A 55,296-nucleotide genomic window follows, 5' to 3' on the forward strand; every position below is an offset into this window, starting at 1 on the left:
GGGTCAGCGCTTCTTCAGCGCCCCCGTCGACCACAGCGCGACCGCGATGAGCACCGGCTGGAAGAACAGGCGGCGGAAGCGCTTGGCGTCGGTGTCGAGGCCGAACGCGTCGCGCTTGTGGACGTACTGCGCGATGTTGCCCGGGAAGATCGCCGTGAAGAACGCGGCGGCCGCCCAGCCCGCGAGGCCGCGGCGCGAGCGCGCGAACAGCAGGGCCGAGCCGAGCGTGATCTCGGCCACGCCGGATCCGATGACGGTCACGTCCTCGGGTACCGGCAGCGACTTCGGGACCTGCGCGCGGAACTCCTCCCGCGCGACGGTGAGGTGCGAGACGCCGGCGAACGCGAGGAACGAGCCGAGCACCACGCGGGCGGCGGTGCGCGGGAAGGACGTGCGGGTGAGGCCGGCCATCAGTCGTCCGAGACGGTGACGACGACCTCGATGTTGCCGCGGGTCGCGTTCGAGTAGGGGCAGACCTGGTGGGCCTGGTCGGCGAGCTCCTGCGCGAGGTCGTGCTCGACCCCGGGGATGACGACCTCGAGGTGCACGGCGAGCTGGTAGCCGCCCTGCCCGTTGGATCCGATGCTCACGCGGCTGCCCACGCTCGAGTCGGCGATCGAGACCTTGCGGCCGCGCGCGACGCCCTGGAGCGCCGAGTGGAAGCACGCGGCGTAGCCAGCGGCGAAGAGCTGCTCGGGGTTCGCGCCCTCGCCGGATCCGCCCATGGCCTTGGGGATGGAGAGGTCGAGGGCGAGGTCGCTGTCGCTGACGGCGACGCGGCCGTTGCGGCCGGCTCCCGTGGCGAGTGCCTCCGCGGTGTACAGGGCGTCCATGTCGGTTCCTTCCGTTCGTGGCCGCGCGCGGCGGCCGGGATTCTGAGGTGGGTGGTGCGGATCAGGGGGTGCGGGCCGATGCCTCGGCGGGCCGAGTCCACGGCTGCGCGAGCGCCTCGGTCGTGGTCTCCTGCATGCCCGCGGTGAGCAGGTGCAGGGTGGCGAGCAGCTGACGGGCGCGCTCGAGGTCGAGGCCCATGCCGCGGATGATCGCCGCGGGCACGTGCGCGAGATCGACCCGCACGGTGCGCCCGCGCTCGGCGAGCGACACCGTGACGACGCGCTGGTCGGCGGAGATCCGGCGGCGGACGATGAAGCCGGCCTCCTCCATCCGCGCGAGCAGCGGCGACAGCGTGCCCGAGTCGAGATCGAGCTGCTGCCCGAGCTCGGTGACCGTGCGGTCGTCGCCCGACCACAGCAGCACCAGCACGAGGTACTGCGGGTAGGTGAGGCCCCACGGCGCGAGGAGCGCGCGGTAGGCCTGCGTGGTCGACCGCGACGCCGTGTAGAGCGAGAAGCAGACCAGCTCGTCGGCGATGCGCGCGGGCGGCGCGGTCTCGTCGGCGGGGGCGCAGGAGTCGGTCGGGGTCATGCTCCGACCCTGCCACGAAACTAGGTTGTGCGCAATCCAGTTCGGCCGATGCTCAGGCGAGGGGCCTCGCCGCGTACCCTGGACCGACATGATCACGAGACGAGAGGCCGCGCTGCGGCTGGGCATCCCGCTGGAGATGGCCACGCGCCACGGCATCCCGGGGCGCGTCCCGGAGTCCGAGATCGCCGCGATGGACCAGGATCCGCCCGCCTGGCTCGCGCAGTCCCGCGCCAACGCCACCGGCAAGCGGCCCGTCTGGGTGCAGCTCACGTGCGAGGTGTGCGGCTTCACGGAGGCCGTGCGCCCGAAGAAGTGGTGGCCGGAGTTCAGCTACCTCTCCTGCGAGCGGCACTCCCCCGACGAGCTCCCCGAGCCCGCGCTGGGCCTCGCGCGCCGCGAGGTCGACGGGATCGGCAGCCGGTTCGTGGGCGTGGTGGACGAGCGGCCATAGGGGCGCCATCGGTCCCGAACCGTCGCATGCGACGTTCCGGCCAGCGTGTCCGCCACGACGAGAGGGACCCCGCCGTGCGGCGGGGTCCCTCTCGTGTCGATCGCGAGCTACGCGCTCGTGGCCAGCTTCTTGATCCAGTCCTCGGTCTTCCGGCCGCGCTTCTTGTCGACCACGATCCGGATCCGGGCGGCCGATGCCCGTTCTGCGTCGCTGATGGGGTCGGCCTCACCGGCCTGGATGCGCTTCTCGAGTGCGCTCGGGCTTGGGTTCCTCTGCTCCATCGTCACGGCGGTACCTCCTTCATCCATTGTCAGCGCGTGTGGGGATGGTGTCCACCTCAGGTGGATGGGCGCCGGACGCAGATACCACGCTGCCCCTCCGCTCCTCGTCCAACCGAGACGACGACGTCACGGCGTCGATCATCTCCGCCTCGGTGGTCGTCGCCTCCGCTACGAGCACCTCGATCGCGGCGAGCCCCACTTCACGATCCGCCTCGTCCGACGACATGACGAGGTCGAGAGCCCACTTCGCGCGATCCCACCACTCCTGGCGCTCCGCCGACCGTCGCGACACCCGCGCCGCCACCGTCGCGGCCCCATAGGCGAAGCCGGCTCCGATCAGGGTGAAGATGCCCGCAGCAGGAGGCCCCGTCCAGAAGTCCCGCACGAACGCCTCGTCTACGATGCGGCGCACGAAGAGCCCCACGATCACAGCCGCCAGTGCTCCGCAGACGACAGCCACAGCCGCGACCGCACCGAGCCGCTTGATCAACAGCACCCCTCCCCACCATGTCCCAGCGGCAGACCATATGCCTGACCACCGTCATCGCCGGATCCAGCTGACTGCTGCCCGACTCGCCGCACACGGCAGCGGAGCAGAACCGGGGACGGGCCCCCTCACCGGTGGACGCATGGCGAGCGTTCTGCCATCACCCTCGGGGCCGGGATGGCCCCACCTCCGTGAGGCCGCCACGACCTCCGCGTGCGCCGCCCCGCCCTCGCGCAGCGCCGGGCAGTGCTCGGGCGTCGGGTGCAGGCAGATGTCGATGACGCGGGTGAGCTCCTCGCGGGCGCGCTCGAGCTCGGCGATGGCCGCGGTGATCCGGTCGCGCTCGGAGCGCAGGAGCGCGAGGGACTCGGGCGCCGCGACGCCGCTGTCGACGCTCGGGAGCAGCTGGCGGATCGTGCGGCTCGGGAGGCCCGCGGCGAACAGTCGCTGGATGAGCTGCACGCGCTCCACCGCCGCCTCGGGGTAGACGCGCTGGCCGCTCGTGGTGCGCTCGGCCGGCAGCAGGCCCTGCTCCTCGTAGTACCGGAGCGCCCGGGTGCTCACGCCCGCTCGTCCCGCCACGTCGCCGATCCGCAGCATGCCGCCCTCTTCCCTCGTGATCCGTCGGAGACGTCGATCTCGCGGGCGGACTTGCCCTTCACGTCGACGTCAACTCCTAGCGTAGGCCGCGCCGCACTCCGCGAACGACGCGGGCGGCAGGAGGAAGAGCACGCATGGACATCCAGGATCAGGTCGCCCTCGTCACCGGCGCCAACCGCGGCATCGGCCGCACGTTCGTCGAGGAGCTCCTCGAGCGCGGCGCCCGCAAGGTCTACGCGACCGCGCGCCGGCCCGAGGCGATCGACATCCCCGGCGTCGAGGTGCTGCGCCTCGACCTCGCCGACCCCGCGTCGGTGACCGCCGCCGCCGAGGCCGCGTCGGACGTGTCGCTCGTGATCAACAACGCGGGCATCTCCACGGGCGCCGCGCTCATCACGGGCGACATGGCGGAGATCCGCCGCGAGATGGACACCCACTTCTACGGGACGCTCGGCGTGATCCGCGCCTTCGCACCCGTGCTCGCCGCGAACGGCGGGGGCGGGATCGTCAACATCCTGTCGGCGCTCTCGTGGTTCTCGACCTCCGCCAACGGCGGCTACGCGGCGGCGAAGGCGGCCGAGTGGAACATGACGAACGCGGTGCGGCTGGAGCTCGCCGGGCAGGGCACCCTCGTGCAGGGCGTGCACCTCGGCGCGGCGGACACCGACATCATGGCCGGCTACGACGGCCCGATGATCGCCCCGCGGGACGTGGCCCGGGCCGCACTCGACGGCGTGGCCGCGGGATCCGTCGAGGTGGTCGTCGACGACTGGAGCCGCATGGTGAAGGACTCGCTGGCCGGCGACCCCGCCCCGTTCTACGAGCGGATGCGCGCGATCCTCGGCTGACCGCCCGCCTCAGAGGGACTCGAGCACCTCGACCGCCTGATGCACCCCGCGGTCCTGCCGCATGAGCGCGCCCACCTCGGAAGCCCGCTCCCGCCGGCTGAGGGCCTCGCCCATCGCGGGCACGAGCGCGTCGACCGACAGGCGGCGCAGCGGGATCGGGGCGGCCGCCACCCCCCGACGGTGCAGCAGGGCGCCCCAGAACGGCTGGTCGGCCATGAAGGGGACGACGACGGCGGGCACCCCGGCCCGGGCGACGGCGTGCGAGGTCCCGGCCCCGCCGTGGTGCACGGCGAGCGCCGCGCCCGGCAGCACCCGGTCGAACGGCGCCGACCGCGTCACCAGCACGTCGGGGCCGCGGCACTCCGTCGGCAGCGCGAGCCCGCCCCACCCGGTGAGGACCAGCACGCGCAGGCCGTGGGAGCGGGCGGCCGTGACGATCGCGCGCCCGCGGGCCTCCGCGTGCCCCTTCGCCATGGAGCCGAAGGACGCGACGACGACGGGCCCGCCGGCCAGGAACTCCTCGACGGCCGGGTCGAGCGACGCCGTCGGCGCCTCCGCGTACCAGGCCCCCGTCTGATGCACGCGCTCCGGCCAGTCGTCGGGCCGGGGCAGCAGCGCGGGGCTCGCGGCCATGAGCGTGGCGCGCGACGGCGAGCGCCGGGCAGGGCGGCGACCGCCCGGAAGCTCGGCCGCGGCGCGCGCCACGTCGCCGTCGAAGAAGCGGGCGATGGCGCGCGGCACGGCGTACGTGGACCGGTTGTGCGCGCCGAGGTCGCGGGTGGCCGTGGGACCGCCGGCCGCGGGGAAGCGGGCGCTGGCGGTGGCGACCGGCGCGAACTCCACGACCACGCGGGGGACGCCGAGCGCATCCGCCACCATCGGCGCGCTGAGGATCAGGGGGTGGTGGACCACCACATCGGGCTCGAAGGCGACCGTCTCACGGACCGCGGCGACGATCGTCCGCTGCATCGCGGGCCGCACCTCCGTGCGCAGGTGGTGCGCGATGGCCCAGGGGGTGCGGCTCGCCGGGGTCAGCACGCGCTGCACGTCCAGGTCGAGGCGCACGCAGTCGACGCCCTCGGGCGCGACCCCGTCGTCGGGCAGGGCCAGCCGCACCTCGTGACCGCGGGATGCGGCGTGTCGGGCGAGGGCCGCGAAGGGCTCCACGTCTCCTCGGGTGCCGGCGGTGAGCAGCATCAGGCGCATCCGCCCAGTCTGGGCCCGGAAGCCGTAAGGCCGTCGCCCACGTCCACGGCGTACGGTCGATGTCGTGACCGATGGCAGTGAGCGCATGCCGCGCACCGCGCCCGCCGAGATCGCCGTGGCCGTGCGCCGCCTCGTGCTCATCTCGCGGCCGGTGCTCTGGATCAACACCATCGGGTCGGGTCTCGTGGCCGTCTGGCTCACGGGCGCTCTCTTCGACCTGCGGGCCCTGCCGCTCATCCTGTGGCTCACGCTCCCGTTCAACCTGCTCATCTACGGCGTCAACGACGTCTACGACCAGGACACGGATGCGACCAACCCCCGCAAGGGCTCCCTCGAGGGCGCCCGGATCCGGCCGTCCGAGGTGCGGCTCATCGCCGGGGGTGTCGCCGTCCTCAACATCCCGTTCCTCGTCTACTTCCTCCTGGTGCTGCCGCCGCTCGCGAACGCGGCGATCCTGCTCTACGCGGGCGTGTTCGTCTTCTACTCGGCGCCGCCGCTGCGCTTCAAGGCCCGGCCCTTCCTCGACTCGCTGAGCAACGCCGCCTACGCGCTGCCGCTGGTGATCGTGCCGGCCGCCCTCGGGGTGGCGCCGGTCTGGCCCGCCGCCCTCGGCCTCATGGCGTGGAGCGTGGCCAAGCACGCGTTCGACGCGGTGCAGGACATCGTGGAGGACCGCGACGCGGGCATCACCACCACCGCGGTGCGGCTCGGCCCGCGCGGGACGGCCCTGTGGAGCGGGGCCTGGTGGATCGCCTCGACGGCGCTGTTCGCCGTGGTGAGCGTGCCCGTGGCGGCGCTCGACCTGCTGATCGCCGGCATCCTGGTGGTGTCCCTGCTGCGCGACCCGACGCCGCAGACCGGCCACCGCCTCTACCGCCTGTCGGTCGCCTTCCCGTACATCGCGGGGACGCTGGCCGGGGTGCTGCTCCTGGTCGCGATCGTGTTCGGAGGCTACCCGTGAGCCGCATCGTCGTGGTCGGCGGCGGGATGGGCGGGCTCACCGCCTCCGCGCTGCTCGCGCACGCAGGCCACCGCGTGACCCTGCTCGAGGCCTCCGCCGAGCTCGGCGGCAAGAGCCGTCGCATCCAGCTGGGCGAGGACCGCGTCGACACGGGACCGTCGCTGGTGACGTTCCCGGCGGTGTGGGATGAGCTGCTGCGACGCCTCGGCGACGACGGGCACGCGTCCGATCGGATCCGCGGCGACGGCGCGCTCGACCTGGTGCGGATGCCCGAGGTGGGCCGCTACTACTTCGACGGCGACGAGACCTCGCTGCCGGTGGCGCCCGATCACCCCTGGTACCCCGCCTGGCGACGGTTCTCCGAGATCCACGCGCCCCTCGCCGACGACGTGACCGCCTTGCTGCTCGCCGACCCCACGGACCGGGCAGCCCTCCCGGCCGTACGTCGGCTGCTGGGCGTCTACGGCTCGCGCCTCACGACGCGGGCGTACCTCGACAGCCTGACCTGGCTGCCCGACGGGCTGCGCGAGATCATCGCGATCCACACCCTCAACGCGGGCGTCTCGCCCTCGCGCACGCCGGCCCTCTACGCGAGCATGCCGGCGATCATGGCGGAGACCGGCGCGTGGGTGCCCCGCGGCGGGGTCTTCGAGATCGTGCTCGCGCTGGGGCGGCTGGCCGAGGCGGCCGGGGTCGAGGTCCGTGTCGGCGAGGCCGTGACCCGCATCGAGCCCGGGTGGGTCACCACCGCGGCCGGGCGCCACCCCGCCGACCTCGTCGTCAGCGCCCTGGACGCCGACCGGCTCGCCGCGCTGATGGGCCCGTCGCGGATCCCCGCCCTCCCCCGCCGGCGTCCGCGCATCCTCTCCTGCTCGGCCGTCGCCGTGTACGGCGTGCTGCGCGAGGAGCTGCCGGCGCGCATCGCGACGCACAGCGTGGTGCTGCCGACGAAGCCGGCCGCGCTGCACCGCAGCCTGGAGGCGGGCGACGAGCCGGCGGACACCATGGTGTTCGTCAACCAGTACCGCGCCGGGGAGGTGTACCCGAACCCGCGCAGCACCGTCGGGATCCTGCTCACCGCGCCCGCCGACGGCGGTCGCTACACGGCCGAGCACCCCTTCGTGCGGCGCGAGGTCGACCGCGTCTCGGCGGCGATGGGGCTCGACGGGCCGCTCACCGACCTGCTCGACGAGACCACGATCCTCGATCCGCGCTACTACGGCGTCGGCGGCGAGCCGCACGGTGCCCTCTACGGAGCGGCGCGCCCGCCGTGGCTGAGCGGTCCGTTCCACCGCCCCTCCTACAACGACCCCTGGAAGCCCTGGCTGTGGCGCGTCGGCGCATCGGTGCACCCCGGCGGCGGCATCCCGGCGGTGGTGGGCGGCGCGATGATCGCGGTGACCCGGCTGCTGAAGTCGAGCCCGGCCTGACGCTACCTCGGCGTGCGGGTCGGCGACGGCACGCGCCCCGAGTCGTCGACCCGCACGTGGACGGCGTCGCCGCGCAGGTCGAAGAGGAGGGCCGTGCCCACCGGGTACTCGTCGCGCAGCTCCTCGGGCGCGCCGATGCCGACGACGAACTGCGCGGACGCGCCGAACGCGCCCGCCGCGCATCCGCCGCCCTCGGTGGAGCCGAGCGCGGCGCGCGACGGCTGCACCGAGAGGCACTCCGCGCGGACCTGCGGGTACGCCGACCGGTCGTTCTCGAGGCGCACGAGCGTGAGGCCGTGGAAGCGGGCGGATCCCGTCTCCGCGCCGCCGAAGTAGTCGCGCATGTAGACGGGCAGCTCCTGGTCCGGGTCGAAGCGCACCACCGCGACCTCGCGCCCGACGGGAGCGGTGACCGTCGCGACGATCACCGCGGTGACGGCGACGGCCGCGGCGACGGAGGCGGCCCAGAGGATCGCGAGGCGGAGGGCGGCGCGCGGGCGGGATCGGGCGGAGGGCGCGTCGGCGTCGTCGTCGGCTGAGCCGCCCGCGGTGTTGGTGTCGGCGGGGGCGGCGTAGGCGACAGCTCGTCGCGCATCGGCATCCGCGACGCCCGCGCCGACGCCGCGTCCGGGTGCGGATGCCGCCGCGTCCGTCCGTGTCACGACCGGGGCATCCGCCGTGCGCGCCTCGAGCACGCGCAGCCGCGCGAGGTCCGCCGGATCTGCGTCGCTCCCCGGCCCGTACACCCGGCGTCGCAGCTCGGCCAGCTCCGCGCGCTCGGCCCGCCGGGTCCGGGCATCCGGGTCCGCGCGCTCGTGGGGCTCCATCTCCCGATCCTGTCACCGCGAGCGGTCGGCGACCGGGCTGTCGACCCCGCTGGCTCGCCGACCGCGTGCCGGGCGCCGAGCTCGTGATCCGCCCGGACGACGGCCACATCTCCGTGCTGCGCGGCGCCGAGGACGCGCTCGGGCGGCTGCGGGAGCGGATCCGCAGCGCCGCATGGAAAGAGGTACGCACCCGCGGAGACGGCTCTCGCCGACCCGGACGGATCCGGATCGGCGAGAGGGTCGAGCGGCGCGGGGTCAGTGCCCGCGCGACACCCGCCGCGGCAGGGCGAACACGAGCGCGAACGCGACGACCGCGAAGATCGCGCTGACGCCCATGGCGGACGCCGACGCGTCGGTGAACGCCTGCGGCACCATCTGCGGGCCGCGGATCCCGGCGCCGGCCACGCCCGCGAACAGCACGCTGCCGATGACCGCGATGCCGACCGCCGAGCCCACGCGCTGCACGGTGCCGATCACGCCGGAGGCCGCGCCCGCCTCGGCGGGGTCGACCGTCGCGACGATGAACTGCGCGTTCGGGGCGATGAAGAGGCCGTTGCCGATGCCCGCGAGCAGCAGCGGGACGAGCAGCATCCAGCTGTTGAGATCGGCCGCGGCCGTGTTGAGCAGCACGAGCCAGAGCCAGATCAGGCCGACGCTGACGAGCGCGGTGCCGATCACGAGCACGGTGCGGCCGAGGCGGTTCGTGAGCCGGTTGCTCTGCGAGGAGCCGACGATGCTGCCGATGGCGAACGGGATGGAGACCAGGCCGGACTCGAGCGCGGAGTTGCCGAGGCCCGACTGCCACAGGATCGAGATGGTGAAGAAGATGCTCGTGAAGGCCGCGAAGTAGACCATCGCGAGGATCACTCCGCCCGTGAAGGCGGGGTGCGTGAACAGGTGCGGCGGCACGAGGACGCCCTTCGAGCGCTTCGTCTGGAGGACCTCCCACGCCCCGAAGAGCGCGAGGAGCACGACGCCGCCCGCGAGGGAGAGGTAGGTCCAGAGCGGCCAGCCCTGGTCCTGGCCGTCGATGAGCGGCACGAGCAGGGCCACGAGGCCGGCGCTCACGAGCAGGATGCCGACGAGGTCGACGCCCGACGCGGCGGGCTTCGCGGCGGCCGTCCCGCTCTGCTGCGCACCCGCGCGCTGGCCGGACTGCGCGCGCACGTCGCCCGCGACCTCCTCGGCCACGCGGCGGCTCGGGAGCAGGAAGATCGCGGCGATGACGGTGGCGATGCCGACGGGCAGGTTCACGAAGAAGACCAGGCGCCAGCCCGACTCCTCCCCCGCGGCCTGGATGATCAGGCCTCCCACGATCGGGCCGAGCGCGGACGAGACGCCGATGACGGCGCCCATGATGGCGAACGCCTTGCCGCGCGCCTGCGGCGGGAACAGCAGCTGGATGAAGGCGGTCACCGCGGGCACGAACAGGCCGCCGGCGAGCCCCTGCACCACGCGCGCGATCACGAGCTGGAGGTCGTCCTGAGCCACACCGCACGCGAGGCTGGCGAGCGTGAAGAGCGCGATGCCGGTCACGAACACCCACTTGTGCCCGTAGCGGTCGCCGAGGCGGCCCGCGGGGATCAGCGCGAGGCCGAACGCGAGCGCGTAGCCGGAGATGATCCAGCTCAGCGTCGACTCGGAGGCGTCGAGGCTCGTGCGGATGGTCGGCAGCGCCACGTTCACGATGGTCGTGTCGAGCAGCGCGATGAACATGCCCGCGAGCAGCACGATGAGCGCCTGCCAGGCACGGCGGGAGACCACGGGGGCGGACGGACGACCGGCGTCGGGCGCGCCGGTGCCGCGCGCCGCGGGACGAGCGGATGCGGTGGTGTCGGACATGGGGTCCTTTCGTTCCGACGCGGGCGTCGGCGGTGGTGCAGGCGGGATCCGGCTCGGCGGACGCAGCAGACGGGGGCCGCAAGACCGGGCGGTCACGCGGCTCGACGCGGGGCGGGCGCTCGAGGACGGATCCGCGTCGGTGCGGGAGGACGGCCGGGCGATTGGACCCGTCCCCCCAGTGTGTCACTGGTTGACGGATGCGGCCCATCCGGATGTCCGCGGGAGCACGGTCCGAGCGGCCGTCCGCGCGACGTGCCCGGCTTGGGGACGGCCTTCCCGACCGGCACGCGCGCGGCCGTACCCTGACGACCTCGACCGGATCCTGGATCCGTCGACCTCCCGCGCGACGCGCGCGACCCGCCCCGCTGCACGACGCCCGTCCGTCCCCACCTGCCCGGAGGCACCATGTCCCGCCCCCGCACCGCCCTCCGCTCAGCCCTGCTCGCCGCGCTCGTCGCCGGTGCCGTCGGGATCGCCCAGCTGCCCGCCGCCGCGCCCGCGAGCGCCGCGGCCTCGGGAACCGACGCCGTCGCCGCGTCCCACGGCCCGCGCCAGATGGAGCGCCTCGACCGCGCTCCCGAGGCCGCCGCGGTGCCCGGTGGCGTCCACCTGTCGTGGCGGATGCTCGGCACCGACCCCGACGCCATCGCGTTCGTCGTCGATCGCGACGGCACGCGGATCACGCCGTCGCCCCTCACGCACGCGACCGACATGACCGACCCGGGCGGCGGCGCCGGCTCGCACTACGTCGTCTCGAGCGTGCTCCACGGGGTCGAGACGCCCGTCACCGCATCGTTCGGCGTGCGCACGAGCCCCTACACATCGGTGCCGCTCGACCGGCCTGCCGACGGCGTCACCCCCGCCGGCGAGACCTACAGCTACAGCGCGAACGACACGAGCGTCGGCGACGCCGACGGCGACGGGCAGTACGAGCTGTTCGTGAAGTGGGATCCGAGTGACTCCAAGGACAACAGCCAGGGCGGCTACACGGGCCCCGTGCTCCTCGACGCCTACCGGCTCGACGGCACGCGGCTGTGGCGCATCGATCTCGGCCCCGACATCCGCGCCGGTGCCCACTACACGCAGTTCCAGGTCTACGACTACGACGGCGACGGCCGGGCCGAGGTCGCCATGAAGACGGCCGACGGCTCGGTCGACGGCCAGGGGACGGTCATCGGCGACGGCCAGGTCGATCACCGCGGTTCCGACGGCCGCGACCTGACCGGCCCCGAGTTCCTCACGGTCTTCGACGGCCTCACGGGTGCCGCCATCGACACCGTCGACTACGACCCGCCGCGCGGCGTCGTCACCTCGTGGGGCGATGCGTACGGCAACCGCTCCGAGCGCTTCCTCGCCGCCACGGCGTACCTCGACGGCCAGCACCCGAGCCTCGTCGTGGGCCGCGGGTACTACGCGCGCACCGCGGTCACGGCGTACGACCTGCGTGCCGGCCATCTCGTCGAGCGCTGGAAGCTGGACAGCAGCGCGCCCGGGAACTCGGCGGCGGCCGGCGAGGGCAACCACAACCTCGCGGTGGCCGACGTCGACGGCGACGGCCGGGACGAGGTCGTCTACGGATCCATGACGGTCGACGACGACGGGAAGCTGCTCTACAGCACGGGCCTCGGCCACGGCGACGCGCTCCACGTCGGCGACCTCGTGCCCGGCAACCCGGGCTACGAGGTGTTCGCGGTGCACGAGATCATGTCGCACTCGGGCAACCGGGCCGCCACCATGCGCGATGCCCGCACGGGCCGCATCCTGTGGAGCATCCCGGGCGACCACGACACCGGGCGCGGCTCGGCCGCCGACGTGGATCCGCGTCATGCCGGCGCCGAGGCGTGGGCGTCCGGCGTCGGATCCGACGGCCGCGACCATCCGCAGCTCCGCACGGCCGACGGCCAGCTCATCGCGAACCGCATGCCCGGCACGGACTTCACGGCCTGGTGGGATGGGGATCCGCTCCGCGAGATCGTGGACGACGACTACGACCCCTCCATCGGCGCCGGCACGCCCACCATCTCCAAGTGGGACTGGAAGACGGCCACCGAGAGGCCGCTCCTGCGCGCCGAGGGCGCCCTGTCCGACAACGGCACCAAGGGCAACCCCATGCTCCAGGCCGACCTCATGGGCGACTGGCGCGAGGAGCTCGTGTGGCGGAGCGCCGACTCGAGCGAGCTGCGCATCTACTCCACCACCGACCAGTCGGACATGCGGCTCCGCACGCTGATGCAGGATCCGGTCTACCGGTTGGGCGTCGCGTGGCAGAACACGGGCTACGACCAGCCGCCCGAGGCGAGCTACTTCATCGGCCAGGGCATGGGCACGCCGCCGAAGCCGGACATCTACCTCACCGGATCGTCCGCGGGGCGATAGCGCGGATGCGGACGCGGACGCGCTCCCCGGTCGGTTCCCCCGATCGGCGGACGCGCCCTGCCCCGCCCGCCGATAGCGTGGCCGGATGAGCGCCCCCTCCGCCCACGCCGGCGTCGCCCCGGACGCCGCCCTCGACCCCGTCGACCGGTTCTGGGTGCGCCCGCGACCCGAGCGGGCGGGGCTGCGGTTCGACTTGATGCTCGCCGCGGTGATGCTCGTGCTCACCACCTTCAGCGTCATGCAGTACTACGCGCTCGGCATGTACCCCTCGCGGCCCGCGATGTGGGTCATCGCCGCCTGGATCGTGCTGATGTGCGTCCCGCTCGCCTTCCGCCGCCTCCAGCCGGAGGCGGTGACGCTGGTGCTCGGCGCGACCTTCGTCATCGGCGCATACCAGTTCGTGCCGGAGGTGCTCTTCTCCAACATCGCCATGTTCATCGCCATGTACTCGCTGGGCGCCTGGGGCAGGAACCGCCTGCGAGCCAACATCGTGCGCGGCGTCATCGTCGTCGCGATGTTCGCGTGGCTGTTTGGCTCGCTGCTGCAGACCTCGGGCTTCTACTCGCTCGCCAGGTCGACGTTCGAGCGCGCGCCGGCCGACGCCTGGATCCCCGCGCCCGTCGCCGCCGGCCTCATCTCCATCATCACGAACCTCCTCTACTTCGGCGGCGCCTGGTACTTCGGCGACCGCGCGTGGGCGTCGGCGCGCGACCGCTGCGCGCTCGAGACGCGCACGGCCGAGCTGGCGACGGAGCGGGAGCGGGTCGCGGAGCAGGCGGTCACGCTCGAGCGGGTGCGCATCGCGCGGGAGCTGCACGACGTCGTCGCCCACCACGTCTCGGTGATGGGCGTGCACGCGGGCGCCGCGCGCCGGGTGCTCGCGCGGGACGCCGACAAGGCCGCCGCCTCCCTCGGCATCGTCGAGGACAACGCGCGCAGCGCCATCGAGGAGCTGCACCGCATGCTCGTCGCGCTCCGGCAAGAGGACGACGGCCAGGGATCCGCCGGGCACGACGACGACGCCGCCGACCCGACCCGCACCGCGTCCACCCGCGGCGTCGGCCAACTGCCCGAGCTCGTGGCGGATGCGTCCGGCGCGGGCCTCCAGGTCGCCTTCGACGTCGTCGGCACCCCGCGGCCGCTCACGCCCACGGTCGACCTCATCGTCTACCGGGTCGCGCAGGAGTCGCTCACGAACGTGCGGAAGCACGCGGGCACGGGCGCGCGCGTCGACCTCCGCCTCCGCTACCTCGCCGACCGCGTGGAGGTGGAGGTCAGCGACGCCGGGCCCGCGGGGGCCGCGGCCTCGGCGGCGGCGGGTCCCGTGCGGAACGGGCCCGGCGGGCTCGGTCAGCGCGGCATGCGGGAGCGCGTGGCGGCGGTGGGCGGATCCATCGAGATCGGCCCGAAGGCCCGCGGCGGCTACCTCGTGCGCGCCTCGGTGCCCACGTCGCCGGCCCTGGCCGTGCCGCCCGTGCCGATGCCCGTCCCCATCGACGTGACCGTCCCCGCGCCCGCTTCCGAGCCGGAGGCCGCATCCGCACCCGCGTCCCTCATCGAGCCCGCATCCACACCCGAACCCGCATCCGTCCCCGAGGAGACCCGCGCATGACCGCCGATCCGACCGGCCCCACCACCGCCGTATCCGCCGCCGTCCGCGTCCTGCTCGTCGACGACCAGGCGCTCGTGCGCGCCGGCTTCCGCGTGATCCTCGAGAGCGAGGACGGCATCGAGGTGGTCGGCGAGGCCGCGGACGGCGAGGAGGGCGTGCGCCTGGCCGCCGCGCTCGCGCCCGATGTGATCTGCATGGACGTGCAGATGCCGCGCGTCGACGGCCTCGAGGCCACGCGGCGCATCGTCGCCGACCCGGCGATCCGGGCGGGCGTCCTCATGCTCACCACGTTCGACCGCGAGGACTACCTCTTCACCGCGCTCGACGCGGGCGCGAGCGGGTTCGTGCTGAAGAGCGCGTCGCCCGAGTCGCTCGTGGAGGCCGTGCACGTGATCGCGCGCGGCGACGCGCTGCTCTCGCCCGACGTCACGCGCCGGGTCATCGAGCGCTTCGGCCGCGGACCCGCAGCGCCCGGCGGATCCGGCGCATCGGACGGTCCCGGCGCACCCCGCGGATCCGACGAGGGGACCGCCCCCGCCGCGACGCCCGCGATCCCCACCGACCCGCGCGTCCAGACCCTCACCGACCGCGAGCTCGAGGTGCTCCGCCTCCTCGCCGAGGGCCTCGCCAACGCGGAGATCGCCGAGCGTCTCTACCTCGGCGAGGCCACCGTGAAGACCCACGTCTCGCGCCTGCTGCTGAAGCTCGGCGTGCGCGACCGGGTGCAGGCGGTCGTGTTCGCGTACGAGCGCGGGATCGTGGTGCCGGGCGCGAGCTGATCCGCCGAGGACGCCGCCGCAGAACCCGCTACGCGTAGGCGGTGATCGCGGCCGAGTCCACGAAGCCGGCCGGGCGTCCGGGCTGCCGCGCGGCTCCCCCGGCGAGCGCGACCGACGCGAGGGCGACCGCGACGCCCGCGAGCACGGCGGCGGCCACGGGGCCGACCGACGAGTGCGCGAGCACCAGGCCCGCGACGAAGGCGACGGCCTGCACGAGCCAGAGCGCGTGGATCCACCAGCGCCACGCCCCGCGACGCGTGGCCACGCGCTCGAGCCCGCGGCGCACCTGGATGAGCGCGGCCACCCGCACGACGAGCGACAGCGTCACCAGCGCGAGCCCGCTCAGGGCCAGCGGCGGGGTGCCGATGTCGGTGGCGATCAGCGCGAAGAGCACGAGGCCGGCCGCGCCGACCCCGTCGGCGACGGCCTGGACGACGGTGGCGATGCGCATGGTCCGACCCTAGGAGCGGCGCCCGCGTCGAGCCAGGCGCGGCGGCGCCCCAGATCGGGGGTCCACGTGCCCCCGTCCCGTCCCCCTCCGGGTTCCCCCTCATGGCGGACTCCCCGGCGCAGCCCCGCACCTAGCGTGAGTAGCACGGATCACCCACGCCCACCGAGGAGGCCCTCCGTGCTCGAAGTCCACAACGTCACGCGATCGTTCGGGGACCGCCGCGTCCTCGACGACGTGTCCTTCGCCGTCAGGCCGGGGAGGCTGACCGGCTTCGTCGGCGGCAACGGCGCCGGCAAGACCACCACCATGCGCATCATGCTCGGCGTGCTCACGCCCGACTCCGGGACGGTGTCGCTCGACGGCACCGACCTCGGCACCTCGAGCCGCCGCACGTTCGGCTACATGCCGGAGGAGCGCGGGCTGTACCCGAAGATGAAGCTGCAGGAGCAGATCGTGTACCTCGGCCGCCTGCACGGCATGTCCGCGGCCGATGCGACCACGAGCACCGAGCGCCTGCTCGAGCGGCTCGGACTCGGCGAGCGCCGGAACGACGCCATCGAGTCGCTGTCGCTCGGCAACCAGCAGCGCGCGCAGATCGCCGCGAGCCTCGTGCACGACCCCGAGGTGCTCGTGCTCGACGAGCCGTTCTCGGGCCTCGACCCGATCGCGGTCGAGAACGTGCTCGGCGTCCTCACGGAGCGGGCCGCGCAGGGCGTGCCCGTGCTGTTCTCCTCGCACCAGCTCGACATCGTGGAGCGCCTCTGCGACGACGTGGTCGTCATCGCCGAGGGCCGGATCCGCGCATCGGGCGACCGCGAGCAGCTGCGCGACGAGCACAGCCGCCCCCTCACGGAGCTGCAGATCGACGGCGACGGCGGATGGGTGCGCGACGTGCCCGGCGTCGAGGTCGTCGAGTTCGACGGCGGCTACGTGCTCTTCGAGGCCGACGACGCCGCGCGCCAGCGCGTGCTCGCCGAGGCCGTCTCCCGCGGATCCGTCACGAGCTTCACGCGCCGCCGCCCCACCCTCAGCGAGATCTTCCAGGAGGTCGTCCAGTGAGCACCACGTCCACCGCGCCCAGCACGAGCCGCGGCGACGCCCGGGGCCAGGCCCCCACGTTCGGCCAGTCGACGATGCTCGTCACCGGCCGGGAGGTGCGCATGCGCCTGCGCAGCAAGTCGTTCCTCATCAGCACGGCGATCCTCCTGATCGGCGTCCTCGCCTCCATCGTCGTCTCGGGCTTCCTCGCCGGCCGCGAGACCGGGGGCGACACGACGCGCGTGGCCGTGGTCGGCGCGGCGACGCAGGCGGTCGACCGCGCATCCGGCCTCGAGGGCGTGCCCGCCGACAGCGTCGAGGACGCGCGCCAGATGGTGCGCGACGGCGACGTGGACGCGGCCGTCGTGCCCGACGACGCGGCCCCGGCCGACGGCGCCGTGCTCGTGATCGGCGACACCTCCGCCCCCGACGGCGTCGTGCAGGCGCTCACGGAGGCGCCGCGCGTCGAGCTGCTCCAGGAGCCGACGACCAACCCCGCGATCGGCTACCTGATGGCGGTCGTGTTCGGCGTCGTGTTCTTCATCTCGGCGCTCACGTTCGGGCAGATCATCGCCCAGAGCGTCGTGGAGGAGAAGCAGACCCGCGTGGTGGAGCTGCTGATGTCGACGATCCCCGTGCGCGCGCTGCTCGCCGGCAAGGTGCTCGGCAACAGCATCCTGGCGTTCACGCAGATCGCCCTCATCGCGCTGATGTCCGGCGTCGGCCTGCTCGTGACGGACCAGACGGCGCTCCTCGCGGTCGTCGGACCGTCGGTGCTGTGGTTCGTCGTGTTCTTCCTGTTCGGCTTCGTGCTGCTGGCCTCGCTGTTCGCGGCGGCCGCCTCGCTCGTGTCGCGCCAGGAGGACGTGGGCGCGGTGACCATGCCGGTCACCTACCTCGTGATGATCCCGTACTTCGCGGTCATCCTCTTCAACGACAACCCCACGGTGATGACGATCATGTCGTACGTCCCGGTCTCGGCGCCGGTGGGCATGCCGCTGCGCCTGTTCACCGGCACCGCCGAGTGGTGGGAGCCGCTCGTGTCGCTCGTCGTGCTCATCGCGACGACCGCCGTGGTGGTGGCCCTCGGATCCCGCATCTACAGCAACTCGCTGCTCCGCACCGGCAGCCGCGTGAAGCTGAAGGACGCGCTGAAGGGCTGATGCCCGGCTGATCCCCGCGCGTCCCGGCCGCAGCTCGACGACCGCCCGGTCGCGTCCGCTCCCCCGCGGACGCGGCCGGGCGCGCGTGCGTCCGATCGCGGCCGGCCGGCGCGCGCTTCGGCTGACGACGCGGGCGTGGCGAGCGTGCACGCGGCGACCCCGTCTCCCGCTACGGTGAACCCGATCCGCTCCACCACCCCGAGGACACCATGGCCACCGCTGCCCGCCGCACCATCCTGCCCACCGCGCTCGCGGCCGTCCTCGTCGCCGCCGCGCTCAGCGGATGCTCGCCGCAGCAGATCGCCGATCTGCTCCCGCACGACGCCCCGCGCGACGAGCAGGGCGCCATCACCGCGAGCGGCTCGACCGACGTGTTCGACCTGCGCCAGGGCGACTGCATCGAGGACCAGTCGCTCGTCGACAGCCTCTCGAGCGAATCCGGGAACGGGGCCTCGCAGGAGGTGCACGACGTGCGCACTGTGCCGTGCTCCGACCCGCACGACTTCGAGGCGTACCGCGACGTGCCCCTCACGGGCGGGTCCGACTACCCCGGCGCGGACCCCGTCGACGCGCAGGCCGACGAGGCGTGCGGCAAGGGCTTCGACTCCTTCATCGGCTTCGACTACCAGGACTCGGCCTACGAGTACACGTACTACCAGCCCACCGCCGAGGGCTGGATGACCGGCGACCGCACCGTCACATGCCTCGTCGGCGATCCCGCGGGGAAGACCACCGGCTCGCTGAAGGGCATCGGGCGCTAGCGGGCTTTCCGCGCCTCGCCGAGGCGGCTCGCGCGGGCTGGCTCGCGCGGGCCGGCTCGTGCAGGCCGGCTCCTAGGGCCGCTCGACGGCAGCCGGGCCGTCCACCTCGACGCGGGTAGTGCCGTCGGCGCGCTCGTCGACGACCAAGGGGACCTCGGGGTCGTCCGGGTCATCCGCACCCGCCTCGGCGTAGGTGTCGAAGTCGGCGGCCGTGGAATCGTCCTCGACGGAGCGGTCTCGGGTGGATGCGTCCGCATCGCGCTCCGCGGCCGCCTCGCGAGTGTCCTCGACATCAGCCTTCGCGGAGTCCGCGAGCACCGCGCCGACGGCCCTCGCGCGGCCGGCGAGCTCGGATCCGACCTCCCTCGCCGTGTCGCCCGCGCGGTCCCCGGCGTCCCGGGCGCGATCGGCGGCATCGACCGAGGCCTCGTGCACGCGGTCGGCCGCATCGGACCCGGCCGCCTCCGCCTTCTCGAGCGCGTCGGACCCGGCGTCCTCCGCCCGCTCGAGCGCGGCGCCCGCCGGCGACTGCTCGTCGTCGAACGGGCCGTGCACGTCGGTCACGCGGATGTTCACGCGCACCGGACCGGGTGCGATCTGCCGGGCAGCGTGCGCGACCTGCGCGCGGGTCCGGTCCACCACGTCCTGCACGGGCGCGGGGTACTCGACCACGAGGTCGATGTCGATCACCGTGCCGCCCTGTTCCTCCGACACGGTGACGCCGGGCCCCGTGCTCGTGCCGCGGATCGCCCGCGATGCGGCGTCGAGGGCCCGCGCGGCCGATCCGCCGAGGTGGTGCACGCCGGTGACGCCCGCGGCGGTCTCGGCCGCCGCGACGCCGATGCGCTGCGCGGCGGTCTCCCCCTCGGGGTGCGCGGCCTCGATGCCGGTCAGGTCGACGGGACGGATGGCGGGTGCGGCGTCGTTCACGGCGGTGCTCCTTCGGTGGGTGCGGATGCGGATGCGGGTGCTGCTGGTGCGGGTCAGGCGGCTGGACGTGCGGAGAGGCAGGCGGGCGGGCGGATCAGGCGGGCACGTCGGCCGCGCGGGTCAGCACGCGGTGCGCGAGCCCGGCGATCGCGGCGCCCACGAGCGGCGCGACGATGAACGCCCACACCTCCCCGAGCGCGACCGGCCCGCCGTAGACGGCGGCCGCGATCGAGCGGGCCGGGTTCACGGACGTGTTGCTGACCGGGATGCTGATGAGGTGGATCAGGGTGAGCGTGAGCCCGATGACGATCGGCGCCACGGCCGCGTAGGCCTTCTGGGCGGTGACCGCGAGGATCACGGCGACGAAGACGGCCGTCAGGATCACCTCGATGAGCAGCACCGCGCCGAGGCCGAAGCCGCCGGGCGACGCGTCGCCGAAGCCGTTGGAGGCGAAGCCCGCGTCCTGGGCCGCGGCGAGGTAGCCCGCCGGGCCGTCGGCGGCGATGAGGGCGAGAGCGCTGGAGGCGAGGATCCCGCCGACGAGCTGCGCGACGACGTACCCCGGCACCTCGCGCCAGCCGATGCGGCCGGCGACCGCGAGGCCGGCGGTGACGGCCGGGTTGAAGTGCCCGCCGGAGATCCCGCCGACCGCGGCGACGCCCGCCATGACGGTGAGGCCGAACGCGAGCGCGACCCCGAGGAAGCCGACGCCGGTGGCGTTGCCCTCGTCGGGGAAGGCCGACGCGTAGAGCGCCGTGCCGACGCCGCCGAAGACGAGGAGGAAGGTGCCGAACGCCTCGGCGCCCCAGCGGGCGGCGTTGGAGGGGCGGTTCCCGGCGGCGGCCGCCTTCTGGCCGCGGCCCTGGGCGGGGGTGTCGCGGGGGGCCTTCGCCGGGGTGGTGGACGTGCTCATCGGATCTGTCCTCGGTGTCGGAGGGGTGCGGCGGTGGGAGGCGCGGACCGGCTTCGGCCCGCGCGGCGGCGGGGCCGGGTCTCGCCCGGTCCCGCCCGCGGGTGGTGCTACTGGACGCGGCTCTTCGCGGAGTCGTCGTCCTCGTCCGCGTCGTCCGACGGGATGTGCACGTCGGAGACGGTGACGTTGACCTCGGTCACGTCCATGCCGACGACCTCGGAGATCGCGTCGGTGACGGCCTCACGGATGCGGTCGGCGAGGTCCTGCAGCGCGACGGGGTACTCGGCGACGACGATGACGTCGGCCGCGACCTGCTTCTCGCCGACCTCGACGGAGATTCCCTGACCGCGGTCCTGCTGGCCGATGACGTTGCGGATCGCGCCGACGGCGCGTGCGGCGCCGTTGCCGAGGTCGTGGACGCCGGGCACCTGGCGGGCCGCGATGCCCGCCACCTTCTCCACGACGCCGTCAGCGATCGTGTTCGTGCCCGAGGCGGAGCCCGCGGGGGTGTGCTTCGCGGCGCTGCGGCTGGTGGTGGCGGGGGTGACGTCGGTCATGGGGTGCTCCTGGTGATCGGTGGCGCGCCCCGGATGCGGGTCGCGGTGCCGACTGGATGACCGGCACGTCAAGGAGACGGGCAGGGCCACCCGGTCGTCTCGGACGTCCAGGGATCCTCCAGGCAGGAGCGGCCGCGCTTCGCTGCGCGGCCAGCGGGAGGCGGCGCGCGTGCGCTTTCCGGCCAGGAGCCGGGGCACGGAGGCACGCGGGGCGGACCCGTCCGCCGACGCCCGCACGGATGTCGCAGGTCGGGCCTAGGTTGAGCCCATGACCGCTGCTCCCGGCACCACCCCGCACCACGACGTCGTCGTCATCGGCGGGGGGAACGCGGGTCTCTCGGTCGCTGGGCGCCTCCGGCGGTACGGCGTCGACGACGTGGCGGTCATCGAGCCGCGCGACACCCACTACTACCAGCCGATGTTCTCGCACGTCGCGGGCGGCACCGCGCGCGCGTCGCAGGCCACGCGGCCGCAGGGGTCCGTCACGCCGAAGGGCGTCACGTGGATCCGGGATCGCGTCGCCGGCATCGACCCGGTCGCGAAGACGGTCGCGCTCGCGTCCGGCACGCGGGTGTCGTACGGGCAGCTCGTCGTCTGCCCCGGCATCCAGAAGGACTGGGATCGCGTGCCCGGCCTCGTCGAGGCGATGGACTCGCCCGTCGGCATCTCCAACTACGAGCACCACTACGCCGCCAAGGCGTCGAAGGTGCTGCGGGACGTGCGCTCCGGCACGGTCGTCTTCACGCAGCCGGACGGCCCGGGCACCTGCTCGGGCGCGTCGCAGAAGCCCATGTACCTCGCCTGCGACCACTGGCGCGCGCTCGGCGTGCTCGACGACATCCGCGTGGTGCTGGTCGTCCCCACACCCACCATGTTCGGCATGCCGCTCATCGACGCCGAGCTCGAGCGCAAGGTCGCCGAGTACGGCATCGAGGTGCGGTACGGGCGCGAGCTCGTCGCCGTGGATCCGGACGCCCGCACCGTGGAGATCGCCGGCGTCGACCGCGCCCGCGCGCTCCTCGGACCGGACCACGCCGCGCAGCAGGGCCTCGACGATCCGTCGCGCGAGACCGTGTCCTACGACGTGCTGCACGCGGTCCCGCCGCAGTCCGCGCCCGACTGGTTGGCCGACACCGGGCTCGCCGCTCCGGGCGACACGGGCGGCTTCGTCGAGGTGGATCCGCTCACGCTCCGCCACCCGCGCTTCCCGGACGTGTGGGCGCTCGGCGACGCGGCGGCCACCACGAACTCGAAGTCCGGCGGCGCGCTCCGCCAGCAGACCACCACGGTCGCGAAGAACCTCGTCGCCGCGCTCAAGAGCGAGCCCCTGCCGCAGGTCTACGACGGGTACTCGGTGTGTCCCTTCGTCGTCTCGCGCTCGACCGTCGTGTTCGCCGAGTTCGACGACCGCTACCGCCCGAAGCCCACGATCCCCGGCTGGAAGGGCCTCGCGAAGGAGCGCCGCATCACGTTCCTCGCCGACCGGTACGTGCTGCCGTGGGTGTACTGGAACCTGATCCTCCAGGGGCGCGCCTGAGCCGCGGGCGCCGGCCCCTCCGCTGGTCGCACCGGGCCTGATCCGGGCCCGGTCCCGCCGCCGACCCGCCGTCGCCGCCCGCGGATCCGCCCTCCGGGGGACGCGCCGCGCGCCCCCGCCCCGGGAGGATCGCCCCATGACGCGCCCCGGTGAGACCGTGCCCGACTCGCGGGGCCGCACCGGCCTCCACCTCCGCGGGACGGACCTCGACCGCAACCCCGACGTGGTCGTGAAGCGCGTCGAGGTCACCTCCGACGGCTGGCACGTGCTCCGCCGGACGACGCTCGACCTGCGGCTGCGCGACGGATCCTGGCAGGAGCAGCAGCGCGAGACGTACGACCGCGGGGACGGCGCCACCGTGCTGCTCTACGCGGCCGACACGCACCGGATCCTCCTCACCCGCCAGTTCCGCTTCCCCGCCTACGTCAACGGCCACCCCGACGGCATGCTGATCGAGGCCGCGGCCGGCCTCCTCGACGAGGACTCCCCGGAGGACGCGATCCGCCGAGAGGCCCGCGAGGAGCTGGGCGTCGAGGTCGTCGCGCTCACCCACCTGTTCGACCTCTTCATGAGCCCCGGATCCGTGACCGAGCGCGTGCACCACTACCTCGCCGCGTACGCGCCCGCCGACGTCGTGGGCGCGGGCGGCGGCGTCGCCGAGGAGGGCGAGGACATCGAGCGGATCGAGGTGACGCTCGACGAGGCCCTCGCGATGGTCGCCGACGGCCGCATCGCCGACGGCAAGACGGTGATCCTGCTGCAGCACGTGGCGCTGCACGGGTTCCCGGCGTAGTCGCAGCGCAGGCGGACGCGCACGGGCGGCACGGCCCGTAGGCGAGGATGGACACGTGACCGACGCCACCGCCGCCTCCCCCCTCCGCCTCCACGACACCGCCGCCCGCGGCTTCGCCTCCGACAACTACTCCGGGATCCACCCCGAGGTGCTGGAGGCCATCGCGGCCGCGAACGGCGGGCACCAGGTCGCGTACGGCGGCGACGCGTACACGGCCCGCCTCCAGGAGGTCGTGGGCGAGCACTTCGGCCGCGGCGCCGAGGCGTTCCCCGTCTTCAACGGCACGGGCGCGAACGTCACCGGCCTCCTCTCGATGCTGCCGCGCTGGGGCGCGGTGGTCTGCGCGACCACCGCGCACATCAACACCGACGAGGGCGGCGCCCCCGAGCGCGTCGCCGGCATCAAGCTGCTCCAGGTGCCCACCGAGGACGGCAAGCTCACGCCCGAGCTCATCGACCGCGAGGCGTGGGGCTGGGGCGACGAGCACCGCGCGCAGCCGCTGGCCGTGAGCATCACGCAGACCACCGAGCTCGGCACCGTCTACACGCCGGCCGAGGTGCGGGCGATCGCCGACCACGCCCACGAGCGCGGCATGCGCCTGCACATGGACGGCGCCCGCCTCTCCAACGCGGCGGCCACGCTGGACGCGCCGTTCCGGGCCTTCACGTCGGACGCCGGCGTCGACGTCGTCAGCTTCGGCGGCACCAAGAACGGCCTGCTCTACGGCGAGGCGATCGTGGTGCTCGATCCGGAGGCGTCCGAGGGCCTCACCTACCTCCGCAAGCTCAACATGCAGCTCGCCTCGAAGATGCGGTTCGTGAGCGCGCAGCTGCTAGCGCTCCTCGGATCCGAGGTCGACGGCGTGCCGCTCTACCTCCGCTCCGCCCGCCACGCGAACGGCATGGCCGCGCGCCTCCGCTCCGCGCTCGACGGCGTGGACGGCGTCGAGTTCACGCAGGAGACGCAGGCGAACGGCCTGTTCGCGATCCTCCCCGAGGGCGTCGCCGACCGCCTCCGCAGCGAGTTCCGCTTCTACGACTGGGACCCGGCCCGCCGCGAGGTGCGCTGGATGTGCTCCTTCGACACCACCGAGGACGACATCGACCGCTTCGCGGCGGCGATCCGCCGGGAGGTCGGGGCGGGGTAGGCCGCAGCCCCCTGCACGAGCTCGTCAGGGACGAGGCCTCCCGGCCCGGAGGCTCCGCCGTCGGATGATCCGGAACCCGACGAACGTGACGACGAGCACGACGCCCGCTCCGAGAGCCAGACGCGGTAGCAGCTCCAGGCCCGAGAAGGCCTGGACCCCCGCGGCGAGGAACACGGCGATCACCATGAGGGTCATCGACTGCCCGACGGATGCGCGGCCCGATGTCCGCGGTCCTCCTTCGGCTCCCCGGTCGATGTGCACCTCGTCAGCCATGTGTCGACTCTGCCAGACGAGCATCGAGACTCGCCGTCGCGTCTCGATCGATCCCTCAGGGGACGCATCTCCCGGGTCGCCGCGCTTCATCGCGCGGGGCGGGCTCGCCCTGCGCACGCTGTCGGGTGGATGTCGGGCCGTCGTCGGGTCGATGTCGTGGCCGGCGCCGGGGGCCCGTCCCTACTGTGGAGACCATGAACGGGACACGGATCGTCGACCTCCGCACGCAGCGCGGCTGGACCCAGGAACGCCTCGCTGAGGCCAGCGGCATCACCGTCCGCACGGTGCAGCGCCTCGAAGCCGGCAACGACGCCAGCCTCGACACGCTCACGCGTGTCGCGAACGCGCTCGACGTGCCGGTGGGCGACCTGTCCGCCACCCTCGACGAGAGCGACCACGGACGCGCCGTCACCGCCCCCGACACAAGCGCCGCGCGGCAGCAGGAACGCCGCGACACGATCACCGACGGGCTCGAAGCCCTCTACTACGGCGTCGGCGCGCTGCTCACGATCGCCGTGATCGTCGGCATCACGACGGACGCGTTCGCGAACCACGCGATCTACATCATCCCCGCCTACTGGATCGCCGGATGGCTGCTCGCGGTGTTCCTGTTCCTCGTGGTCCTCAGTCCGCGCCTGGATCGCCGGTTCCCGCTCTCGCGCGACCGCACGCAGCGGACGCGTGACGGTCGGGCCTGATGCTCGCGTGCGCGAGCAGGTCACGCTCCTGATGGAGCCGCGCTGCACGACTCCATGGGCATGGCTTCGTCCGCCCGACGTCGGCCACGGTGGGATGCCGATGTCACCGGCTCGCCCCTCCGGCCTCCGAAGATGCGCCTTGCCGACTGCGGGTCGCAGTACGGGCACGTTCCCGACTGGCAGCACTGGCGCTGCGTCCGCCTACGAGGAAGCCGAGCTTCCCTGCGGCACCAACCCGTGAAATGAGTCGGCGGGCGCCTCACGGCCCCCGCTGACGTCCGGGCTAGTCTCCGGCCGGCCCGAACTCCACGTGACCCGGCCCGGGGTCATAGCGATAGCCGACTCGGAAGCGCGTGTAGATGACACCCTGCGGGAACCGCGCTTCCACCTCGTCGGCGAACTGCGAAGCCTCGGGCTCGCGTGCGAAGACACCGAGCACCGTGTTGTGGGGCGACTCATCCTGCAAGACGATCCAGACTTCGCCAGGCGCCGGGGGCGTCCCGCTACCGCTGTTCTTCCGCGACCTCCACACCAGGCAAGCATGACCCTCGTTCGGCATCCCCTGCAAGCGGGCGCGCGGCCGCTTGGCGCTGCCGGGTGGGCGCCTACCGCAGGGCAGCGGACGAACGTGCTCGCCATCCCTCCCGGTCCACTGCCAGGTCGGGCAGCGGCCGCGGAATCGCGGGTCCCAGCTCGATGGCCGGCAACCGCTCCGACGTGATCGCGCGTCAGCCCGTGTTCTGCAGCCCCGCCGCGATGCCGTTGACGGTGAGCAGCAGGAGCCGGTGATCCGGATCCGTCGGGTCGGCCTGGCCGGGAGCGCCCCGGCCCGCCGCATCAGAGGCCGACGTGCGCAGCGCGCGCAGGGCCCGCAGCTGCAGCAGCGAGAGCGCGTCGACGTACGGACTCCGGAGGCGCACCGCGCGGCGCAGCACCGGCCGGCCCTCGAGGATCTCGCCGCGGCCGGTCGCCTTCCGCACCCACTCGCGCGTGAGCTCCATCTCCTCGGTGACGAGCGCCGCGAGATCCGGTCGGTCGCCGAGCGCGAGGTAGCGCTCCGCGAGGCGGCCGTCGGTCTTGGCGAGCGACATCTCGACGTTGTCGATCATCGACGTGAACAGCGGCCACTCGTCGTAGGCCCTGCGGAGCACCGCCTCGTCGCCCACGGCGGCGAGCGCGGAGCCGAGCCCGAACCAGCCCGTGAGGTTGATGCGCGCCTGCGTCCACGCGAACACCCACGGGATGGCCCGCAGGTCCTCCAGCGACTCGACCGACAGGCCGCGGCGGGCGGGCCGGGAGCCGAGCGCCAGCAGCCCGATCTCCTCCATGGGCGTGACCTGCGCGAACCACGGCGCGAAGCCGGGCGCCTTCACGAGCTCGAAGAAGCGGGCGCGCGAGGCCTCGTCCATGACGCGGACCATCTCGGCGGATCCCTCGGCGGCTACCGCGTTGCGCTCCTCGTTCGAGGGCGCGGACGCCAGCAGCGTGGCCGCGGCCATCTGCTCGATGTGGCGGGCGGCGATGCGCTTGTCGCCGTAGTGGGCGAAGATCACCTCGCCCTGCTCGGTGAGCTTGAAGCGGCCGTCGACGGATCCCGGCGGCTGGGCCCGCACGGCGCGGTCGGCCGGTCCGCCACCGCGGCCGAGGGCTCCGCCACGGCCGTGGAAGAGCGTGAGCTCGATGTCGTTCTCGCGTGCCCACGCGGCGATGCGCGCCTGCGCGTCGAACAGCGCGAAGGTCGCCGACACCGGGCCGACGTCCTTGGAGGAGTCGGAGTAGCCGAGCATGACCTCGAGCTTCCGGCCCGTCTGCGCGAGGCGGGCCGCGACCTGGGGCAGGCGGATCATGCCGTCGAGGATCTCGGTGCTCGCGTTCAGGTCGGCGAACGTCTCGAACAGCGGGATGACGTCGAGGACGGGCGCCTCCTCCGCGGAGCCGAGGGCGAGCGCGGCCAGCTCGTGCACCGTGCGGATGTCGTCGGCCGACTGCGTGAACGAGACGATGAAGCGGGAGAACGGCGCGACGCCGTGCCGCTCCTGCAGGCGGGCGAGCGTGCGGAAGACGTCGAGCACCTCCACCGTCATGGGCGCGAGCTCGGGCGCCTGGTCGCCGGATGCATCGGCCGAGGCCACGGCGAGCACCTCGCGGAGGGCCTCGCGGTGCACCTGCGAGTGCTGGCGCACCTCCATCTCGGCGAGGTGGAAGCCGAAGGTCTCCGCCTGCCAGACGAGGCCCTGCAGCTCGCCGCCCGCGATGCGGTGCGCGCCGGCGCTGCGGAGCGACGCCTGGAGCACGCGGAGGTCGGCCAGCAGCTCGGCGGCGGACGGGTAGGCGATGGGATCGTCGTGGCGCTCGCGCGTGGCGGCGAGGCGGCCGGCGATGACGAGGAGCACGCGGCGGTGCAGCTCGGCCGGCGCGCGCGTGCCGATGCGGGCGGTGAGGTGCGGCGCGAGCGCGTCCTGCGCGGCGGCCAGCTCGCGGAGCTCGGGGCTCGGCGGGGTGTCGGCGTCGCCGAGCGTGAGTGAGCGGCCGACGCGGAGGGCGACGCGCTCGAGCCCGAGCAGGATGTGCTCGCTGGCGATGCCCGCGGCGTCCTCGGTGACCGCCGCGGTGACGTACGGGTTGCCGTCGCGATCCGCGGCGATCCAGTTGCCGAGCCGGAAGAAGGCGGGCGCCACGGCGTCGCGCACGCCGGCCTCCTCGCCGAGCAGCCAGTCGTCGAGCAGCCGGTAGACGCGCGGCACGACCTCGAACAGCGTCTGGTCGAAGACGCCCATGGCCGTGCGCACCTCGTCGAGCGGGGTGGGCCGGGTGGTGCGCAGCGGCGACGTGCGCCACAGGCCGTCGATCTCCTCGAGCAGCCGCCGGTCGACGTCCTGGCCCGTGAGCGTGCCGGCCATGGCGCCGTCGCGCTCGGTGAGGAGGTCGCCGATGCGGCGGATCCCCGTGGCCACCGCCCGACGCCGGGCCTCGGTGGGGTGCGCCGTGAGCACCGGGTGGAACCGCATCTCGCCGAGGCGGCGCATGGCCTCCTCGCGGCCGAGCTCCGCGGTGAGCTTGCCGACCGCATCCGGGATGGAGTCGGGCACGAAGCCCGACGCCGCCTCGCGCTCGCGGAGGACGCGCACGCGGTGGTGCTCCTCGGCGAGGTTCGCGAGATGGAAGTAGCAGGTGAACGCGCGGGCGACCTGCTCGGCGCGCTCGGGCGTGAAGGTGGCGACGAGCCGCTCGGCGTCGTCGATGGACGCGTCGCGCGCGCTCTCGTACGCGTCGATGACCAGCTCGCGGAGCCGCTCCACGTCGTCCAGCAGATCCTGGCCGCCGGACTCGCGGAGCACCTGGCCGAGGAGGCCGCCGAGGTGGCTGACGTCCGAGCGGAGAGCGGGCTCCACGGCGTCGCGGGTGCCGTCGCGGGTGGAGTCGTGCTCGAGGGGAAGCGGCTTCTTCGGGGGAGTCGTCACGGAGTCGAGGATACGGACAGCGCGCGGCGGATCCTGCGCATGACGTCCGAGGACGGGCGCTCCGACCGCGGATCCGCCTGGGGAGGAGCGGCCGGACGACGGATCGGGCGGCCGCGGATCGAAGGGACTCGGATCGCATGGCGGCGGATCGGGCTGCCGCGGATCAGGCGGCGGCGGGCGCGGCCGTGCGCTCGTCCCGCGGCATGCGCAGCAGCGCGTACGCGGAGGCGGCGAGCAGCAGCACGGCGCCGGTCGCGAAGGCGACGGGGAACGACACGGCGTCGGCGAGGTAGCCCGCGACGAGCGGGCCGACGATGGCACCGAGGTCCGAGACCATCGAGAAGACAGCGACGGGACGGCCGCTGCGGCCGCCCGCGGCGTCACCCACCGCGGCCCCCGGTGCCGTGCCCATGAACGACGCGGCCGCGCCGAACAGGCAGAGCAGGATCGTGAGCACGATGACGTTCGGCGCGAACGGGATGGCGACCATCAACACGCCGGCGACGGCGAACGAGCCGACGATCGCGGGCCGGCGGCCCACCGTGTCGACGAAGCGCGCGGCCGGCGCGAGCGCGAGGGCCTGCACGACGGCGGCGCACGCGAACGCGATGCCGGTGGAGGCGGCGGGCGCGCGGATCACCTCCACGACGAGCAGCGGGATCAGCGAGCTGCGGACGCCCATCGACGCCCACCCGTTGCCGAGGTTGGCGAGCAGCGCGCCGCGGTAGCGGGTGTCGCGGAGCACCTCGGCGAAGGGCCGCGGCGGCTCGGCGGGGCCGGTCGCATCCGCCGGGCCCGTGCGCTTCGACAGCAGCAGGAGGCCGATGACGCTCGCGACCGCGAGGGTCGCCGCGTAGAAGAAGAAGGGAGCGGTGAGCGAGACGGTCGCGAGCACGGCGCCGAGCGCGGGCCCGGCCATGCCGCCGATGAGGAAGCCGCCCTGGTAGAAGCCGATCGCGCGGGCCCGGCGGGTGGGATCCGTCGAGCCGAGCAGCAGCGTCATGGCCGCCACCGAGAACATGGCCGACCCGATGCCGCCCGCGCCGCGGAGGAGCAGGAGCTGCAGGTAGTCCTGCGCGAGGCCCGCGAGGCCGGAGGAGAGGGCGACGATCGCGAGGCCGATGGCGAGCACGGTGCGCTCGCCCGTCCAGTCCATGATCCGCGCCACGAACGGGCTCATCACGAGCCGCATGAGCGCGAACGCGGAGATGACCGCGCCGATCTCGAAGCTGCCGACCCCGAAGCTGCGCGCGTACACGGGCAGCACGGGCACGACCACGCCGAAGCCGACCATCACGAAGAACGCGATGACGCCGAGGACGAGCACGTCGCGCGGCAGCTTCGCGCGGGGAGCGCGGGGAGCGCGGGGAGCGCGGGGAGCGCGCGGGGCGCGGACTGGGCCGCGCGTGTCGGGCATCCCGCCGTCGCCGGGCTCGGGGGTGCTCGCGGATCCGCCACGACGGAATCCGCGCATGCGCTCAGGATACGCGGTGCGCGGCGGCCTCCCCGTCGCTTAGGCCCGGCCGTGCTCCACGTCGAGCTCGACGCGATCGGCCGCGAACCGCGTCACGTTGAGGAGCAGCGGCGTGCCGTCCGGCAGCGTGTTGAGCGCGCGGACCACGAGGACGACCGCGCCGGACGCGAGCCGCAGCTCCGCGGACTCGGCGGCCGTCGCGAGCCGGCCGGTCACGGTGGTGGTGGCGCGCAGGTAGTCGTCGACGCCGACGGCGCGCAGGGCGTTCGTCATCGACCCGTCGGGCCCGTAGCGGTCGACGATGCCGGGCACGAGCTCGTCCACGAGCCACGAGGTGCCGCGGACGACCGGGCGGCCCTCGACGAGCCGCAGCGTCTCGAGGCGGAGGGCGGGGCGACCGGCGAGGGCGAGGCGCTCGGCGACGTCGGCGGGCGGATCCTCCACGGCCCACTCGAGCAGCTCGCCCGTGGACGCGGAGCCGCGGCCGCCCAGGCTGTCGCTGAGCCGCGTGCGGAGGCCGATGCGGTGGACGATCACGTCGTGCGCGGTCACGAACGTGCCGCTGCCCCGCCGCGAGACGACGAGCCCGTCGGCCGCGAGGGCCGCGACGGCCTGCCGCACGGTGTGGCGGTGCACCTCGAAGCGCTCGGCGAGCTCGCTCTCCGACGCGAGCTTCGCGCCGGCCGGCACCGCGCCCTGCATGATCTCGGCGCGCAGCTCCTCCGCGATGAGCCGCCAGGCGGAGTACCCGCTCGTGGATCTGCTCTGGGTGGCCATGTCCTCTCGATGCTAGCGGGGGCGCGTGGCCCCGGATCGGCGCGCCGACGCGGATCCGGACCGCCGGGCTCTCCGCCGCCGCCCGCGTTCCCCACTGTTCACCTGCCCGCGACCAGCTCGTCGCGCGGGCGCGCGCTCCCGCTCCCCCTCCGCCGCTAGGGTCCACTTATCTAGATGAGCAGACAACTTGGAGGGATCGCGGCCATGACGACGACCACGACCAGCACGACCGCACGGGAGGACGCCGCCGCCCGCCAACGCTGGATGCGCGTCCTCTCGGCCGCCGACGTGGGAGCGCTCGACGCCGCGTGGACCGCGTGGGAGCCCAAGCCCGAGGTCCAGCACATCCGCGGCCCGGAGGCCGGGCTCGTCATGGTCCGCGGCCGCGTCGACGCCGGGGGCGCGCGCTTCAACCTCGGCGAGGCCACGGTCACGCGCGCCACCCTGCGGCTGCACGGGCCCGCGATGGCGGCGGATGCCCTCGGCAGCTCCTATGTCCTCGGATCCGACCTCGAGCACGCCCGCCTCGCCGCCCTCTTCGACGGGATGCTCCTCGACGCCGGGCTGCACGACCGCGTGCTCGCGGAGGTCGTCGCGCCGCTCGAGCGCGAGCGGGCGGAGGCGGACGCGAGGCGCGCCGCCGAGGCCCGCAGCACGCTCGTGGACTTCTTCACGGTCGCCCGGGAGCACGCGTGAGCGCCGTGGCGGGCCGCGCACCCGGGACTGCCGCGCCCGGCATCCCGGCGCCCGGCATCCCCGCTCCGGGCTTCGCCGACGCGACCCGCGGCGCGCAGGCCGCCTTCCGCGCGCTCCTCGACGCGCTCGCGCACCCGACCAGGATCCACCCGCTCACCGGACCCGCCGAGGCGCCCGCCGGCCTCGGCCCGGGACTCGGTGCCGTCGCCCTCACCGTGCTCGACGAGGAGTCCGCGCTGTGGCTCGACCCGCGGCGCACGGCCGACGCCGAGGTCACGTCCTGGCTCACGTTCCACACGGGCGTGCGGATCGTCGCCGACCCCGCCGACGCCGCCTTCGTCCTCGCCGACCCGGCGTCGCTGCCCCCGCTCGCGGAGCTGGCCGCCGGCACCGACGAGGAGCCGCACCGCTCCGCGACCGTCCTCCTCGACGTGCGCGGCGCCGCGGGCTCCCTCCGCATCCGCGCCGAGGGCCCCGGGATCGACGGGCACGCCGTCGCCGACGCCCCCTGGGCCGACGACGCGTTCCTCGACGCCTGGCGGGCGAACGGCGCCTGCTTCCCGCGCGGCATCGACCTGCTCCTCGTCGATGCGGGATCCGTCGCCGGGCTCCCCCGCACCACCCGCCTCCGGGCGGCCGAGCCCCGATCGGAGGCCTGACATGTACGTCGCCGTCAAGGGCGGGGAGCGGGCCATCGCCGCCGCGCACGCCCTGCTCGCCCAGGAGGGCCGGGGCGCTCCCGGATCCCGTCCGCTCGAGGCTGGGCAGGTCGCCGGCCAGCTCGGCGTCCTCGTCTCCCGCGTGATGACCGAGGGCTCGCTGCACGATCCCGAGCTCGCCGCCCGCGCCCTCCTCCAGGCCCAGGGCGACGTGCTGGAGGCGGTCACCCTGCTGCGCTCCTACCGCACGACGCTGCCGCGCTTCGGCTACACGCTGCCGGTGGACACCGCCGGTCTCCCGCCGCAGCGCCGCGTGTCCGCCACCTTCAAGGACCTGCCGGGCGGCCAGCAGCTCGGCGCCACCTTCGACTACACGCACCGCCTGTTCTCGGACGCGGAGCCCGCGGACGTCTCGACGCGCGCGGAGGACGCGGGCGCGGGCGCGGGCGCCACGATGCCGCGCGTCGCCGACCTGCTCGGCGCCACCTCGCTCATCGAGCCCGACTCCCACCCCGGCCAGGACGACGAGGAGCCCGCCGACATCACGCGCGAGCCCACCGTGTACCCGATGACGCGCGCCGAGCGCCTGCAGGCCCTGGCCCGCGGCGACGAGGGGTTCCTCCTCGGCCTCGGCTACTCGACCCAGCGCGGCTTCGGCACGACCCACCCGTTCGCGGGCGAGATCCGCGTGGGCGAGGTGGAGGTGGAGCTCGACGCGCCGGAGCTCGGATTCGCGGTGCCGCTCGGGCGCATCGAGGTCACGGAGTGCCAGATGGTCAACCAGTTCACGGGCAGCGCCGACCAGCCGGCACGGTTCACGCGCGGCTACGGCCTCGCCTTCGGGCGGAGCGAGCGGAAGGCCATGTCGATGGCGCTCGTCGACCGGGCGCTCCGGGCCGACGAGCTCGGCGAGCGCGCGACCGCCCCCGCGCAGGACGAGGAGTTCGTGATCAGCCACTGCGACAACGTGCAGGCGACGGGCTTCGTCGAGCACCTGAAGCTGCCGCACTACGTGGACTTCCAGGCGGAGCTCGTGCTCGTGCGGCGGCTGGCGCGGGAGTGGGAGGAGCGGCACGCGGACGGCGCGGGTCCTGCGGACGCGGCCTCGGCCGACGCGGACACCGCAACCGCCACCGCCACCGCCGCGACCGTCCCGGCCGGACCGGGGGCCCGCGCATGAGCTCCTCCCTCATCGGCTACAACCTCGGCTACCTCGACGAGCAGACCAAGCGCATGATCCGCCGCGCGCTCCTCAAGGCCGTCGCGATCCCCGGGTTCCAGGTGCCGTTCGCGAGCCGCGAGGTCCCGATGCCGCGCGGCTGGGGCACGGGCGGCGTGCAGGTGACGGCCGCGATCATCGGCGAGGACGACGTGCTGAAGGTGATCGACCAGGGCGCGGACGACACCACGAACGCGGTGTCGATCCGGCAGTTCTTCGCGTCCGTCGCCGGGATCGCCACGACCACGCGCACCGACGAGGCCACCGTGATCCAGACCCGGCACCGGATCCCCGAGACGCCGCTCGCCGACGGCCAGGTCGTCGTCTACCAGGTGCCCATGCCGGAGCCGCTGCGCTTCCTCGAGCCGCGCGAGACGGAGACCCGGCGCCTCCACGCGCTCGAGGAGTACGGGCTGATGTACGTGAAGCTCTACGAGGACATCGCGCGCTACGGGCACGTCGCCAAGACGTACGACTACCCCGTGATGGTCGACGGCCGGTACCTCATGGCGCCGTCGCCGATCCCGTCGTTCGACAACCCGAAGATGCACATGAGCCCCGCGCTCCAGCTGTTCGGCGCCGGCCGCGAGAAGCGCATCTACGCCGTGCCGCCGTTCACGCGCGTGGAGAGCCTCGGCTTCGAGGACCACCCGTTCGAGCCGCAGACGTTCGCCGACCCGTGCGCGATCTGCGGGTCCACCGGCGTGTACCTCGACGAGGTCATCACCGACGACCGCGGCGCGTCCGTGTACGTCTGCTCCGACACCGACCACTGCGAGCGCACGGCGGCGCCCGCCGACGCGGCCCGCGCCCACGACGAGGAGGCGCTCGCGTGAGCGACGACGACCGACCGCTGCTCGAGGTCCGCGGGGCCGCCCACCGCTACGGCGACCGCTACGGCTGCCGCGACGTCGACTTCGACCTCTGGCCGGGCGAGGTGCTCGCGGTCGTGGGCGAGTCCGGATCCGGGAAGTCGACCCTGCTCGGCACCCTGTCCCAGCGGCTCGCGCTCAGCGAGGGCAGCATCCGCTACCGCCTGGCCGACGGTGAGACGGTGGAGCTGGCGGACCTGTCCGAGAGCGCGGTGCGCCGGCTCTGGCGGAGCGAGTGGGGCTTCGTGCACCAGGATCCGGCCGACGGCCTGCGCATGCACGTGAGCGCGGGCGGCAACGTCGGCGAGCCGCTCATGACGAACGGGTGGCGGAACTACGGGCGGATCCGCGAGACGGCGGCCGAGTGGCTGCGGCACGTGGAGATCCCCGTCGACCGCATCGACGACCACCCGACGACGTTCTCCGGCGGCATGCGGCAGCGGCTGCAGATCGCCCGGAACCTCGTCGTCTCGCCGCGGCTCGTCTTCATGGACGAGCCGACGAGCGGCCTCGACGTCTCCGTGCAGGCCCGCCTGCTCGACCTCATCCGCGGCCTCGTGGCGGAGCTCGGCCTCGCGGTCGTCATCGTCACCCATGACCTCGCGGTCGCCCGCCTCATCTCGCACCGCACGCTCGTGATGAAGGACGGCCGCGTCATCGAGTCCGGCCTCACCGACCGGGTGCTCGACGACCCGCAGGCCGCGTACACCCAGCTGCTCGTCTCCTCGATCCTGCAAGGATGATCCGCCCCATGACCGGAAGCACCGCCGGGAGCACGCCCGGATCCGCGCCCGTCCCCGTCCCCGTCCTCACCGTCGACGGGGTCGCCAAGACCTTCACGATGCACCTGCAGGGCGGGCAGCGACTCGCCGTCCTCGACGGCCTCTCCTTCGTCGTCGGCCGCGGCGAGAGCGTCGTGCTCGGCGGCCCGTCGGGGGCCGGCAAGAGCACGGTGCTGAAGCTCGTCTACGGCAACTACCAGGCCGACCGCGGGCGGATCCTCGTGCTCGGGCCCGGGCCCCGCGGCGCGGTGGACATCGTCACGGCCGCGCCGCGCGCGGTGCTCGCCGCGCGACGCGACGCCGTCGGCTACGTGAGCCAGTTCCTCCGCTGCGTCCCCCGCGTCGGCACGCTCGACGTGGTGGCCGAGCCGCTCGTGGAGCGCGGCGTCGCGGCGGAGGAGGCCCGCGACCGCGCGGCGCGGATGCTCACGCGCCTCTCCATCCCGGAGCGGCTGTGGTCGCTGCCGCCCGCCACCTTCTCCGGCGGCGAGCAGCAGCGCGTGAACGTGGCGCGCGGGTTCCTGCCCGAGCTGCCCCTGCTCCTCCTCGACGAGCCGACCGCGTCCCTCGACGCGCGGAACCGCGACGTGGTGGTCGAGCTGATCGCCGAGAAGCGCGACGCCGGCGTCGGCATGCTCGGGATCTTCCACGACGCGGAGGTACGGGCGGCGGTCGCCGACCGGATCGTGGACGTGGAGGCGTTCGTGCCGGCGCTCGCGGAGGCGGCGCTCGAGGCGGGCGCGCTCGCGGAGGCCGCGCGATGACGCGCGTCGCGGTCTACGCGATCCCGGGCTTCGGCTCGGACGACGCCACCGGGATCCTCCTGCGGGAGCGCGCCGAGGCGTGGCTCGGCCGGTCCGTCGTGGGCGGGTCCCCGGCCCCGGCCCCGGCCGCGCCCGCCGGGTGGACGCGGGCCGAGGTGGACGCGATCACGGTCGACGCCCGCCGCTACGGCTTCCACGGCACGCTCAAGGCGCCCTTCCGCCTCGCCGACGGGCGCGACCTCGCGGAGCTCGACGCCGCGGTGGCCGGCCTCGCGGGCGCCCGGGACCGCGTCGCGCTGCCCGGGCTCCGGGTCGCGTCGCTCGGCGGGTTCCTCGCGCTCGTGCCGACCGGTCCCACGCCGACGCTGGACGCGCTCGCCGCCGACGTCGTCACGGGCCTCGACGCGTTCCGCGCTCCCCCGACGGATGCGGAGACGGCCCGCCGGGATCCGGCGTCCCTCAGCCCGCGGCAGCGCGAGCTCCTCGCGACCTGGGGCTACCCGCACGTGCTCGACCGGTTCCGCTTCCACCTGACCCTCACCGACCGGATCCCGGCCGCCGAACGCCCGCTCGTCGAGGCCGCCCTCGCCGCCTGGTTCGCCGACGGCACGGACCGGCCGGTCGCGATCGACGCGCTCGCCGTCCTGATCGAGGACGCGCCCGGCGCGCCCTTCCGCCTGCACGCGGTGCACCCGCTCTCCCCATCCACCCCGCCCCACGTCCACGCCACGCTCCCCGACACCTCGCACGACCCCGACACCCCGCCCCACCCTCGCGCCGCCCCGGCGCCCGACCCCGAAGGACCCCGATGAGCCGCGAGACCGTCCTGCGCAACGCCCGCATCGTCCTCGACGACGAGGTGCTGCACGGATCCGTCCTGATCCGCGACGGCCTCGTCGCCGACATCTCCCCCGGCACCGCCGGCGCGGCCGGCGGCACCGGCGACGACCTCGACGGCGACCTGCTCATCCCCGGCCTCGTCGAGCTGCACACCGACCACCTCGAGTCGCACGCGCAGCCCCGGCCGGGCACGCGCTGGGATCCGGTCCCCGCCGTCCTCGCGCACGACGCCCAGCTGAGCGGCGCCGGCGTCACCACGGTCTTCGACGCGATCCGCATCGGCACGCTCGAGGGCCGTGACGACGCCACGCACCTGTCCCTCTCGCTCGCGGAGGCGATCGAGCACGCGGGGACCGCCGGGCTGCTGCGCGCGGAGCACCTCATCCACCTGCGCTGCGAGGTCGCGGCGCCGGACACGGCCGCCGAGTTCCGCGAGTTCGACCGCATCGCGTCCGTCCGCCTGGCCTCGCTCATGGACCACACGCCCGGGCAGCGCCAGTACGCGGACGTCGAGGCGTTCACGAAGTACATGGTGGGCCGGGGACGCGTGTCGGCCGCCGGGATCGGCGCGCTGATGGAGGAGCTGCAGGCCGTCGCCGCCGAGCACTCGACGCCCAACCGCGTGGCCATCGCCGAGCTCGCCACCGCGCGCGGGGTGACGCTCGCGGCCCACGACGACGCCACCGTCGCGCACGTCGAGGAGTCCGCGGCGCTCGGCGTGCGCATCTCCGAGTTCCCGACGACCGTGGTCGCCGCCCGCGCCGCGCGGGAGCACGGGCAGCTGATCGTGATGGGCGCGCCGAACATCGTGCGCGGCGGCAGCCAGTCGGGCAACGTGGCGGCCACCGAGCTGCTCGCGCTCGGGCTGCTCGACGTGCTGTCCTCCGACTACGTGCCCGCGAGCCCGCTGCAGGCGGTCGTGCAGCTCGACGCCGACGGGATCCTGCCCCTCACGCGCGGCGTCCGGCTCGTCAGCGGCGACCCGGCGCGGGCCGTCGGCCTCGACGACCGCGGGGCGATCCGCGTGGGCGCGCGCGCCGACCTCGTGCGCGTGCACCGCCACGTCACCCCCGCGAGCGAGCGGCACCCCGGCGGGCGGACCGTGCCCGTCGTCCGGAGCGTGTTCCTCCGGGGAGCGCGGGTGTCGTGAGCGACGCCTCCGCCCGCATCCCCCTCGGCCCCGGACCGTTCGTCGCCGTCGTCGGCGCGAGCGGCGTCGGCAAGGACGCGCTGCTCGCCGCCGCCCGCGCGCGGAGCGGACCGGACGCGCACTTCCCCCGCCGCGCGATCACCCGCCCGCCCGGGCCCGGCGAGGACTTCGACGCCGTGGGCGTCGAGGAGTTCGCCGCGGCCGCCGCGCGCGGCGAGTACGCCGTGACCTGGCGCGCGCACGGCCTCTCCTACGGGATCCCCGCCACGGCCGACGACGCCGTCCGCGCGGGCGCCGCCGTGGTGGCGAACGTCTCCCGCAGCATGCTCGACGTGCTCCAGGCGCGCTACGCCCGGCTGGTCGTGGTGCGGATCACGGTGGCCGAGGACGTGCGCGCCGCCCGGCTCCGGGAGCGCGGCCGCGAGCCCGACGACGACATCGCCCGGCGCCTCGCCCGCCGGGATCCCGCGCCCGACCGGGTGGCCGACCACGAGGTGCGGAACCACGGCACGGTCGCCGAGGGCGGCGAGGCCCTGCTCGACGTGATCCGGGCGGCCCGCGCGTCCGCGCTCGCCGCCTCCCCGCACCCCGCGGGACACCACCCCCACGACCCCGCACCCCGCGGAGGGACGGAGACCCCATGACCGCGAAGCTCACCGAGGAGCCCGTGATCGGCCCCGACGTCACGATGAGCGGCAGCGCGCTCGGCCGCTGGACGGAGATCGGCGCGAGCACGCGCCTGCTCGACACCGTGATCGGCGACTACAGCTACTGCGACCGGCTGTGCGACTTCGCGCACACGGACGTGGGCCGCTTCTCCAACATCGCCAGCGCGGTGCGCATCGGCGCCACCGACCACCCGCTCGACCGGGCCACGCTGCACCACTTCATGTACCGCAGCACCATGTACTGGGACGACGTGGAGGACGACGCCGAGTTCTTCGCGCACTGTCGCTCCCGCCGCACCTCCATCGGGCACGACACGTGGATCGGGCACGGCGCCATGATCAAGCCGGGCGTGCGCGTCGGGGACGGCGCGGTCGTGGCGTCCGGCGCCGTCGTCACGCGCGACGTGCCGGACTACGCCATCGTCGCGGGCGTACCCGCCACGGTGATCCGCTATCGCCAGCCGCCGGAGATCGCCGCGCGCCTGCAGCGGCTCGCCTGGTGGGACTGGGACCACGCGACCCTCCGCGCCCGGCTCCCCGACTTCCGGGCGCTGCCGACCGAGGCGTTCCTGGAGCGGTACGAGGGCTGACGCGTCGCGGCGGGCGCGGGCTCAGCCGGGCCCGTCGCTCGCCGCCGCCAGCAGCGGCACGAGCACGGCGCCGATGGGCATCGGCAGGCCGTGCGCCCGGCCCCGTCGGAGGACGACCCCGTTGCGCGCCTGCCACTCGAGCGGTCGTCCGGCGTCCCGGTCCGCGAGGATCGAGGTGCCCTGGTCGGCGGGCGCCTGGGCGAAGTCGTCGACGATCCGGTCGGCCACCCCGTCGTCGAGGTGGGCGCCCTCCGCGCGCGCGACCTCCAGGCACTCCCGCGCGTAGGCCCGGGCGAGCGTCGCGACGTCGTCCCGCCGGAACACGCCGGCCCGCCGTCCGGTGGCGGCCATGATCCCCGCGACCGCGTTCTGCACGAGCTTCCGCCAGGCGGCCGTGGTGAAGTCGGCCGCCAGGTCGACCCGGCACCGGCTGCCCGCGAGCGCCTCGACGGCGACGCGGGATGCCGGCACGTCGGGCAACGTGAGGCGCGGGGTGCCGCGGAGCAGCACGGATCCGTCCGCCTGCGCCTCCGCGGGGAACCACACCACCGCGGGCACCACCGGGCAGCCCGGGACGTGCGGCGCGACGTCCGCCACCTGCTCGACCCCGTTCTGCAGCACGACGACCACCGTGCCCGCGTGGCAGAGCGCCCGGAGCCACGGCGCCGCCGCCTCGATCTGCGTGGCCTTCACCGCGAGGAGCACGAGGTCGACGGGCGCGGTGACGCCGGCCGGATCCGTGCGCACGGGCCCCGGCACCACGATGGTCCGGTCGTCCGCGACCAGCTCGAGCCGCTCGCGCGCCGTCCGACCGCCGAGGAGCACGGGCACCCCCGCCTCGTGCAGCGCGGCGGCGACGGACGTGCCGATCGCGCCCGGGCCGACCACGGCGACGGCGGGCCGGACGGGCGTCACCGGAAGACGCGGCGCAGCCAGGCGGCGAGCGCCTCGACCGCGAGCACGCTCACGAACACCATCGCGACGAGCGTCGTCACCTGCCCGTGCAGCGTCATCACGGAGGAGGCGTTCGTCAGGTGGAACCCGATCCCGCTGCCGCCGACGATGCCGAGGATCGTGGCCGCCCGGATGTTCGTGTCCACGAGGTAGAGCGAGTTGCCGACGAGCGACGGCAGCCCCTGCGGCCAGGTGGCCGACAAGAAGCGCTGCCCCCGGGTCGCGCCCACCGCGGTGAGGGCGCGCTCGGGACCGGCGCCCACCTCCTCGAAGGAGTCGGCGATGAGCTTGCCGAGGAGCCCCACGCCGCCGAACGCCAGCGCCACGACGCCGGCCTGGTTGCCGAGCCCCGTGATCATGATGAGCAGGATCGCGAGCACCAGCTCGGGCACCCCGCGGAACACGACGAGCACGCCGCGCGCCGCGTTCCGCACGGCGGGGCTCGGCGCCACGTTGCGGGCGGCGAGGGATCCGACGACGAGCGCGAGCACGACCGAGAGCAGCGCCGCGGCGAACGCCACCTGGATCGTCACCAGCAGCGCCTCGGCGAACTCGCCGAACGTGTGCGATCCGGTGCTCGGCGGCCAGAAGCTCTGGAGGGTGGGGACGACGTACTCCCACGTGACCTGGCCGAGGTCGATGTCGGCCATGAGGTAGCCGCCGACCACGACCACCACGGCGAGCGCCGACCACGCCGCCGTGCGCACCCGGTCGGCCGTCCACGGCCGCCGCTGCATCGACTCGACGGTCACGGCGCGCGCGGTGCCGGCGCTCCCGGCGCGGTCGGGCAGGGCGCGGTCGCGCGTGAGGCGCCGCACGATCCGGTCGCCCAGCCCGCGCCCGGCGGGCCGCACGCCCAGCGCGCTCCGGCGGATGGACGACGACACGACCTCCAGCAGCACGCACAGCGCGAAGATGACGAGCGCGATGCCGATCCCGCGGCCGTAGCCCTCCGGGAACTGGCCGAACGCGACCTTCATCGCGTAGCCGAGCCCGCCCACGCCGGCGTAGCCGAGGATCGCGGAGCCGCGGAGGTTGATGTCGAAGCGGTGCAGCACCGTGGCGATCCACGACGGCAGCACCTGCGGGAACACGCCCGCCCAGAACTCCTGCGCGCGCGTGCCGCCCGTGGTGCGGATGGCGCGCTGCGGGCCCTCGTCGACCTGCTCGATGGCGTCGGCGAAGAGCTTCGAGATCATGCCGATCGAGTGGATCCCGATGGCGAGGATGCCGGGCAGCGGGCTCCCCAATGCGAACGCCAGCGCGAACGCGAGCGCGAGCACCACGTCGGGGATCGCGCGCGTCACCACGCCGATCGCGCGGCCGACGAGGCGCAGCCACGGCGCCGGGGTGGTGTTGCGCGCCGACGCGTAGGCGACCGGCACGGAGACGAGCGCGGCGACGAGCGTGCCGAGCACGACGATCCCGAGCGTCAGCCCGATGAGGTACGCGAGGTCCCCTGCCGGCGGGAAGCTGATCGGGTCCATGCGCGAGAAGACCTTGACGGCGTTGGCGACGCTGCGGAGGACGTTCGACCAGGTGAAGTCGAGCGTCGTCAGCGCGTGGATCGCGAACGCGACCAGGGCGAGCACCACGACCAGCGCGAGCGCCTTCTGCCGGTCGGGCCGCCGTCGCGGGGCGCGCTCCTCGACGTCCGGGCGGACGCCGGGCGGCGCCTGACCCGGGCGCTCGGCGACCGCGGTCACCGGCTGCCGTCCGCGCGCACCCCGACGGGCTCGTCGAGCGGCATCACGTCTCCGAGCTCGGTCGCGATCGCGGCCAGCGCGGAGGTCGTGGACGCCACGCGCCCGTAGATCTCCATCACCTGCGCCTTGCCGATGCCGCGCGTGGGGGTGTCGAGCACGACCTCGCCGTGGCGGAGCCCGACGATGCGGTCGCCCCAGCCGAGCGCGAGGTCCACCTGGTGCAGGCTGCACACCACCGTGAGGCCGTCGTCGGCGGCGATCTCGCGGATGAGGCGCATCACCTGCTCGCTGGACTCGGGATCGAGGCTCGCGACGGGCTCGTCGGCGAGCAGGATCTCGGGCCGCTGCATGAGCGCCCGCGCGATGGCGACGCGCTGCTGCTGCCCGCCGGACAGCCGGTCGGCCCGCTCGTAGGCCTTCTCGAGCAGGCCCACGCGGTCGAGGTGGCCGAGCGCCTCGGTGCGCGCGGAGCGGGGGTAGGTCCAGATGCCGAGGCGCGGCCCGCGGAGGCGGCCGAGCGCGCCGGTGAGCACGTTCTCGAGCACCGTGAGCGAGGGCACGAGCTCGAACTGCTGGAAGATCATCGCGACCCGGCCGCGGAGGGCGCGGAGGTCCTGCCGGCCGAGGGCGGCGACGTCCTGGTCGAAGACGCGGACGCTGCCGGCGGTCGGCAGCTCGAGGCCGTCCAGGTGCCGGAGGAGGGTCGACTTGCCCGAGCCGGACAGGCCGAGGAGCACGACGACCTCCCCGCGCTCGACCGTCAGGTCGACGTCGTGGAGCGCCCGCGTGCCGCCGAAGTCCTTGGTGACCGCGGAGACGGAGATGAGCGGGGAGGTCGTCGTGCCGGTCATGGTCGGTTCAGTCCGTCCGCGTCACTTCGCGCACTTGGCGGCGGCGATGGAGTCGCAGAGCTCCGCGATGCCCGAGTAGTACGAGACGTCCTCCGGCTGGGCGCCGAAGTAGCCCTTCGCGAAGCCGTCGGTCATCGGCACGCCGGAGGCCTTGATCGCGTCGATCGTGGCGCCCTGGAGCGCCGTGGTGAGCTTCGCCTTCACGTCGGCGGGCAGCGCCGAGGAGATGGAGAGCGGCCCGCCGGGCACGTACTCCTTGCCGACGACGGTCAGCTTCCCGGCGGCCGCCTCGGGCTCGACGATCGAGTCCTCGGCGAACCCGACGTCGCACTGGCCGGACGCGACCGCCTGCGCGGACTTGTCGTGGGCACCCGCGAAGTAGGGCGTGAAGTCCGCGAACTGCGGGTTGCCGTTGGCGTCGGCGCCCGTGCTCGTGACGTCGAGGCCGGCCTTCTGCAGCTGCTTGAGGCCGAAGAGGAAGCCGGAGGTCGAGTTCGGGTCGACGAAGCACACGGTCTTGCCCTTGGCACCCGAGAGATCGGTGATGGAGGAGCCCTTCGGCACGATCGCCTCGGAGTAGTAGCCGGGGTCCGTGACGCTCTTCGAGGTGAGCATCGCGGCGACCGGCTCGATCTCGGCGCCCTTGTTCGAGGCCATGACGTACTGCAGGGCGCCCGAGCTCATCATGTCGATCTTGCCGGCGACGGCGGCCGCGATGAGCGCGGTGTAGTCGGCGGTGGGGTAGTACTCGACCTTGAGGCCGGTCTCCTTGGCGATGTAGTCCTCGAGCGGCTTGTTGTTCGAGTCGGAGCCGGCCTGGTCGGGCGTGGCGCCGAAGACGAGGGTGCCCTCGGCCTTGGCCCAGGTGCCCGACGAGTCGGCGGATCCGGACGAGTCGGAGCCGCCGGCGGAGCAGCCGGTGAGCGCGAGGGCGGCGACGAGGGCGGAGGCCGCGAGGGCTCCGACGCGGGTGCGGGGGGACAGGGACATGGACGTGCCTCTCGAGTCGGGACCCGCGGGCGGAGATGGGGGAGGCCACGGGTCGGAGCCGACTCTAGGAACACGCGAGGGGAGCGGCGTGCCGCTCAGGTGGCGCGACCGTGAACGTGTCCGGAAGAGCAGACATCTCCTCCGGAGCGCGCACCCTCAGCCCATGTCGGAGCCCAGCTCCACCTCCGTGAAGATCGAGCCGAGCAGCACGCCCGCGGGCGGCGTGGTGTCCTCCCCGAGCTCCGGGAAGCGGTGCGCGAAGACCTCGGCGTCGTCCTCGGGGTGGTAGCCGATCGCCTCGCCCGCGGCGAGAGAGACCCAGCGGCGCGTGTTCCGCGAGACGCCCCACACGATCCGGTGGCCGGGCTCGTCCCACCGCAGCACGGCCTCCACGAGCCGCACCGCGTCGGCCGCGGAGAGCCAGGTGGAGATGCTGCGTGCCTGCGACGGCTCGGGCTCGGCCGTCATGATCCGCACGCTCACCACGATGTGCCCGTGCCGGTCGGCGTAGAGGCCGCCGAGCCCCTCGAGCAGCACCTTGCTCAGGCCGTAGAAGGTGTCGGGTCGGGGCGCGGGCACGTCCTCGCGCGCGGCCTCGGTCGCGGGCAGGAAGCCGACCGCGTGGATGGAGCTGGCCGCGAGGATCCGCGGCACCCCCGCCCGCACCACCGCCTCGTGCACGGCGTGCGCGCCGTCGTTGTTCACGGCCTGGATCGCCTCCCACGGCCGCTCGGCCGCGTGCGCCGCGAGGTGCACCACGAGGTCGGATCCGCGGAACGCCTCCGTGCACGCGTCGACGTCGGTCGTGTCGACGATCGCCGACGTCTCCCCGTCGGCGAGCGGCGTCGGCGGCGCCACCACGTCGAGCAGCCGCAGCTCGTGCCCGGCCGCGAGGAGGAGCGGGCGGATGCTCGTGGCGATGCGCCCGGATCCTCCCGTGATCGTGATCGTGGCCATGTCGGATCCCCTCGTCGTCGACGCGTCGGCCGCCGCGGCCGTCCCCCCATCCTGGCGGGAGGCCGGCCGCGCGGGGAGGGCGGCGTCACTTCTCCGCGCCGGCCACCATCCCCTTGATGAAGAACCGCTGGAGGAAGAGGTACGCCACGAGCACGGGCACCACGGCCATGAGCGAGGCCGCCGCGGCCGCCCCGAGGTCGCTGCTCTGCTGCCCGAAGAACGCCGCGATGGCGGGCGCGATGGTCCGCACCGCCGGGTCGGTGAGCAGGTAGCCGGAGAGCGCGAACTCGTTCCACACGGCGACGCTCGTGAGGATCACCACGGTCGCCGTCACCGGCTTCAGCAGCGGCAGCACCACCCGCAGGAACACCTGCAGCGTGGAGGCCCCGTCGAGCGCGGCGGCCTCCTCGAGCGACTCCGGGATCGACCGGATGAACGCGCTGTAGAGGAAGATCGCGAGCGGCAGCTGCGTGGTCACCATCACGAGGATCACGCCCCAGTAGGTGTTCGTCGCGCCGAGCTGCGTGAGGAACGAGTACAGCGGCACGAGGATGCTGAGCGGCGGCACCATGATCAGCGCGACGATGCACGCGAACACCAGCCGGTTGAGCGCGGTCGCGCGGCGGGCGAGCGGGTAGGCGGCGAGCGCCCCCAGCACGCACGTGATGGCCGTGGACGCCACGGTCACGATCGCGCTGTTGCCGATGGCGCGGAGGATGCCGCCGTCGCGGGCCGCCGTGACGAACGCGTCGCCCGTCAGCCGGTCGAGCGGGAGCGCGAGCTGCGCGGCCGGATCCCCGGGCGAGCGGAGGGCCGTGGTGACGGCGATCCAGAACGGCAGCAGCTGCACCGCGCACATGAGCGCGAGCGCCGTGCCGAGCGCGACCGTCGCGAGGCGCTGGCGCGGGGTGCGGCTGCCGGCCGTGCGGGAGCGGGCGGCGTCGCGCGGCGCCTCCGCCGCGTCGTCCGGCTCGGGGATCCGGGCGGGTGCGTCCGGCCGGGTGGTGTCGAGGGCGGTCATGTCATGCCTCCAGTCGGCGGCGGTTGAGGACGGTGTTGAGCACCAGCGTGAAGACGACGATCACGGCGAACAGGGCGACGCCCATCGCGGACGCGTAGCCCGCGCTCTGGTTGTCGAAGTACGCCTTGCCGATGAGGGTCGACACCGAGTTGGTGGAGTAGCCGGGCCCGCCGCCGGTGAGCACCTGGATCACGTCGAAGAGCTTCAGTCCGCCGATGAGGTTGAGCACGATGCTCGTCGCGAACGCGGGCTGCAGCAGCGGCAGCGTCACGTGCACGAAGCGCTTCCACCCGCCGGCCCCGTCGAGCATCGCGGCCTCGTGGTACATCGCGGGGATGGACTGCAGGCCGGCCAGGTAGATGATCATCGAGACCCCGACGAACTGCAGCGAGTTGACGAGCACGACGATGGCGACCGAGGTTCCCGCGTCGGAGAGCCACGCCTGCCGCTCCCCGCCGAACGCGAGGACCACGTCGTTGAGCGTGCCCTCGTTGTACTGGAAGAGCAGGTAGTACATCGTGCCCACGATCACGGGCGAGACGAGCACGGGCAGGTAGATGATCGCGCGCATCGCCATGCGCCCCCGGATCGCCTGGTCGAGCGCGAGCGCCAGCCCGAGGCCCAGCACCTGCTGCACGATGGTGGATCCGAACCCGTAGGCGAACGTGTTGAGGAGCGAGCTGCGGAACACGTCGTCGGTGAGGAGGCGCGCGTAGTTGTCGAGGCCCGTGAAGGTCATGGTCGGCGAGTAGCCGTCCCAGTTCTGGAACGAGAGCATCACGCCGCGCACGAGCGGGTAGGCGGTGAACGCGCCGAGCAGCACGACCGCGGGCAGGTACATGAGGTTGATGCCCGGACGGGTGGCCGACCCGCCGGCCCGGCGCCTGCGCACCGGGCCCGCGGGACGCCGACGCCCGAGCGGCGGCACGACGGGGGTGGTCGCCATCGGGCGCTACTTCCCCTGGCCGTGGAGGCTGGTGAAGTCCTGCTCCACCTGCACCACGGCCTTCGGGACGTCGGACTGGCCCGTGATGACGGAGTCCGTCGTGGTCACGAGCGTGTTCCACATGCCGTTGGGCAGGTGGACGCGGTCGAAGTACGGCACGAGCGGCGTCTTGGCCTGGGTGACCCAGGTGTCGTAGCTGCCCTGGAGCGGGCCGAGGTCGCTGGCGGCGTCGGTGAGCCCGGGCGCGGATCCGCCCGCGGCCGCGAGCTCGGCGTCGTTCCCCGGCTCGGCGAGGTAGGCGAGGAACGCCTTCGCCTGGTCGAGGTGCGCGCTGGTCTTGGAGACGCCGAACGCGTTCATCTCGCCGCCGATGAGGTACGGGTCGCCCGTGGAGCTCGGCACCGGCATGAAGCCGAGCGACGCGTCGGGCGAGGTGCGGAGCGCGTTGTTCGCGACCGAGTTCTGCTGGAAGACGAACGCCGCCCGGCCGGCGCCGAGCGCCTTCGACATGTCGTCCTGCGTGGCGGAGGAGTAGTCGGGGTTCACGTAGCCGGCGTCGACCCAGCCGGCGATCCGGTCGAGCACCTTCGCGTAGGGGGCGTCGTCGAAGGTGCCGGCCGAGAGGCCCTCGAGCTGGGCCTCGGTGTACTGGCCGGGCGCGATCCAGTCGACGAGGTTGCCGGCCGGGCCGTTGGCCTTGCCGCTCACCTGCACCACGGTCGTGCCCTTCGCGTGGATCCTCGCCGCCGCGGCGTCGAACGCGTCCCAGGTGGTGAGCGAGGCCGGGTCGACGCCCGCGTCGCGGAGCACGTCGGCGTTGTAGAGCACCCCGGCGATGTCGGTGTCGACCGGGAGCGCGTAGATGGCCCCCGACCCGTCGCGCATGGCCGCGTCGAGCTGCGGGTTCACCTTCGCGGCCCACGGCTCGTCCTGAAGCGGCGCGAGGAACTGGGCGTAGCGGTCACGCGACCAGCCGTGCGTCATCCAGATGTCCGGCACGTCGCGGGAGGCGAGCTTCACCTTGAGGTCCTGCTCGTACTGCGTGCTCGAGGGGATCAGGTCGATCTTCACCTCCGGGTTCGCCTGCTCGTACGCCTCGGTCAGGGTCGTGAGGGTCTTCAGCTGGTCGGTGCCCTGGGCGAAGCCGGTCTGCATCTGGATGGCGCCGTCGGAGCCGGCGCCGCCCGCGCATCCGGTGAGCAGGGCGGCGGAGGCGACCACCGTGGTGAGGAGTGCGCCGGTGCGCAGGATTCGTGACTTCATCGTCGGCCCTTCGTGGCTGCTGACCGACGGCGCGAGGGGAGCGGCTCGTCGGTGAGCCGCGGCGTCGCCGGTCGGTGGGCGTGAATCTACACGTGTAGCTATCGCAGGGCAAGGTTTCGCAACGGGTCCGCATTCCGGGCATTCCCGGCGCTCACGCAGAGGGTTGTCACGAGTAGATCGCGCATGCCAGACTTCCCGGCACAGCGCCGACGACGATGCCCCGGCCTCGTCGCGACGACGCTGCCGCACCCGCTGAGCGATGACGCTCACCATCGAAAGGCCAGCCATGCTCTCCCTCGGGATCGTCGGCGCCGGACAGTTCGCCGGCCAGTTCGCCGCCCTCTTCAAGATCCACCCCGACGTCGATCGGGTCCTCGTCACGGACCTGCTCCCCGAGCGCGCGGAGGAGCTCGTCACCCGCGAAGGGCTCGACGGCGCCGTCGACTCCTTCGACGCCCTCCTCGAGACCGACGTCGACGCGGTCGCGCTGTTCACGCAACGCTGGACGCACGGGCCGCTCGTCGTCCGCGCCCTCCGCGCCGGCAAGCACGTCTACTCGGCCGTGCCGATGGCGGTCTCCGAGGAGGAGATCGCCGACATCATCGAGGCCGTCCGCGAGACGGGCCTCACCTACATGATGGGCGAGACGAGCTACTACAACCCCGCCACGGTCTTCGCCCGGAAGAAGGTCGCCGAGGGCGCGTTCGGCCGGATCTTCTACGCCGAGGGCGACTACGTCCACGACATGGACCTCGGCTTCTACGCCGCGTACCAGTACAGCGGCGGAGAGGACTGGAAGCGCACGGCGAGCTACCCGCCCATGCACTACCCGACGCACTCGATCGGCGGCGTCCTCGGCGCGATCCCCGGCCACGCCGTGAGCGTCAGCTGCATCGGCGTGCGCGACGACCGCGGCGACGGGGTGTTCGACCGCGAGGTCAGCCAGTTCGACAACGACTTCTCGAACGCGACCGCGCTGTTCGAGCTCGACAACGGCGGCATCATGCGCATCAACGAGATGCGCCGCGTCGGCTACCCGTCGCAGATCCGCGAGTCGCGCTTCCGCTACTTCGGCACGGAGGCGAGCCTCGAGCAGATCGCCACGGTGAGCGTCTGGCAGGACAAGCACGACGTCACCGACATCTCCGAGGAGCTCACGACGCAGCCGAGCATGTCGCTCGACGACCCGTCGCTCGCGCACGTGGCGCCCGAGCTCCGCGAGGCGTTCGTCTCCGGATACGCGCCCGTGCACGACGAGGACCGGCTGCCCGCGGTGTTCCACGGCGTCCCGAGCGGGCACGAGGGCAGCCACCACTTCCTCGTGGACGACTTCGTGCGCGCGGTCGTCGACCGCACCCTGCCGCCCGTGAACGCCTGGGTCGCCGCGCGCTACACGATGCCCGGCATCGTCGCCCATCGCTCCGCGCTGCAGGGCGGCGAGCGTCTCGACGTCCGCGACTTCGGCGACGCCCCGGCCGACCTGCCGACCACGGCCCCGGCCGGCTCCGCGGATAGGATCGCAGCAGGATCCCGCTGACCGGCGCGACGTCGGGTCGCCGGGACCCGGTCGGGCAGGGAGGAGCGAGGCGCATGGCGACCTCCGCCCCCCTCCCGCCCGACGGGTCCCGTCCCCGCGGCGCGTCCCTCCCCCGCGGCCAGGTCACCCGATCCGACGTCGCCCGGTACGCCGGGGTCTCCACCGCGGTCGTCAGCTACGTCGTCAACAGCGGGCCGCGGCCCGTCGCGGAGGCGACGGCCGAGCGCGTGCGCGACGCGATCCGCGTGCTCGGCTACCGCCCGAACGCGAGCGCCCGCGCGCTCCGCACGGGCAGCACGCAGATGCTCGGGCTCGTGGTGCCCGAGATCGGCAACCCGCTCTTCGCCGAGATGGCGATCGCCGTCGAGCAGTGCGCGGCCCGACGCGGCCACGCGGTGCTGCTCGTGAACAGCGAGAGCGATCCGCAGGTCGAGCGCACCCTGATCCGCTCGCTGACCGCGCGGCAGGTCGACGGGATCATCATCAGCACCGTGCAGCACGGCAGCGCCGTGGTCGACCTGCCGACGCTCGGCGTGCCGGTCGTCCTCCTCAACACCTTCTCCGCGCAGGACGGCGTCGAGACCGTGGGCGTCGACGCGCGGGCGGGCGCGCGCCTCGGGGTGGAGCACCTCATCGGGCACGGGCACACGCGGATCGGCCTCATCATCGGCGGGGCCGAGGTGGAGGCGCGCGAGCACGGCTGGCAGGACGCGACCCGGGCCGCCGGGCTGCCGGACGGGCCCCTCGCCCGCGAGTCGTTCACCCGCGAGGGCGGCTACCGCGGCGCGCTCCGGCTCTTCGGCGGATCCGACCGGCCCACCGCGCTCTTCGCGAGCTCCGACATGCAGGCGATCGGCGCCCTCCGCGCGCTCGGCGAGCTCGGCCTGCGGGTCCCCGAGGACGTCGCCGTGGTCTCCTTCGACGGCACCGACGAGGCGGAGTACGCGGCGCCGCGGCTCACGGTCGTGCGGCAGCCGGTGGAGGAGATGGCGGAGGAGGCCGTGACGCGCCTCATCGCCCCGGATCCCGAGCGGGCCCCGCACCACGCGTCGTTCACGCCGACGCTCGTGATCGGACGGTCGTGCGGGTGCGCGGCTCCGGCCGAGGCGACGGCCGAGCCCGCCTAGAGCGGCGCCGCGTCGAACAGCACGCGCGAGCAGCCGACCGCCTGGTCGTGCGTGACGACCGCGCGCACCCCGTAGACGTCGGCGATGAGCTCGGGCGTGAGCACCTCCCGCGGATGCCCGCCCGCCACCACGCGCCCCTCGCGCAGCACCAGCACGCTGTCGCAGAACATCGCCGCGAGGTTGAGGTCGTGCAGCGCGATCACGGTGGTCACGGGCAGGTCGCGCACGAGCGCGAGCAGCTCCAGCTGGTGGCGGATGTCGAGGTGGTTGGTCGGCTCGTCGAGCAGCAGCTCGCGCGGCTCCTGTGCGAGGGCGCGCGCGATGTGCGCCCGCTGCCGCTCGCCGCCGGAGAGCGTCCGCCAGGCGCGATCCGCCTTCGCCTCGAGCCCGACGTGCGCGATGGCGCGGTCGATCGCCGCCTGGTCCTCGGCCGTGTCGCCGCCGAGCAGCGTGCGGTAGGGCGTGCGGCCGAGGCGCACGACGTCGCGCACCACGATGTCGACCTCGGTCTCGCCGTGCTGGGTGACGGTCGCGACCCGGCGGGCGACGTCGCGGCGCCGGAGCCCCGCGAGGTCGTCGCCGTCGAGCGTGACGCGGCCGGAGTCGGGCGACGCGGCGCCCTGCAGCAGCTTCAGGAGCGACGACTTGCCGGAGCCGTTCGGCCCGAGGAGCCCGACGGTGGATCCGGGTGCCGGCTCGAGCGTCACCCCGTCGACCACGAGCCGCCCGCCGCGCGCCCAGCGGACGTCGTGCGCCCGGAGCGTCATGCGCGACCCCGGTTCCGCATCAGCAGCAGCATGAAGACGGGCACGCCCACGAGCGCCGTGCCGACGCCCACCGGCAGCGGCGTCGGCGCGAACGCGAGGCGCGAGAACGCGTCGACCCACACCATGAAGACGGCGCCGAGCACGATCGTGGCCGGGACGACGCGCGCGTGCCGCTGGCCGAAGAGCAGGCGCGCGGCGTGCGGCAGCACCAGGCCGACGAAGCCGATGGCGCCGGCGATGCTCACGAGCGTCGCCGTGAGGAGGGCCGTGACCACCAGGAGGATCGTGCGGGTGCGGCCCACGTGGATCCCGAGCGACGACGCCACCTCCTCCCCGAACGCGAAGGCGTCGAGCGAGCGGGCGTAGGCCAGGCAGACGACCGCGCCGATCACGACCACGGAGACGCTGAGCCCGACCTCGTCCCAGCGCATGCCCTCGAGCGATCCGAGGAGCCAGAAGGTGATGCCGCGCGTCTCGTCGGAGTCGGCGAACGCGAAGACCACGAGGGAGGTGAGCGCGGAGAACAGCTGCGTGCTCGCGACGCCCGCGAGGATCACCCCGGCCGTGCCCGCGGACGAGAACCGCGCGAGCAGCAGCACGAACCCGAAGGCCACGAGCGCGCCGATGAAGGCGCCGCCCGACATGCCGATCGCGCCGCCGCCGAGGCCGAGCACCCCGATGAGCACCGCGCCCGTGGAGGCGCCGGAGGAGACGCCGAGCACGAACGGATCCGCGAGCGGGTTCCGCAGCAGCGACTGCAGCACGACGCCGCACAGGCCGAGGCCCGCGCCGCACGCCGCCGCGACGAGCGCGCGCGGGAGGCGCTCCTGCCAGACGATCGCGTCCTCGGAGACGCGCACCGGGATGCTCGCGAGCCCCGCGTGGTTGAGCAGGATGTCGCGCACGTTGACGAGCGACACGTCGGCCGGCCCGAGCGTGACGGCGACGCCCACCGAGAGCGCGAGCGCGACGATCCCGAGCACGACCAGCAGCCCGACGCGGAGCGCGTGCGGCAGGGCGCGCACCCGCGCGGCCGCGGCCTGGAACGGAGCCCGCGGGGCCGCGGCGCTCAGAGCTTCGCCCCGCGCGCGTCCCACCAGGCCCGGATCTTCTCGAGCCCGTCCACGAAGCGGATCGACGGGTTCATCTCGGCGCCGTGCAGCGCCACCATGCGGTCCTCCTTCACGGCCGTGAGGTCGCGCGTGAGCGGGTCGCTCGTCAGGAAGTCGATCTTGTCCTGCAGCTTGTCGCCGGGGAACCGGTTCCGCTGGAGGTCGCCGAGAACGAGGATGTCCGGATCCCGGTCGACCACGTCCTCCCAGCCCGCGGCGATGAAGTCGTCGTGCACCTCGGGGTACGCGTCCGTGGCGCCGACCTGGCGCGAGAGCAGCGACGTGGCGCCGAACCCGCCGCCCATGTACGGCGTCTTGGTGTCGGCGAACCAGTACATGATCTTCGCCCCGCCGAGGTCCATGCCGTCGGTGGCCGCGGCCGCGCGCTGCTGGAGCGACGCGACGAGCGCCTCGCCGCGGTCCTTCACATCGAAGACCGCGGCCATCTCGCGGATCTCCTGGTACAGCGCGTCGACCGTGAGCGGCGTGGTGCGCTTGCCGCCGCCGTTGATGCTGATGTCGGAGTCGCAGTCCGTCGGCGAGAGGTAGGAGGGGATGCCCGTCTCGGCGAGCCGGTCGCGCGTGACCACGCCGCCGGTGCCGTAGTGGCGGCCGAAGGAGGCCGTGACGAAGTCGGGGTCCGCGTTCAGGAGCACCTCGTAGGTGGGCGCGTTGTCGGCGAGGCGCGGCACCTTCGCGTTCGCGTCGGCGAGCGAGTCGAGCACCGGATCCGTCCACGAGGCCGTGCCGACCATGCGGTCCTGGAGGCCGAGCGAGAGCAGGATCTCGGTGGAGTCCTGGTCGAGCGACACGACGCGCTGCGGCGCCCGGTCGATCGTGACGTCGTGGCCGCAGTTCGACAGCGTGAGCGGGTAGGTCGTCGTCCCCTGGCCCGTCTCGGCGACGGACGCGGCGGGCACCACCTCGGAGGCGCCGCATCCGGTGAGGGCGACGAGCACGAGGCCCGTCACGGCGGTGGCGGTGAGGCGGGCGAGGGCGCGAGCGCGGGGCATGGGTCTCCTGGGGTCGAGGCCGTCGGGCGGCCCGCGGGGAGCCGGGCCGCCGGTAAGCATAGCCTTACCTCACTGGCGGTTCGACCGCTCGCGCACAGCGGGCCGCCCTAGCGCCGCGGTCGCCGCGACACGACGCGGTAGACCACGGCGATGCCCAGCGTGAGGATGGCGAAGAGCACGAGCGACCACTCGGACCTGACGAGCGCGAAGCAGATCACCTCGCAGACGCCGAGGACGAGGACGGCGATCCAGGTGGGGACGGGCTTGCGGTCCATGTCGGGGCTCCAGTCGTGACTGCGGCGACGATCGGGGGTGAGCGCCATCGGCAGCGCGGCGCTCTCGCGCTCCGACCCTAGGCGGGAGTCGTGGGCGCATGTCAACCGATCCACACCCGTCGAACGCCGACGAGAGATCGGGCCCCCGCGTCAGCGCCCGCGCGCCACCGTCGACCCGCGCACGATCAGCTCGAAGCCCATCGTCTCGGAGCGGAAGGCTCCCGCGTCCGCACCGCGCTCGATCCGCTCCGCCAGCATCGCGACCGCACGGCGGGCGATGGCGCGACGGCCGGGCGACACCGTGGTGAGCGGCGGCTGCGCGAAGCGGGAGTCCTCCGTGTCGTCGAGCCCCGCGACCGCCACGTCCTCGGGCACGCGGAGGCCGCGCTCCTGGAGCATCCACTGGGCGCCGAGCGCGAGGGAGTCGTTGAAGCCGAACACGGCGTCGAGCTCGACCCCGTCGTCGAGGAGGCGGGCCATCGCGGCGGCGCCGGATTCGCGGCGCCAGGGGCCGGGATCCGCCCGCAGGCGCGGATCGAGCGGGATGCCGGCCGCGGTGAGGGCGTCCTCGGCGCCGCGCTGCCGGAGCGCGGCGCCCGACGGCTCGCCCGCGTCCCGCACGCCGATGAGCGCGATGCGTCGCCGACCGGTCTCGACGAGGTGCGCGACCGCGGCGCGCGCGGCGTCCCGGTCGGCGATGAGCACCTGGTCGGCGAGGCCCTCGAGGAAGCGCTGGCCGATCATCACGAGCGGCACGTCCAGGTCGATGAGGCCCGCGTCCTCCTGGTGCAGGGCGAGCGGCTCGTAGATCACGCCGTCGAGCACCTGGCGGTGGAGGCCCGAGAGCGCGCCGATCTCGCGGTCGCGCCGCCCCGCCGTCGTCTCGACGAGCACGCTGAGGCCGAGCTCGTCGGCCGCGTCGATCACGTCCTGCGCGAGCGGCGCGAGGTACGCGCTGTCGAGCTCGGGGATCACGAGCGCGATCATGCGCGACCGGCCGGAGCGCAGGTTCCGCGCCGAGACGTTCATCCGGTAGCCGAGCTCGGCGACGGCCGCCTCGATCCGCGCCCGCGTCCCGTCGCGCATGTAGGGGTAGCCGTTGAAGTAGTTGCTGACGGTCTTGATGGAGACGCCCGCGGCGCGCGCGACGTCGCTCATGGTCGCCGCCATGCGCTCCCCCTCGTGTCCGTGCGCGGTCCGGGTCGCCGCGCGCCGCCCCAGCCTCGCACGCGGGTCGGGCGTCGGCCCTACTTCACCGCGCCGCTGATGAGGCCGGCCACGTAGTACCGCTGCAGCAGCAGGTAGAGCACGACGCACGGGATCACCGTGACGGCGACGCCCGTCTGCATCAGCCCCCAGTCGACCGTGTTGTTCTGCCCGGCCGACAGGATGTTGAGGCTCACCGGCAGCGTGTACAGGCTCTGGTCCGTGATGAGGAT

At 74.0% G+C, this 55,296-nt stretch carries 57 protein-coding genes (1 of these 57 only partly in view); 26 read left to right on the forward strand and 31 right to left on the reverse strand.

Annotated elements, in window-relative coordinates; all coding sequences use genetic code 11:
• Positions 1-3: 3 nt before the first annotated feature.
• The 3 genes from AWH51_RS01650 to AWH51_RS01660 form a co-directional block, all read right to left on the reverse strand.
• Positions 4-411: a MauE/DoxX family redox-associated membrane protein gene (locus tag AWH51_RS01650; RefSeq protein WP_063070404.1), complete on the reverse strand. Its 408-nt coding sequence runs from the start codon at positions 409-411 to the stop codon at positions 4-6.
• Positions 411-833 (reverse strand): organic hydroperoxide resistance protein, encoded by a 423-nt coding sequence (locus AWH51_RS01655; RefSeq protein WP_063070405.1) that lies wholly within the window; start codon positions 831-833, stop codon positions 411-413. Before AWH51_RS01655 ends, AWH51_RS01650 begins: the two co-directional genes overlap by 1 nt.
• A 61-nt stretch (positions 834-894) precedes the next feature.
• Entirely contained in the window at positions 895-1,425 is a 531-nt protein-coding gene (locus tag AWH51_RS01660) for a MarR family winged helix-turn-helix transcriptional regulator (RefSeq protein ID WP_063070406.1), read from the reverse strand.
• Between the two features lie 88 nt (positions 1,426-1,513).
• Here AWH51_RS01660 and AWH51_RS01665 point away from each other — a divergent pair, with 88 nt between their 5' ends.
• Positions 1,514-1,876, forward strand: coding sequence for a hypothetical protein (locus tag AWH51_RS01665; RefSeq protein WP_063070407.1), 363 nt, complete (start codon positions 1,514-1,516; stop codon positions 1,874-1,876).
• 107 nt (positions 1,877-1,983) lie between these two features.
• Here AWH51_RS01665 and AWH51_RS01670 read toward each other — a convergent pair whose 3' ends face one another.
• From AWH51_RS01670 to AWH51_RS01680, 3 genes are read right to left on the reverse strand one after another with little or no spacing between them, the layout of a single operon-like run.
• Entirely contained in the window at positions 1,984-2,163 is a 180-nt protein-coding gene (locus AWH51_RS01670; protein ID WP_254654438.1) for a hypothetical protein, read from the reverse strand.
• Positions 2,164-2,176: 13 nt separating this feature from the next.
• Positions 2,177-2,653, reverse strand: coding sequence for a hypothetical protein (locus tag AWH51_RS01675; protein WP_254654428.1), 477 nt, complete (start codon positions 2,651-2,653; stop codon positions 2,177-2,179).
• A 45-nt stretch (positions 2,654-2,698) separates the two neighbouring features.
• A complete protein-coding gene (locus tag AWH51_RS01680; RefSeq protein ID WP_254654429.1) occupies positions 2,699-3,244 on the reverse strand; it encodes a MerR family transcriptional regulator in 546 nt (181 codons plus the stop codon).
• A 134-nt stretch (positions 3,245-3,378) separates the two neighbouring features.
• On the opposite strand from AWH51_RS01680, the gene AWH51_RS01685 reads away from it, so the two are divergent.
• Entirely contained in the window at positions 3,379-4,092 is a 714-nt protein-coding gene (locus tag AWH51_RS01685; protein WP_063070409.1) for an SDR family oxidoreductase, read from the forward strand.
• Between the two features lie 9 nt (positions 4,093-4,101).
• Here AWH51_RS01685 and AWH51_RS01690 read toward each other — a convergent pair whose 3' ends face one another.
• Complete coding sequence (locus tag AWH51_RS01690) at positions 4,102-5,298, reverse strand: glycosyltransferase (protein WP_063070410.1); 1,197 nt, start codon at positions 5,296-5,298, stop codon at positions 4,102-4,104.
• 64 nt (positions 5,299-5,362) lie between these two features.
• Here AWH51_RS01690 and AWH51_RS01695 point away from each other — a divergent pair, with 64 nt between their 5' ends.
• Both AWH51_RS01695 and AWH51_RS01700 read left to right on the forward strand, forming a co-directional pair.
• Positions 5,363-6,259 (forward strand): UbiA family prenyltransferase, encoded by an 897-nt coding sequence (locus tag AWH51_RS01695; protein WP_254654430.1) that lies wholly within the window; start codon positions 5,363-5,365, stop codon positions 6,257-6,259.
• Entirely contained in the window at positions 6,256-7,689 is a 1,434-nt protein-coding gene (locus tag AWH51_RS01700) for a phytoene desaturase family protein (RefSeq protein WP_063070412.1), read from the forward strand. The genes AWH51_RS01695 and AWH51_RS01700 overlap by 4 nt, the downstream gene beginning before the upstream one ends.
• Before the next feature lie 2 nt (positions 7,690-7,691).
• Here the strand turns inward: AWH51_RS01700 and AWH51_RS01705 are convergent, their stop codons facing one another.
• Together AWH51_RS01705 and AWH51_RS01710 are read right to left on the reverse strand one after the other, a co-directional pair.
• Positions 7,692-8,516, reverse strand: coding sequence for a hypothetical protein (locus AWH51_RS01705; protein ID WP_063070413.1), 825 nt, complete (start codon positions 8,514-8,516; stop codon positions 7,692-7,694).
• A 255-nt stretch (positions 8,517-8,771) separates the two neighbouring features.
• Entirely contained in the window at positions 8,772-10,358 is a 1,587-nt protein-coding gene (locus tag AWH51_RS01710; RefSeq protein ID WP_175345446.1) for an MFS transporter, read from the reverse strand.
• A 405-nt stretch (positions 10,359-10,763) separates the two neighbouring features.
• On the opposite strand from AWH51_RS01710, the gene AWH51_RS01715 reads away from it, so the two are divergent.
• The 3 genes from AWH51_RS01715 to AWH51_RS01725 all read left to right on the forward strand — a co-directional run bounded on the left by AWH51_RS01715 (position 10,764) and on the right by AWH51_RS01725 (position 15,125).
• Positions 10,764-12,734: a rhamnogalacturonan lyase gene (locus AWH51_RS01715; protein ID WP_063070414.1), complete on the forward strand. Its 1,971-nt coding sequence runs from the start codon at positions 10,764-10,766 to the stop codon at positions 12,732-12,734.
• Between the two features lie 85 nt (positions 12,735-12,819).
• A complete protein-coding gene (locus AWH51_RS01720; protein ID WP_081234771.1) occupies positions 12,820-14,346 on the forward strand; it encodes a sensor histidine kinase in 1,527 nt (508 codons plus the stop codon).
• Entirely contained in the window at positions 14,343-15,125 is a 783-nt protein-coding gene (locus tag AWH51_RS01725) for a response regulator (RefSeq protein WP_063070415.1), read from the forward strand. Before AWH51_RS01720 ends, AWH51_RS01725 begins: the two co-directional genes overlap by 4 nt.
• A gap of 28 nt (positions 15,126-15,153) precedes the next feature.
• On the opposite strand, the gene AWH51_RS01730 is transcribed toward AWH51_RS01725, so the two are convergent.
• Positions 15,154-15,576 (reverse strand): hypothetical protein, encoded by a 423-nt coding sequence (locus tag AWH51_RS01730; RefSeq protein ID WP_063070416.1) that lies wholly within the window; start codon positions 15,574-15,576, stop codon positions 15,154-15,156.
• Between the two features lie 177 nt (positions 15,577-15,753).
• Here AWH51_RS01730 and AWH51_RS01735 point away from each other — a divergent pair, with 177 nt between their 5' ends.
• The 3 genes from AWH51_RS01735 to AWH51_RS01745 all read left to right on the forward strand — a co-directional run bounded on the left by AWH51_RS01735 (position 15,754) and on the right by AWH51_RS01745 (position 18,538).
• Complete coding sequence (locus AWH51_RS01735) at positions 15,754-16,635, forward strand: ABC transporter ATP-binding protein (RefSeq protein ID WP_063070417.1); 882 nt, start codon at positions 15,754-15,756, stop codon at positions 16,633-16,635.
• A 74-nt stretch (positions 16,636-16,709) separates the two neighbouring features.
• On the forward strand, positions 16,710-17,777 hold the full coding sequence (locus AWH51_RS01740; RefSeq protein WP_063070455.1) for an ABC transporter permease: 1,068 nt from the start codon (positions 16,710-16,712) through the stop codon (positions 17,775-17,777).
• A gap of 209 nt (positions 17,778-17,986) precedes the next feature.
• Positions 17,987-18,538, forward strand: coding sequence for a septum formation family protein (locus AWH51_RS01745; RefSeq protein ID WP_063070418.1), 552 nt, complete (start codon positions 17,987-17,989; stop codon positions 18,536-18,538).
• 72 nt (positions 18,539-18,610) lie between these two features.
• Here the strand turns inward: AWH51_RS01745 and AWH51_RS01750 are convergent, their stop codons facing one another.
• The 3 genes from AWH51_RS01750 to AWH51_RS01760 all read right to left on the reverse strand — a co-directional run bounded on the left by AWH51_RS01750 (position 18,611) and on the right by AWH51_RS01760 (position 20,938).
• Positions 18,611-19,468, reverse strand: coding sequence for an Asp23/Gls24 family envelope stress response protein (locus tag AWH51_RS01750; protein WP_063070419.1), 858 nt, complete (start codon positions 19,466-19,468; stop codon positions 18,611-18,613).
• Between the two features lie 94 nt (positions 19,469-19,562).
• Positions 19,563-20,381: an aquaporin Z gene (aqpZ, locus tag AWH51_RS01755; RefSeq protein ID WP_081234773.1), complete on the reverse strand. Its 819-nt coding sequence runs from the start codon at positions 20,379-20,381 to the stop codon at positions 19,563-19,565.
• Positions 20,382-20,488: 107 nt separating this feature from the next.
• The gene (locus AWH51_RS01760; protein WP_063070420.1) at positions 20,489-20,938 is read right to left on the reverse strand and encodes an Asp23/Gls24 family envelope stress response protein; all 450 of its coding nucleotides are present in this window, start codon (positions 20,936-20,938) and stop codon (positions 20,489-20,491) included.
• Between the two features lie 268 nt (positions 20,939-21,206).
• Between AWH51_RS01760 and AWH51_RS01765 the strand changes: the two genes are divergently transcribed.
• From AWH51_RS01765 to AWH51_RS01775, 3 genes are all read left to right on the forward strand, one after another.
• A complete protein-coding gene (locus AWH51_RS01765) occupies positions 21,207-22,475 on the forward strand; it encodes an NAD(P)/FAD-dependent oxidoreductase (protein ID WP_063070421.1) in 1,269 nt (422 codons plus the stop codon).
• 136 nt (positions 22,476-22,611) lie between these two features.
• Entirely contained in the window at positions 22,612-23,268 is a 657-nt protein-coding gene (locus AWH51_RS01770; RefSeq protein WP_063070422.1) for an NUDIX domain-containing protein, read from the forward strand.
• Between the two features lie 55 nt (positions 23,269-23,323).
• Positions 23,324-24,415, forward strand: a complete 1,092-nt coding sequence (locus AWH51_RS01775; RefSeq protein ID WP_063070423.1) for a threonine aldolase family protein — start codon at positions 23,324-23,326, stop codon at positions 24,413-24,415.
• Between the two features lie 24 nt (positions 24,416-24,439).
• On the opposite strand, the gene AWH51_RS15995 is transcribed toward AWH51_RS01775, so the two are convergent.
• Entirely contained in the window at positions 24,440-24,688 is a 249-nt protein-coding gene (locus AWH51_RS15995; protein WP_131798091.1) for a hypothetical protein, read from the reverse strand.
• Between the two features lie 194 nt (positions 24,689-24,882).
• Here AWH51_RS15995 and AWH51_RS01780 point away from each other — a divergent pair, with 194 nt between their 5' ends.
• Positions 24,883-25,386, forward strand: a complete 504-nt coding sequence (locus AWH51_RS01780; RefSeq protein WP_063070424.1) for a helix-turn-helix domain-containing protein — start codon at positions 24,883-24,885, stop codon at positions 25,384-25,386.
• Between the two features lie 728 nt (positions 25,387-26,114).
• Here AWH51_RS01780 and AWH51_RS01790 read toward each other — a convergent pair.
• The 3 genes from AWH51_RS01790 to phnF form a co-directional block, all read right to left on the reverse strand.
• Positions 26,115-28,847: a phosphoenolpyruvate carboxylase gene (locus AWH51_RS01790; RefSeq protein WP_063070425.1), complete on the reverse strand. Its 2,733-nt coding sequence runs from the start codon at positions 28,845-28,847 to the stop codon at positions 26,115-26,117.
• Between the two features lie 163 nt (positions 28,848-29,010).
• Positions 29,011-30,321 carry an MFS transporter gene (locus tag AWH51_RS01795; RefSeq protein ID WP_254654431.1) on the reverse strand — a complete coding sequence of 437 codons (1,311 nt, stop codon included), beginning with the start codon at positions 30,319-30,321 and terminating at the stop codon, positions 29,011-29,013.
• 39 nt (positions 30,322-30,360) lie between these two features.
• Positions 30,361-31,098, reverse strand: coding sequence for a phosphonate metabolism transcriptional regulator PhnF (phnF, locus tag AWH51_RS01800; RefSeq protein ID WP_063070426.1), 738 nt, complete (start codon positions 31,096-31,098; stop codon positions 30,361-30,363).
• 204 nt (positions 31,099-31,302) lie between these two features.
• Between phnF and phnG the strand changes: the two genes are divergently transcribed.
• From phnG to AWH51_RS01850, 10 genes are read left to right on the forward strand one after another with little or no spacing between them, the layout of a single operon-like run.
• The gene (gene phnG / locus AWH51_RS01805; protein ID WP_063070427.1) at positions 31,303-31,794 is read left to right on the forward strand and encodes a phosphonate C-P lyase system protein PhnG; all 492 of its coding nucleotides are present in this window, start codon (positions 31,303-31,305) and stop codon (positions 31,792-31,794) included.
• On the forward strand, positions 31,791-32,453 hold the full coding sequence (phnH, locus tag AWH51_RS01810) for a phosphonate C-P lyase system protein PhnH (protein WP_063070428.1): 663 nt from the start codon (positions 31,791-31,793) through the stop codon (positions 32,451-32,453). Before phnG ends, phnH begins: the two co-directional genes overlap by 4 nt.
• Position 32,454: 1 nt before the next feature.
• Complete coding sequence (locus AWH51_RS01815; RefSeq protein WP_063070429.1) at positions 32,455-33,633, forward strand: carbon-phosphorus lyase complex subunit PhnI; 1,179 nt, start codon at positions 32,455-32,457, stop codon at positions 33,631-33,633.
• On the forward strand, positions 33,630-34,508 hold the full coding sequence (locus AWH51_RS01820; RefSeq protein WP_063070430.1) for an alpha-D-ribose 1-methylphosphonate 5-phosphate C-P-lyase PhnJ: 879 nt from the start codon (positions 33,630-33,632) through the stop codon (positions 34,506-34,508). The genes AWH51_RS01815 and AWH51_RS01820 overlap by 4 nt, the downstream gene beginning before the upstream one ends.
• Positions 34,505-35,287: a phosphonate C-P lyase system protein PhnK gene (gene phnK, locus AWH51_RS01825; RefSeq protein WP_063070431.1), complete on the forward strand. Its 783-nt coding sequence runs from the start codon at positions 34,505-34,507 to the stop codon at positions 35,285-35,287. The genes AWH51_RS01820 and phnK overlap by 4 nt, the downstream gene beginning before the upstream one ends.
• An 8-nt stretch (positions 35,288-35,295) precedes the next feature.
• Positions 35,296-36,090 carry a phosphonate C-P lyase system protein PhnL gene (phnL, locus tag AWH51_RS01830; RefSeq protein ID WP_063070432.1) on the forward strand — a complete coding sequence of 265 codons (795 nt, stop codon included), beginning with the start codon at positions 35,296-35,298 and terminating at the stop codon, positions 36,088-36,090.
• The gene (locus AWH51_RS01835; protein ID WP_081234777.1) at positions 36,087-36,902 is read left to right on the forward strand and encodes a DUF1045 domain-containing protein; all 816 of its coding nucleotides are present in this window, start codon (positions 36,087-36,089) and stop codon (positions 36,900-36,902) included. Before phnL ends, AWH51_RS01835 begins: the two co-directional genes overlap by 4 nt.
• Positions 36,899-38,080: an alpha-D-ribose 1-methylphosphonate 5-triphosphate diphosphatase gene (locus AWH51_RS01840; RefSeq protein ID WP_063070433.1), complete on the forward strand. Its 1,182-nt coding sequence runs from the start codon at positions 36,899-36,901 to the stop codon at positions 38,078-38,080. Before AWH51_RS01835 ends, AWH51_RS01840 begins: the two co-directional genes overlap by 4 nt.
• Entirely contained in the window at positions 38,077-38,724 is a 648-nt protein-coding gene (gene phnN / locus AWH51_RS01845) for a phosphonate metabolism protein/1,5-bisphosphokinase (PRPP-forming) PhnN (protein ID WP_063070434.1), read from the forward strand. The genes AWH51_RS01840 and phnN overlap by 4 nt, the downstream gene beginning before the upstream one ends.
• Complete coding sequence (locus AWH51_RS01850) at positions 38,721-39,338, forward strand: DapH/DapD/GlmU-related protein (RefSeq protein ID WP_063070435.1); 618 nt, start codon at positions 38,721-38,723, stop codon at positions 39,336-39,338. Before phnN ends, AWH51_RS01850 begins: the two co-directional genes overlap by 4 nt.
• 21 nt (positions 39,339-39,359) lie before the next feature.
• Here AWH51_RS01850 and AWH51_RS01855 read toward each other — a convergent pair whose 3' ends face one another.
• From AWH51_RS01855 to AWH51_RS01890, 8 genes are all read right to left on the reverse strand, one after another.
• Positions 39,360-40,253, reverse strand: coding sequence for an oxidoreductase (locus tag AWH51_RS01855; RefSeq protein ID WP_063070436.1), 894 nt, complete (start codon positions 40,251-40,253; stop codon positions 39,360-39,362).
• Positions 40,250-41,998, reverse strand: coding sequence for a PhnE/PtxC family ABC transporter permease (locus tag AWH51_RS01860; protein WP_063070437.1), 1,749 nt, complete (start codon positions 41,996-41,998; stop codon positions 40,250-40,252). Before AWH51_RS01860 ends, AWH51_RS01855 begins: the two co-directional genes overlap by 4 nt.
• Positions 41,995-42,849: a phosphonate ABC transporter ATP-binding protein gene (gene phnC, locus AWH51_RS01865; protein WP_063070438.1), complete on the reverse strand. Its 855-nt coding sequence runs from the start codon at positions 42,847-42,849 to the stop codon at positions 41,995-41,997. Before phnC ends, AWH51_RS01860 begins: the two co-directional genes overlap by 4 nt.
• A gap of 21 nt (positions 42,850-42,870) precedes the next feature.
• Positions 42,871-43,839, reverse strand: coding sequence for a phosphate/phosphite/phosphonate ABC transporter substrate-binding protein (locus AWH51_RS01870; RefSeq protein WP_063070439.1), 969 nt, complete (start codon positions 43,837-43,839; stop codon positions 42,871-42,873).
• A gap of 156 nt (positions 43,840-43,995) precedes the next feature.
• On the reverse strand, positions 43,996-44,796 hold the full coding sequence (locus AWH51_RS01875; RefSeq protein ID WP_063070440.1) for an NAD-dependent epimerase/dehydratase family protein: 801 nt from the start codon (positions 44,794-44,796) through the stop codon (positions 43,996-43,998).
• Between the two features lie 85 nt (positions 44,797-44,881).
• On the reverse strand, positions 44,882-45,817 hold the full coding sequence (locus AWH51_RS01880) for a carbohydrate ABC transporter permease (protein ID WP_217491898.1): 936 nt from the start codon (positions 45,815-45,817) through the stop codon (positions 44,882-44,884).
• 1 nt (position 45,818) lies between these two features.
• Positions 45,819-46,763 carry a carbohydrate ABC transporter permease gene (locus AWH51_RS01885; protein ID WP_081234779.1) on the reverse strand — a complete coding sequence of 315 codons (945 nt, stop codon included), beginning with the start codon at positions 46,761-46,763 and terminating at the stop codon, positions 45,819-45,821.
• Between the two features lie 6 nt (positions 46,764-46,769).
• Entirely contained in the window at positions 46,770-48,026 is a 1,257-nt protein-coding gene (locus AWH51_RS01890; protein WP_063070441.1) for an ABC transporter substrate-binding protein, read from the reverse strand.
• A 286-nt stretch (positions 48,027-48,312) separates the two neighbouring features.
• Here AWH51_RS01890 and AWH51_RS01895 point away from each other — a divergent pair, with 286 nt between their 5' ends.
• Together AWH51_RS01895 and AWH51_RS01900 are read left to right on the forward strand one after the other, a co-directional pair.
• Positions 48,313-49,563, forward strand: coding sequence for a Gfo/Idh/MocA family protein (locus AWH51_RS01895; protein WP_063070442.1), 1,251 nt, complete (start codon positions 48,313-48,315; stop codon positions 49,561-49,563).
• A gap of 53 nt (positions 49,564-49,616) precedes the next feature.
• Positions 49,617-50,690 carry a LacI family DNA-binding transcriptional regulator gene (locus tag AWH51_RS01900; RefSeq protein ID WP_063070443.1) on the forward strand — a complete coding sequence of 358 codons (1,074 nt, stop codon included), beginning with the start codon at positions 49,617-49,619 and terminating at the stop codon, positions 50,688-50,690.
• Here the strand turns inward: AWH51_RS01900 and AWH51_RS01905 are convergent.
• The 6 genes from AWH51_RS01905 to AWH51_RS01925 all read right to left on the reverse strand — a co-directional run.
• On the reverse strand, positions 50,687-51,457 hold the full coding sequence (locus AWH51_RS01905) for an ABC transporter ATP-binding protein (RefSeq protein WP_063070444.1): 771 nt from the start codon (positions 51,455-51,457) through the stop codon (positions 50,687-50,689). The two genes, AWH51_RS01900 and AWH51_RS01905, sit on opposite strands and share 4 nt — an antisense overlap.
• Positions 51,454-52,554, reverse strand: a complete 1,101-nt coding sequence (locus AWH51_RS01910) for a FecCD family ABC transporter permease (RefSeq protein WP_414146341.1) — start codon at positions 52,552-52,554, stop codon at positions 51,454-51,456. The genes AWH51_RS01905 and AWH51_RS01910 overlap by 4 nt, the downstream gene beginning before the upstream one ends.
• Positions 52,527-53,582 (reverse strand): ABC transporter substrate-binding protein, encoded by a 1,056-nt coding sequence (locus AWH51_RS01915; protein ID WP_063070445.1) that lies wholly within the window; start codon positions 53,580-53,582, stop codon positions 52,527-52,529. Before AWH51_RS01915 ends, AWH51_RS01910 begins: the two co-directional genes overlap by 28 nt.
• Before the next feature lie 107 nt (positions 53,583-53,689).
• Entirely contained in the window at positions 53,690-53,857 is a 168-nt protein-coding gene (locus tag AWH51_RS16155; RefSeq protein WP_175345447.1) for a hypothetical protein, read from the reverse strand.
• Between the two features lie 150 nt (positions 53,858-54,007).
• On the reverse strand, positions 54,008-55,027 hold the full coding sequence (locus tag AWH51_RS01920) for a LacI family DNA-binding transcriptional regulator (RefSeq protein ID WP_254654432.1): 1,020 nt from the start codon (positions 55,025-55,027) through the stop codon (positions 54,008-54,010).
• 77 nt (positions 55,028-55,104) lie between these two features.
• Positions 55,105-55,296: the 3' end of a carbohydrate ABC transporter permease gene (locus tag AWH51_RS01925; protein ID WP_254654433.1), read on the reverse strand. It continues 723 nt past the right edge of the window; 192 of the gene's 915 nt are visible here — the last part of the coding sequence; its start codon lies off the right edge, out of view — the gene reads right to left on this strand; it ends in the stop codon at positions 55,105-55,107.

Source organism: Clavibacter tessellarius, assembly GCF_001618005.1.
GTDB classification, from domain to species: domain Bacteria; phylum Actinomycetota; class Actinomycetes; order Actinomycetales; family Microbacteriaceae; genus Clavibacter; species Clavibacter tessellarius_A.

Coding starts and splice junctions, on each gene's coding strand:
- AWH51_RS01650 (WP_063070404.1), bottom strand. CDS start 411: ATGGCCGGCCTCACCCGCACGTCCTTCCCGCGCACCGCCGCCCGCGTG.
- AWH51_RS01655 (WP_063070405.1), bottom strand. CDS start 833: ATGGACGCCCTGTACACCGCGGAGGCACTCGCCACGGGAGCCGGCCGC.
- AWH51_RS01660 (WP_063070406.1), bottom strand. CDS start 1,425: ATGACCCCGACCGACTCCTGCGCCCCCGCCGACGAGACCGCGCCGCCC.
- AWH51_RS01665 (WP_063070407.1), top strand. CDS start 1,514: ATGATCACGAGACGAGAGGCCGCGCTGCGGCTGGGCATCCCGCTGGAG.
- AWH51_RS01680 (WP_254654429.1), bottom strand. CDS start 3,244: ATGCTGCGGATCGGCGACGTGGCGGGACGAGCGGGCGTGAGCACCCGG.
- AWH51_RS01685 (WP_063070409.1), top strand. CDS start 3,379: ATGGACATCCAGGATCAGGTCGCCCTCGTCACCGGCGCCAACCGCGGC.
- AWH51_RS01690 (WP_063070410.1), bottom strand. CDS start 5,298: ATGCGCCTGATGCTGCTCACCGCCGGCACCCGAGGAGACGTGGAGCCC.
- AWH51_RS01705 (WP_063070413.1), bottom strand. CDS start 8,516: ATGGAGCCCCACGAGCGCGCGGACCCGGATGCCCGGACCCGGCGGGCC.
- AWH51_RS01710 (WP_175345446.1), bottom strand. CDS start 10,358: ATGTCCGACACCACCGCATCCGCTCGTCCCGCGGCGCGCGGCACCGGC.
- AWH51_RS01715 (WP_063070414.1), top strand. CDS start 10,764: ATGTCCCGCCCCCGCACCGCCCTCCGCTCAGCCCTGCTCGCCGCGCTC.
- AWH51_RS01720 (WP_081234771.1), top strand. CDS start 12,820: ATGAGCGCCCCCTCCGCCCACGCCGGCGTCGCCCCGGACGCCGCCCTC.
- AWH51_RS01725 (WP_063070415.1), top strand. CDS start 14,343: ATGACCGCCGATCCGACCGGCCCCACCACCGCCGTATCCGCCGCCGTC.
- AWH51_RS01730 (WP_063070416.1), bottom strand. CDS start 15,576: ATGCGCATCGCCACCGTCGTCCAGGCCGTCGCCGACGGGGTCGGCGCG.
- AWH51_RS01740 (WP_063070455.1), top strand. CDS start 16,710: ATGCTCGTCACCGGCCGGGAGGTGCGCATGCGCCTGCGCAGCAAGTCG.
- AWH51_RS01745 (WP_063070418.1), top strand. CDS start 17,987: ATGGCCACCGCTGCCCGCCGCACCATCCTGCCCACCGCGCTCGCGGCC.
- aqpZ (WP_081234773.1), bottom strand. CDS start 20,381: ATGAGCACGTCCACCACCCCGGCGAAGGCCCCCCGCGACACCCCCGCC.
- AWH51_RS01760 (WP_063070420.1), bottom strand. CDS start 20,938: ATGACCGACGTCACCCCCGCCACCACCAGCCGCAGCGCCGCGAAGCAC.
- AWH51_RS01765 (WP_063070421.1), top strand. CDS start 21,207: ATGACCGCTGCTCCCGGCACCACCCCGCACCACGACGTCGTCGTCATC.
- AWH51_RS01770 (WP_063070422.1), top strand. CDS start 22,612: ATGACGCGCCCCGGTGAGACCGTGCCCGACTCGCGGGGCCGCACCGGC.
- AWH51_RS15995 (WP_131798091.1), bottom strand. CDS start 24,688: ATGGCTGACGAGGTGCACATCGACCGGGGAGCCGAAGGAGGACCGCGG.
- AWH51_RS01780 (WP_063070424.1), top strand. CDS start 24,883: ATGAACGGGACACGGATCGTCGACCTCCGCACGCAGCGCGGCTGGACC.
- AWH51_RS01795 (WP_254654431.1), bottom strand. CDS start 30,321: ATGCGCGGATTCCGTCGTGGCGGATCCGCGAGCACCCCCGAGCCCGGC.
- phnF (WP_063070426.1), bottom strand. CDS start 31,098: ATGGCCACCCAGAGCAGATCCACGAGCGGGTACTCCGCCTGGCGGCTC.
- phnG (WP_063070427.1), top strand. CDS start 31,303: ATGACGACGACCACGACCAGCACGACCGCACGGGAGGACGCCGCCGCC.
- AWH51_RS01815 (WP_063070429.1), top strand. CDS start 32,455: ATGTACGTCGCCGTCAAGGGCGGGGAGCGGGCCATCGCCGCCGCGCAC.
- AWH51_RS01820 (WP_063070430.1), top strand. CDS start 33,630: ATGAGCTCCTCCCTCATCGGCTACAACCTCGGCTACCTCGACGAGCAG.
- phnL (WP_063070432.1), top strand. CDS start 35,296: ATGACCGGAAGCACCGCCGGGAGCACGCCCGGATCCGCGCCCGTCCCC.
- AWH51_RS01835 (WP_081234777.1), top strand. CDS start 36,087: ATGACGCGCGTCGCGGTCTACGCGATCCCGGGCTTCGGCTCGGACGAC.
- AWH51_RS01840 (WP_063070433.1), top strand. CDS start 36,899: ATGAGCCGCGAGACCGTCCTGCGCAACGCCCGCATCGTCCTCGACGAC.
- AWH51_RS01850 (WP_063070435.1), top strand. CDS start 38,721: ATGACCGCGAAGCTCACCGAGGAGCCCGTGATCGGCCCCGACGTCACG.
- phnC (WP_063070438.1), bottom strand. CDS start 42,849: ATGACCGGCACGACGACCTCCCCGCTCATCTCCGTCTCCGCGGTCACC.
- AWH51_RS01870 (WP_063070439.1), bottom strand. CDS start 43,839: ATGTCCCTGTCCCCCCGCACCCGCGTCGGAGCCCTCGCGGCCTCCGCC.
- AWH51_RS01875 (WP_063070440.1), bottom strand. CDS start 44,796: ATGGCCACGATCACGATCACGGGAGGATCCGGGCGCATCGCCACGAGC.
- AWH51_RS01880 (WP_217491898.1), bottom strand. CDS start 45,817: ATGACCGCCCTCGACACCACCCGGCCGGACGCACCCGCCCGGATCCCC.
- AWH51_RS01885 (WP_081234779.1), bottom strand. CDS start 46,763: ATGGCGACCACCCCCGTCGTGCCGCCGCTCGGGCGTCGGCGTCCCGCG.
- AWH51_RS01890 (WP_063070441.1), bottom strand. CDS start 48,026: ATGAAGTCACGAATCCTGCGCACCGGCGCACTCCTCACCACGGTGGTC.
- AWH51_RS01895 (WP_063070442.1), top strand. CDS start 48,313: ATGCTCTCCCTCGGGATCGTCGGCGCCGGACAGTTCGCCGGCCAGTTC.
- AWH51_RS01900 (WP_063070443.1), top strand. CDS start 49,617: ATGGCGACCTCCGCCCCCCTCCCGCCCGACGGGTCCCGTCCCCGCGGC.
- AWH51_RS01905 (WP_063070444.1), bottom strand. CDS start 51,457: ATGACGCTCCGGGCGCACGACGTCCGCTGGGCGCGCGGCGGGCGGCTC.
- AWH51_RS01915 (WP_063070445.1), bottom strand. CDS start 53,582: ATGCCCCGCGCTCGCGCCCTCGCCCGCCTCACCGCCACCGCCGTGACG.
- AWH51_RS16155 (WP_175345447.1), bottom strand. CDS start 53,857: ATGGACCGCAAGCCCGTCCCCACCTGGATCGCCGTCCTCGTCCTCGGC.
- AWH51_RS01920 (WP_254654432.1), bottom strand. CDS start 55,027: ATGGCGGCGACCATGAGCGACGTCGCGCGCGCCGCGGGCGTCTCCATC.